Origin of the sequence: Agromyces sp. CCNWLW203 (genome assembly GCF_036576125.1) — a bacterium.
Lineage (GTDB): Bacteria > Actinomycetota > Actinomycetes > Actinomycetales > Microbacteriaceae > Agromyces.
In genome coordinates this window covers 1-53,693 of the sequence record NZ_JAZHYX010000002.1, presented here as the reverse complement: position 1 = coordinate 53,693, position 53,693 = coordinate 1, and the positions used below count along the sequence as shown (strand labels likewise).

General features: G+C 70.3%; 61 protein-coding genes and 1 tRNA gene (1 of these 62 running past the window's edge). 21 read left to right on the top strand and 41 right to left on the bottom strand.

The genetic code is table 11. The features are described from left to right. The 4 genes from VPH61_RS05915 to VPH61_RS05900 form a co-directional block, all read left to right on the top strand. On the top strand, nt 1-412 hold the 3' portion of the coding sequence (locus tag VPH61_RS05915; RefSeq protein WP_332062600.1) for a hypothetical protein. Its footprint begins 128 nt before the window's first position; the window shows 412 of its 540 coding nt (coding positions 129-540); the start codon falls outside the window, past its left edge; the stop codon is at nt 410-412. Continuing rightward, a complete protein-coding gene (locus tag VPH61_RS05910; RefSeq protein WP_332062599.1) occupies nt 409-1,038 on the top strand; it encodes a DUF1684 domain-containing protein in 630 nt (209 codons plus the stop codon). The genes VPH61_RS05915 and VPH61_RS05910 overlap by 4 nt, the downstream gene beginning before the upstream one ends. A 298-nt stretch (nt 1,039-1,336) precedes the next feature. Further along, the gene (locus VPH61_RS05905; RefSeq protein WP_332062598.1) at nt 1,337-2,911 is read left to right on the top strand and encodes a DEAD/DEAH box helicase; all 1,575 of its coding nucleotides are present in this window, start codon (nt 1,337-1,339) and stop codon (nt 2,909-2,911) included. A gap of 398 nt (nt 2,912-3,309) precedes the next feature. Continuing rightward, on the top strand, nt 3,310-3,867 hold the full coding sequence (locus VPH61_RS05900) for a hypothetical protein (RefSeq protein WP_332062597.1): 558 nt from the start codon (nt 3,310-3,312) through the stop codon (nt 3,865-3,867). On the opposite strand, the gene VPH61_RS05895 is transcribed toward VPH61_RS05900, so the two are convergent. The 3 genes from VPH61_RS05895 to VPH61_RS05885 all read right to left on the bottom strand — a co-directional run bounded on the left by VPH61_RS05895 (nt 3,864) and on the right by VPH61_RS05885 (nt 5,981). Next, complete coding sequence (locus tag VPH61_RS05895) at nt 3,864-4,529, bottom strand: FMN-dependent NADH-azoreductase (RefSeq protein WP_332062596.1); 666 nt, start codon at nt 4,527-4,529, stop codon at nt 3,864-3,866. The two genes, VPH61_RS05900 and VPH61_RS05895, sit on opposite strands and share 4 nt — an antisense overlap. Before the next feature lie 88 nt (nt 4,530-4,617). Further along, nucleotides 4,618-5,352, bottom strand: a complete 735-nt coding sequence (locus tag VPH61_RS05890) for an SDR family NAD(P)-dependent oxidoreductase (RefSeq protein ID WP_332062595.1) — start codon at nt 5,350-5,352, stop codon at nt 4,618-4,620. Between the two features lie 2 nt (nt 5,353-5,354). Continuing rightward, nucleotides 5,355-5,981 (bottom strand): NADPH-dependent F420 reductase, encoded by a 627-nt coding sequence (locus VPH61_RS05885; RefSeq protein WP_332062594.1) that lies wholly within the window; start codon nt 5,979-5,981, stop codon nt 5,355-5,357. A 222-nt stretch (nt 5,982-6,203) separates the two neighbouring features. Here VPH61_RS05885 and VPH61_RS05880 point away from each other — a divergent pair, with 222 nt between their 5' ends. After that, nucleotides 6,204-6,866, top strand: a complete 663-nt coding sequence (locus tag VPH61_RS05880) for a TetR/AcrR family transcriptional regulator (RefSeq protein ID WP_332062593.1) — start codon at nt 6,204-6,206, stop codon at nt 6,864-6,866. A gap of 8 nt (nt 6,867-6,874) precedes the next feature. Here VPH61_RS05880 and VPH61_RS05875 read toward each other — a convergent pair whose 3' ends face one another. The 4 genes from VPH61_RS05875 to VPH61_RS05860 form a co-directional block, all read right to left on the bottom strand. Continuing rightward, nucleotides 6,875-7,378 carry a hypothetical protein gene (locus VPH61_RS05875; protein WP_332062592.1) on the bottom strand — a complete coding sequence of 168 codons (504 nt, stop codon included), beginning with the start codon at nt 7,376-7,378 and terminating at the stop codon, nt 6,875-6,877. Then, on the bottom strand, nt 7,375-8,004 hold the full coding sequence (locus tag VPH61_RS05870; protein WP_332062591.1) for an RNA polymerase sigma factor: 630 nt from the start codon (nt 8,002-8,004) through the stop codon (nt 7,375-7,377). The genes VPH61_RS05875 and VPH61_RS05870 overlap by 4 nt, the downstream gene beginning before the upstream one ends. 198 nt (nt 8,005-8,202) lie before the next feature. Continuing rightward, nucleotides 8,203-8,610: a VOC family protein gene (locus VPH61_RS05865; RefSeq protein ID WP_332062590.1), complete on the bottom strand. Its 408-nt coding sequence runs from the start codon at nt 8,608-8,610 to the stop codon at nt 8,203-8,205. Nucleotides 8,611-8,620: 10 nt separating this feature from the next. Beyond that, nucleotides 8,621-9,061 carry a helix-turn-helix transcriptional regulator gene (locus VPH61_RS05860; RefSeq protein WP_332062589.1) on the bottom strand — a complete coding sequence of 147 codons (441 nt, stop codon included), beginning with the start codon at nt 9,059-9,061 and terminating at the stop codon, nt 8,621-8,623. 71 nt (nt 9,062-9,132) lie between these two features. Between VPH61_RS05860 and VPH61_RS05855 the strand changes: the two genes are divergently transcribed. Next, complete coding sequence (locus tag VPH61_RS05855) at nt 9,133-9,636, top strand: GNAT family N-acetyltransferase (RefSeq protein WP_332062588.1); 504 nt, start codon at nt 9,133-9,135, stop codon at nt 9,634-9,636. A 9-nt stretch (nt 9,637-9,645) separates the two neighbouring features. Here VPH61_RS05855 and VPH61_RS05850 read toward each other — a convergent pair whose 3' ends face one another. Further along, nucleotides 9,646-10,227 carry an NUDIX hydrolase family protein gene (locus tag VPH61_RS05850; RefSeq protein WP_332062587.1) on the bottom strand — a complete coding sequence of 194 codons (582 nt, stop codon included), beginning with the start codon at nt 10,225-10,227 and terminating at the stop codon, nt 9,646-9,648. A gap of 36 nt (nt 10,228-10,263) precedes the next feature. Between VPH61_RS05850 and VPH61_RS05845 the strand changes: the two genes are divergently transcribed. After that, a complete protein-coding gene (locus tag VPH61_RS05845; RefSeq protein WP_332062586.1) occupies nt 10,264-10,929 on the top strand; it encodes an alpha/beta hydrolase in 666 nt (221 codons plus the stop codon). A gap of 42 nt (nt 10,930-10,971) precedes the next feature. Here VPH61_RS05845 and VPH61_RS05840 read toward each other — a convergent pair whose 3' ends face one another. Further along, on the bottom strand, nt 10,972-11,352 hold the full coding sequence (locus VPH61_RS05840; RefSeq protein WP_332062997.1) for a DUF5997 family protein: 381 nt from the start codon (nt 11,350-11,352) through the stop codon (nt 10,972-10,974). A gap of 133 nt (nt 11,353-11,485) precedes the next feature. On the opposite strand from VPH61_RS05840, the gene VPH61_RS05835 reads away from it, so the two are divergent. Together VPH61_RS05835 and VPH61_RS05830 are read left to right on the top strand one after the other, a co-directional pair. Then, entirely contained in the window at nt 11,486-12,193 is a 708-nt protein-coding gene (locus tag VPH61_RS05835; protein WP_332062585.1) for a LysR family substrate-binding domain-containing protein, read from the top strand. Beyond that, complete coding sequence (locus VPH61_RS05830) at nt 12,190-12,948, top strand: glutamine amidotransferase (RefSeq protein ID WP_332062584.1); 759 nt, start codon at nt 12,190-12,192, stop codon at nt 12,946-12,948. Before VPH61_RS05835 ends, VPH61_RS05830 begins: the two co-directional genes overlap by 4 nt. A 73-nt stretch (nt 12,949-13,021) precedes the next feature. Here the strand turns inward: VPH61_RS05830 and VPH61_RS05825 are convergent, their stop codons facing one another. The 4 genes from VPH61_RS05825 to VPH61_RS05810 form a co-directional block, all read right to left on the bottom strand. Beyond that, nucleotides 13,022-13,297, bottom strand: a complete 276-nt coding sequence (locus VPH61_RS05825; protein WP_056011036.1) for a GlsB/YeaQ/YmgE family stress response membrane protein — start codon at nt 13,295-13,297, stop codon at nt 13,022-13,024. A gap of 115 nt (nt 13,298-13,412) precedes the next feature. Further along, entirely contained in the window at nt 13,413-14,228 is an 816-nt protein-coding gene (locus tag VPH61_RS05820; RefSeq protein ID WP_332062583.1) for a YidC/Oxa1 family membrane protein insertase, read from the bottom strand. A 122-nt stretch (nt 14,229-14,350) separates the two neighbouring features. Further along, nucleotides 14,351-14,644, bottom strand: coding sequence for a DUF6412 domain-containing protein (locus VPH61_RS05815; RefSeq protein ID WP_332062582.1), 294 nt, complete (start codon nt 14,642-14,644; stop codon nt 14,351-14,353). A gap of 60 nt (nt 14,645-14,704) precedes the next feature. Continuing rightward, nucleotides 14,705-15,244: a GNAT family N-acetyltransferase gene (locus tag VPH61_RS05810; protein ID WP_332062581.1), complete on the bottom strand. Its 540-nt coding sequence runs from the start codon at nt 15,242-15,244 to the stop codon at nt 14,705-14,707. A gap of 88 nt (nt 15,245-15,332) precedes the next feature. On the opposite strand from VPH61_RS05810, the gene VPH61_RS05805 reads away from it, so the two are divergent. The 5 genes from VPH61_RS05805 to VPH61_RS05785 all read left to right on the top strand — a co-directional run bounded on the left by VPH61_RS05805 (nt 15,333) and on the right by VPH61_RS05785 (nt 18,097). Beyond that, complete coding sequence (locus VPH61_RS05805; RefSeq protein WP_442879062.1) at nt 15,333-16,406, top strand: DNA polymerase IV; 1,074 nt, start codon at nt 15,333-15,335, stop codon at nt 16,404-16,406. A 59-nt stretch (nt 16,407-16,465) separates the two neighbouring features. After that, nucleotides 16,466-16,843 (top strand): three-helix bundle dimerization domain-containing protein, encoded by a 378-nt coding sequence (locus VPH61_RS05800; protein ID WP_332062580.1) that lies wholly within the window; start codon nt 16,466-16,468, stop codon nt 16,841-16,843. A gap of 31 nt (nt 16,844-16,874) precedes the next feature. Beyond that, a complete protein-coding gene (locus VPH61_RS05795; protein WP_332062579.1) occupies nt 16,875-17,195 on the top strand; it encodes a DMT family transporter in 321 nt (106 codons plus the stop codon). A gap of 1 nt (nt 17,196) precedes the next feature. After that, on the top strand, nt 17,197-17,562 hold the full coding sequence (locus VPH61_RS05790; RefSeq protein ID WP_332062578.1) for a DMT family transporter: 366 nt from the start codon (nt 17,197-17,199) through the stop codon (nt 17,560-17,562). Between the two features lie 64 nt (nt 17,563-17,626). Beyond that, nucleotides 17,627-18,097, top strand: coding sequence for a DUF4440 domain-containing protein (locus VPH61_RS05785; protein ID WP_332062577.1), 471 nt, complete (start codon nt 17,627-17,629; stop codon nt 18,095-18,097). A 36-nt stretch (nt 18,098-18,133) separates the two neighbouring features. Here the strand turns inward: VPH61_RS05785 and VPH61_RS05780 are convergent. Next, a tRNA-Ser gene (locus VPH61_RS05780) sits at nt 18,134-18,223 on the bottom strand. Nucleotides 18,224-18,332: 109 nt separating this feature from the next. On the opposite strand from VPH61_RS05780, the gene VPH61_RS05775 reads away from it, so the two are divergent. Both VPH61_RS05775 and radA read left to right on the top strand, forming a co-directional pair. Continuing rightward, nucleotides 18,333-19,142 carry an SGNH/GDSL hydrolase family protein gene (locus tag VPH61_RS05775; protein ID WP_332062576.1) on the top strand — a complete coding sequence of 270 codons (810 nt, stop codon included), beginning with the start codon at nt 18,333-18,335 and terminating at the stop codon, nt 19,140-19,142. Between the two features lie 9 nt (nt 19,143-19,151). Then, nucleotides 19,152-20,516 carry a DNA repair protein RadA gene (radA, locus tag VPH61_RS05770; protein WP_332062575.1) on the top strand — a complete coding sequence of 455 codons (1,365 nt, stop codon included), beginning with the start codon at nt 19,152-19,154 and terminating at the stop codon, nt 20,514-20,516. Between the two features lie 46 nt (nt 20,517-20,562). Here the strand turns inward: radA and VPH61_RS05765 are convergent, their stop codons facing one another. The 3 genes from VPH61_RS05765 to VPH61_RS05755 all read right to left on the bottom strand — a co-directional run bounded on the left by VPH61_RS05765 (nt 20,563) and on the right by VPH61_RS05755 (nt 21,967). Next, entirely contained in the window at nt 20,563-21,003 is a 441-nt protein-coding gene (locus tag VPH61_RS05765; protein WP_332062574.1) for a heavy metal-responsive transcriptional regulator, read from the bottom strand. After that, a complete protein-coding gene (locus VPH61_RS05760; RefSeq protein ID WP_332062573.1) occupies nt 20,955-21,410 on the bottom strand; it encodes a hypothetical protein in 456 nt (151 codons plus the stop codon). Before VPH61_RS05760 ends, VPH61_RS05765 begins: the two co-directional genes overlap by 49 nt. Before the next feature lie 146 nt (nt 21,411-21,556). Beyond that, complete coding sequence (locus VPH61_RS05755; protein ID WP_204458582.1) at nt 21,557-21,967, bottom strand: dehydrogenase; 411 nt, start codon at nt 21,965-21,967, stop codon at nt 21,557-21,559. A 301-nt stretch (nt 21,968-22,268) separates the two neighbouring features. Here VPH61_RS05755 and VPH61_RS05750 point away from each other — a divergent pair, with 301 nt between their 5' ends. Continuing rightward, nucleotides 22,269-22,580 carry a hypothetical protein gene (locus VPH61_RS05750; protein WP_332062572.1) on the top strand — a complete coding sequence of 104 codons (312 nt, stop codon included), beginning with the start codon at nt 22,269-22,271 and terminating at the stop codon, nt 22,578-22,580. Here VPH61_RS05750 and VPH61_RS05745 read toward each other — a convergent pair. The 3 genes from VPH61_RS05745 to VPH61_RS05735 all read right to left on the bottom strand — a co-directional run bounded on the left by VPH61_RS05745 (nt 22,574) and on the right by VPH61_RS05735 (nt 26,449). Next, nucleotides 22,574-23,200 carry a hypothetical protein gene (locus VPH61_RS05745; RefSeq protein WP_332062571.1) on the bottom strand — a complete coding sequence of 209 codons (627 nt, stop codon included), beginning with the start codon at nt 23,198-23,200 and terminating at the stop codon, nt 22,574-22,576. The two genes, VPH61_RS05750 and VPH61_RS05745, sit on opposite strands and share 7 nt — an antisense overlap. Before the next feature lie 143 nt (nt 23,201-23,343). After that, the gene (locus tag VPH61_RS05740; RefSeq protein ID WP_332062570.1) at nt 23,344-23,847 is read right to left on the bottom strand and encodes an amino-acid N-acetyltransferase; all 504 of its coding nucleotides are present in this window, start codon (nt 23,845-23,847) and stop codon (nt 23,344-23,346) included. Nucleotides 23,848-23,920: 73 nt separating this feature from the next. After that, nucleotides 23,921-26,449: an ATP-dependent Clp protease ATP-binding subunit gene (locus VPH61_RS05735; RefSeq protein WP_332062569.1), complete on the bottom strand. Its 2,529-nt coding sequence runs from the start codon at nt 26,447-26,449 to the stop codon at nt 23,921-23,923. A 174-nt stretch (nt 26,450-26,623) separates the two neighbouring features. Here VPH61_RS05735 and VPH61_RS05730 point away from each other — a divergent pair, with 174 nt between their 5' ends. Next, nucleotides 26,624-27,247 carry a hypothetical protein gene (locus VPH61_RS05730; RefSeq protein WP_332062568.1) on the top strand — a complete coding sequence of 208 codons (624 nt, stop codon included), beginning with the start codon at nt 26,624-26,626 and terminating at the stop codon, nt 27,245-27,247. Next, the gene (locus VPH61_RS05725) at nt 27,247-27,492 is read left to right on the top strand and encodes a helix-turn-helix domain-containing protein (protein ID WP_332062567.1); all 246 of its coding nucleotides are present in this window, start codon (nt 27,247-27,249) and stop codon (nt 27,490-27,492) included. Before VPH61_RS05730 ends, VPH61_RS05725 begins: the two co-directional genes overlap by 1 nt. 49 nt (nt 27,493-27,541) lie before the next feature. Here VPH61_RS05725 and VPH61_RS05720 read toward each other — a convergent pair whose 3' ends face one another. Both VPH61_RS05720 and VPH61_RS05715 read right to left on the bottom strand, forming a co-directional pair. After that, the gene (locus VPH61_RS05720; protein ID WP_332062566.1) at nt 27,542-30,916 is read right to left on the bottom strand and encodes a prealbumin-like fold domain-containing protein; all 3,375 of its coding nucleotides are present in this window, start codon (nt 30,914-30,916) and stop codon (nt 27,542-27,544) included. A 176-nt stretch (nt 30,917-31,092) separates the two neighbouring features. Continuing rightward, the gene (locus VPH61_RS05715; RefSeq protein ID WP_332062565.1) at nt 31,093-31,590 is read right to left on the bottom strand and encodes a hypothetical protein; all 498 of its coding nucleotides are present in this window, start codon (nt 31,588-31,590) and stop codon (nt 31,093-31,095) included. A 60-nt stretch (nt 31,591-31,650) separates the two neighbouring features. Between VPH61_RS05715 and VPH61_RS05710 the strand changes: the two genes are divergently transcribed. After that, on the top strand, nt 31,651-32,700 hold the full coding sequence (locus tag VPH61_RS05710) for a pirin family protein (protein ID WP_332062564.1): 1,050 nt from the start codon (nt 31,651-31,653) through the stop codon (nt 32,698-32,700). Nucleotides 32,701-32,764: 64 nt separating this feature from the next. Here VPH61_RS05710 and cls read toward each other — a convergent pair whose 3' ends face one another. Both cls and VPH61_RS05700 read right to left on the bottom strand, forming a co-directional pair. Beyond that, complete coding sequence (gene cls / locus VPH61_RS05705; RefSeq protein WP_332062563.1) at nt 32,765-34,231, bottom strand: cardiolipin synthase; 1,467 nt, start codon at nt 34,229-34,231, stop codon at nt 32,765-32,767. Nucleotides 34,232-34,236: 5 nt separating this feature from the next. Continuing rightward, complete coding sequence (locus VPH61_RS05700) at nt 34,237-34,413, bottom strand: hypothetical protein (RefSeq protein WP_056011093.1); 177 nt, start codon at nt 34,411-34,413, stop codon at nt 34,237-34,239. A 108-nt stretch (nt 34,414-34,521) separates the two neighbouring features. On the opposite strand from VPH61_RS05700, the gene VPH61_RS05695 reads away from it, so the two are divergent. Beyond that, nucleotides 34,522-37,314, top strand: a complete 2,793-nt coding sequence (locus VPH61_RS05695) for a family 20 glycosylhydrolase (RefSeq protein ID WP_332062562.1) — start codon at nt 34,522-34,524, stop codon at nt 37,312-37,314. A 162-nt stretch (nt 37,315-37,476) separates the two neighbouring features. On the opposite strand, the gene VPH61_RS05690 is transcribed toward VPH61_RS05695, so the two are convergent. The 17 genes from VPH61_RS05690 to tilS all read right to left on the bottom strand — a co-directional run bounded on the left by VPH61_RS05690 (nt 37,477) and on the right by tilS (nt 53,612). Then, nucleotides 37,477-38,316 (bottom strand): endonuclease domain-containing protein, encoded by an 840-nt coding sequence (locus tag VPH61_RS05690; protein ID WP_332062561.1) that lies wholly within the window; start codon nt 38,314-38,316, stop codon nt 37,477-37,479. A gap of 213 nt (nt 38,317-38,529) precedes the next feature. Continuing rightward, nucleotides 38,530-38,679 (bottom strand): hypothetical protein, encoded by a 150-nt coding sequence (locus VPH61_RS05685; RefSeq protein WP_332062560.1) that lies wholly within the window; start codon nt 38,677-38,679, stop codon nt 38,530-38,532. A gap of 43 nt (nt 38,680-38,722) precedes the next feature. After that, on the bottom strand, nt 38,723-40,255 hold the full coding sequence (gene lysS, locus VPH61_RS05680; RefSeq protein ID WP_332062559.1) for a lysine--tRNA ligase: 1,533 nt from the start codon (nt 40,253-40,255) through the stop codon (nt 38,723-38,725). Nucleotides 40,256-40,333: 78 nt separating this feature from the next. Next, entirely contained in the window at nt 40,334-41,200 is an 867-nt protein-coding gene (gene panC, locus VPH61_RS05675) for a pantoate--beta-alanine ligase (RefSeq protein WP_332062558.1), read from the bottom strand. After that, complete coding sequence (locus tag VPH61_RS05670; RefSeq protein ID WP_332062557.1) at nt 41,197-41,955, bottom strand: Rossmann-like and DUF2520 domain-containing protein; 759 nt, start codon at nt 41,953-41,955, stop codon at nt 41,197-41,199. Before VPH61_RS05670 ends, panC begins: the two co-directional genes overlap by 4 nt. Then, on the bottom strand, nt 41,945-43,792 hold the full coding sequence (locus VPH61_RS05665; protein ID WP_332062556.1) for a PH domain-containing protein: 1,848 nt from the start codon (nt 43,790-43,792) through the stop codon (nt 41,945-41,947). Before VPH61_RS05665 ends, VPH61_RS05670 begins: the two co-directional genes overlap by 11 nt. Beyond that, nucleotides 43,789-44,391: a PH domain-containing protein gene (locus VPH61_RS05660; protein WP_332062555.1), complete on the bottom strand. Its 603-nt coding sequence runs from the start codon at nt 44,389-44,391 to the stop codon at nt 43,789-43,791. Before VPH61_RS05660 ends, VPH61_RS05665 begins: the two co-directional genes overlap by 4 nt. Then, nucleotides 44,384-44,857: a DUF3180 domain-containing protein gene (locus VPH61_RS05655; RefSeq protein WP_332062554.1), complete on the bottom strand. Its 474-nt coding sequence runs from the start codon at nt 44,855-44,857 to the stop codon at nt 44,384-44,386. The genes VPH61_RS05660 and VPH61_RS05655 overlap by 8 nt, the downstream gene beginning before the upstream one ends. Then, nucleotides 44,854-45,339 carry a 2-amino-4-hydroxy-6-hydroxymethyldihydropteridine diphosphokinase gene (gene folK, locus VPH61_RS05650; RefSeq protein WP_332062553.1) on the bottom strand — a complete coding sequence of 162 codons (486 nt, stop codon included), beginning with the start codon at nt 45,337-45,339 and terminating at the stop codon, nt 44,854-44,856. The genes VPH61_RS05655 and folK overlap by 4 nt, the downstream gene beginning before the upstream one ends. After that, nucleotides 45,336-45,722, bottom strand: coding sequence for a dihydroneopterin aldolase (gene folB, locus VPH61_RS05645; protein ID WP_332062552.1), 387 nt, complete (start codon nt 45,720-45,722; stop codon nt 45,336-45,338). The genes folK and folB overlap by 4 nt, the downstream gene beginning before the upstream one ends. After that, entirely contained in the window at nt 45,715-46,527 is an 813-nt protein-coding gene (gene folP / locus VPH61_RS05640) for a dihydropteroate synthase (RefSeq protein WP_332062551.1), read from the bottom strand. The genes folB and folP overlap by 8 nt, the downstream gene beginning before the upstream one ends. After that, nucleotides 46,520-47,116 (bottom strand): GTP cyclohydrolase I, encoded by a 597-nt coding sequence (gene folE, locus VPH61_RS05635; protein ID WP_332062550.1) that lies wholly within the window; start codon nt 47,114-47,116, stop codon nt 46,520-46,522. Before folE ends, folP begins: the two co-directional genes overlap by 8 nt. 41 nt (nt 47,117-47,157) lie before the next feature. Then, nucleotides 47,158-49,176, bottom strand: a complete 2,019-nt coding sequence (ftsH, locus tag VPH61_RS05630; RefSeq protein ID WP_332062549.1) for an ATP-dependent zinc metalloprotease FtsH — start codon at nt 49,174-49,176, stop codon at nt 47,158-47,160. Nucleotides 49,177-49,282: 106 nt separating this feature from the next. Beyond that, nucleotides 49,283-49,999 carry a DUF2652 domain-containing protein gene (locus VPH61_RS05625; protein ID WP_332062548.1) on the bottom strand — a complete coding sequence of 239 codons (717 nt, stop codon included), beginning with the start codon at nt 49,997-49,999 and terminating at the stop codon, nt 49,283-49,285. Between the two features lie 59 nt (nt 50,000-50,058). Further along, complete coding sequence (locus VPH61_RS05620; protein ID WP_332062547.1) at nt 50,059-51,744, bottom strand: MFS transporter; 1,686 nt, start codon at nt 51,742-51,744, stop codon at nt 50,059-50,061. A 68-nt stretch (nt 51,745-51,812) separates the two neighbouring features. Next, nucleotides 51,813-52,364: a hypoxanthine phosphoribosyltransferase gene (gene hpt, locus VPH61_RS05615; protein ID WP_056011130.1), complete on the bottom strand. Its 552-nt coding sequence runs from the start codon at nt 52,362-52,364 to the stop codon at nt 51,813-51,815. 105 nt (nt 52,365-52,469) lie between these two features. Next, a complete protein-coding gene (tilS, locus tag VPH61_RS05610) occupies nt 52,470-53,612 on the bottom strand; it encodes a tRNA lysidine(34) synthetase TilS (RefSeq protein WP_332062546.1) in 1,143 nt (380 codons plus the stop codon). Nucleotides 53,613-53,693: the final 81 nt, after the last annotated feature.

The following is a 53,693-nucleotide window of genomic DNA, read 5'->3' as shown; positions in this document are numbered from 1 at the left end:
CCTGCCGACGACGTGGCCCGATGGGCCGCACCGGCTGCGCGTGCTCGCCTTCCGCCGGTTCCCGGCCGGCGAGGAGCGCGTCGAGCTGACGAGCCCCGGCGGCCTGCCCGCCGGTGTGCGCATGCTCCGTGACGCCGGCGGGGCCGACACGGGGCCGTTCGCCGCATTCGACGAGTGGGATCATCGCATGGCCGTCTCGGCGCTGCCCGACGGGCGCACGCTCTACCGCGACCAGTTGCGGGCGACGGCCGGCGCTCTCGACGCGCTCGCCTGGTATCCGACGTGGGCGTTCTGGCAGTGGCGCGGCATGCGGCTGCGACAGCTCGCGCCGACGTGGCGCTACGACCCACCGGGCACGGCGGATGCCGAGGCCGAAGCCGATGCCGAGGCGGCTGCCGAGGCGGCGTCATGACCGACTCGATCGCCGCGCTGCAGCTCGCCGACTGGCGCCGACGCGTCTTCGGCCTCTACTCGGGCGTGCGACAGCTCAGCGTGCACTCGCCGGCGGCCGGACACGAACTGTGGAAATCGGCGCGCGACGAGCTCTTCGCGGGGCATCCGCAGTCGCCGCTGCTGCCCGACGACCGCGCCCGCTTCACCGGGCTCACGGTCTCGCGGTACGACCCCGACTGGCGGTTCGAGCTCGAGGTGCGGCGACCGGCGGAGCCCATGCGGCTCGTCGTCGACAGCGCGAGCGACGGTGCGATCCCGTTCTCGCTCGTCGGCGAGGTGCGCGTGCCCTACCTGGGCTCGCTCGACGTGTGGCGGCTCACGAGCTACGGCGGCGGACTCTTCGTGCCGGTCAAGGACACGCTGGCCGGCGCCCCCGGCGGCACCTACGGCGGCGGTCGCTACCTGCTCGACACCGTGAAGGGCGCCGATCTCGGGCCGGGCGCCGACCCCGACTCGCTCGTCATCGACTTCAACTTCGCCTACAACCCGTCGTGCGCCTACGACCCCTCGTGGTCGTGCCCGCTGGCCCAGCCGGGCAACACTGTGCGTCACGAGGTGCCGGTCGGCGAGCGGATGCCGCGGTGACGCGAGCACCCGCGACATCGCCGTCTCCCGGCCCGCCACACGCCGTTTTCCAGCCGCTCAGGGCATGCACAGCGCGGCATCCGCTAGACTGTCTCACGGTGTGCGCGATGATCGCGCCGCCTGCGTCGTAGAAACGCTTTCCGGACACTGTCCGCTGTCTCCACAGCACAGGGGTCCGTGACTCTCATACGGCGAACGGATGCGCCGACCGGCGCCTTCGCCAACACCCACCGCCGGGTCTCATCTTCCGTTCGCGGAAACCTCGATCCTGCGGTGTGCTCTGCCCTGAAAGGCACCAGTGACCGACATCACCTTCAGCACGCTCGGCGTGCCCGCCCCCCTCGTCGCGGCCCTCGCCGCCGACGGGAAGACCACCGCGTTCCCGATCCAGGTCGACACGCTGCCCGACACGCTCGCCGGACGCGACGTGCTCGGCCGCGGCAAGACCGGGTCGGGCAAGACCATCGCCTTCGCGCTGCCCATGGTGGCGCGCCTCGGCACTTCGCTCGCCGGCGGCCGTCGCCGCCCGGGCCGCCCCCTCGCGCTCGTGCTCGCTCCGACCCGTGAGCTCGCCACGCAGATCGACGCGGTGCTCGCGCCGCTCGCCGCCGCGTACGACCTGAAGACCACGACGATCTTCGGCGGCATCAACCAGAAGCGCCAGGTCGACGCCCTGCGCGCCGGCGTCGACATCGTCGTCGCCTGCCCGGGCCGCCTCGAAGACCTCATGAAGCAGGGCTTCGTGACGCTCGACGCGATCGAGATCACCGTGCTCGACGAGGCCGACCACATGGCCGACCTCGGCTTCCTCCCCGTCGTCACGCGCATCATGGACAAGACCCCCTCGGGCGGTCAGCGCCTGCTCTTCTCGGCGACGCTCGACAACGGCGTGGACAAGCTCGTCAAGCGCTTCCTCCACAACGAGGTGATGCACTCGGTCGACGAGGCCACCTCGCACGTCGCCGCGATGACCCACCACGTGTTCGAGGTCGCCGACGTCGACGCGAAGAACGACCTCGTGAAGGCGCTCGCGTCGGGCACCGGCCGCCGCATCCTCTTCATGCGCACGAAGCACCACGCCAAGAAGCTCGCGAAGAAGCTGACCGAGCAGGGCATCCCCGCGGTCGACCTGCACGGCAACCTGTCGCAGCCGCAGCGCGACCGCAACCTCGCCGCGTTCTCCGACGGCTCGGCCAACGTCATGGTCGCCACGGATGTCGCGGCGCGCGGCGTGCACGTCGACGCCATCGAGCTCGTGATCCACGTCGACCCGCCCATGGAGCACAAGGCGTACCTGCACCGCTCGGGCCGCACGGCACGCGCCGGCAGCGAGGGCGACGTCGTCACCATCAGCCTGCCCGCGCAGAAGCAGGACCTGAAGACGCTGCTCCGCAAGGCCGCGATCACCGTCACGCCGCAGCAGGTCACCGCGACCTCGCCGGCCGTGACCGCCCTCGTCGGCGACGTCGCACCGTACGTGAAGCCGGCCCCGCGCTCCGAGGCCCAGCACCAGGGCGGCGGCGGTCGCTCGCAGGGCGCCAACGCCCAGCGCAAGCGCGCCGCTCGCGACGAGCGCGGCGGCGAGCGCAGCGGTGAGGCCCGCACGGGCGGCCAGGGTCGCGGCCGCGGCCGCGGCGGCAACGCCGGTCAGTCGGATGTCGCCGGCGCACCCCGTCGCGACCGTTCGGGTCGCCCGGCCGAAGCTCGCGCGAACGCCCCCAAGCAGGGCGGCGGCCAGGGCCGCGGCGCACAGACGACGGGCGCCCAGCGCTCGAGCTCCAACCGCTCCTCGGGCGGCAAGGCACCCCTGCGCGTCGGCAGCCTCGTCTCGCCCTCGGGCAACTCGCGCGGCAACCGCCGCGCACAGGGCTAGCCCCACGCTCGACAGCAGATGCTGAACGGCCCCGACGAGTTCGCTCGCCGGGGCCGTTCGCGTTCGCGCCGCCATCCCGGCGGTGCCGGCCAGAGTCCCCCGACGGGCCGGCACCGGCGACATGGCGGCGCGAACCTCAGGTGCCCGACAACATGACCCTCCCGATGTCGCCGCCCACCACGAGCGCGATGACGACGGCCGCCGCCATGGCTGCAGCGATCATCGCGGTCGTCAGCACCGTCATGCGTCGCATCGCAGCCTCCATCGCTCACATGGGTATGTCCGGCGGGTACAGGGCGGTTCCATCGGATCCGGTCTGGTTCCGAGGGAACTCGGCGACCCGTGTCGGACATACCCGTGCAGGCCGTCGCCCGGGCGGCGTGAAGAGGAGGGACCCGATGCCTCGCATCACCGTCATCAGCGCCGCGTTCGTGGCCGCGCTCGTACTCGCCGGCCTCGGTGCGGTCTCGCCCGCCACCGCGGCCGAGACGCCCCACAGCCGCTCGAAGGCATCCGCCGTCGAGCACTGCGCCGTGGAAGTGCAGGCCGTCGGCGAGCGGGCCGCGCCACCCGTCCCGGTCTGCTTCACCGAGCCCGAGGGCGTCGAGCGGTATCTCGACGCGATCGGCACCGCCGATGCGTCCGGGCGTGCGGTCGCCGCCGCCTCGACCTCGCTCGGCACCGTCTACTCCAACAGCAACGGCGGCGGTTCCAGCCTCACGTTCTGGGGGTCGAGCGGATGCTACGGCGTCGTGTTCGGCTTCTCGAGCATGCCCTCGGGCTGGAGCAGCAACGTCAGTTCCGCCGGCGGCTCCAATGGGTGCTGGGTGACCCTCTACGGCGCGACCGGGTACGGCGGCTCACGGCTGAACTGCACGCCGTGGTGCGGCGGGATCGGCGGCCTCAACGATCAGGTGAAGTCGATCGTGTTCCGCCCGACCGGCACGTTCGGCTAGGCCGAGGCAGCGGCACTGCGTCCGACCCGTCGGGCGAGCTTGCGTCCTTCGACCTCGGCAGCTCGAAGCGCCTCGATGCGCATGGTCTCCGCCATGCCCGTGAACGGGTCGAGGGCGGGGTTGACACCGACCAGGGTGAACCGGCGGTCGACGGTGACGAGGTCGAGTCCGAAGACGTCGACGAGGATGCGCCCCAACCACGAGGTGGAGTGGTCCCATCCCTCCTTCGGCGACCCTGGCCCGTAGTTTCCACCCGAAACGGTGACCAGCAGTGCGGGGCGATCGCGCAGCTCGGGGCCGCCCTCGTCGATGCGGGGGTCGGTGTACAGGACGTCGAACCACGTCTTGATGTGCTGCGAGACGCCGTAGTTGTAGAGCGGCACCGCGAAGAGGAAGGTGTCGGCCGCGATCAGTTCGTCGGCCAGTGCGGTTGCGAGCTCGACGGCGCGGTGCTGTGCGGAAGTGCGGGCGCCCAGCGGCAACTGCTGTCCCACGACGGCGTCCGCCCACACCGTGGACGGGAGCGGGCTCCTGCCGATGTCGCGGCGGATCACCGGCTCGTCAGGGTGTGCGGTGGTCCATTCGGCTTCCACGATGTCGGCGAGCTCTCGGCTCGCGGATCGGTCGGGGAAGATGCTCGCGTCGAGGCGAAAGAGGGTCACGGGGTTTCCTGTCCAGTTCGGTCGTTCTCGGGGATCCATTCGAGGGCGGGCACACCGCCGGTGGGCGCTTCGCCCACCGGCGGCGCGCTCAGATCACGGTGGTGCCGCCGTCGGCGACCAGCTCCATGCCGTTGACGTAGCTGGAGTCGTCGGAGGCGAGGAACAACGCGACCGCCGCGATCTCCTCGGGGCTGCCCATCTCCCGCCGCGGGATCACGGACTCGAACATCGCCTTCATCTCCGCGCTCAGCACGTCGCCCATCATCGGCGTCGCGACCGAACCGGGCGTGAGTACGTTCACCCGGATCCGCCGATCGCGGAGTTCCGCCACCCAGACCCGTGCGTAGGCTGGCAGCACGGCCTTGCTGGCGGCGTACACACTCCAATCGGGATAGCCCCGGAGCGAAGCGTTCGACCCGGTCATGAAGATCGAACCTCCATCGTTGAACAGTGGAAGCGCCTTCTGCACGGTGAACAGCGTGCCGCGCGCGTTCAATGAGAAGGCGGCATCGAACTGCTGCTCGGTGATCTCGCCGAGCCTGCCCTGTGCGCCGCCGCCGGCGCTCGTCCACAGCACGTCGATCGCGCCCTTCTCCTGCGCGACCGTCTCGAACAGGCGGTCGAGGTCATCGAGGTCGGTCGAGTCGGCCTGCACGCCGGTCACGTTCCGGCCGATCAGCTCGACGGCTGCCTCCACCGCGCCCTGTCGCCGGCCCGTGATGAAGACGTGGGCACCTTCATCGACGAACAACTTGGCACCGGCCAGCGCCATGCCGCTCGTCGCGCCGGTGATCACCGCGACCTTGCCATCGAGCTTTCCCATGATCACTCGGTCCCTGCGCCGTTGACGCCGAACGAGATGCCGAAGCCCAGGCCGTTTCGGGCCAGGCCCACCTCGAGCAGTCCCGCGCCCTCCAGCCAGTGCGCCATGCTCAGGTCGCCGGCGTCGCGGGGGCGAAGGCCGAGGGTCGTGATGAACGCCGAGACGCTCGCCTTCGCCCGCGTGTCGTCACCGGCCATGAACACGTCCACCGGGTCGCCCGCTGCCAGAACGTGGCTGAACAGGGTGTTGAACGCCTTCACGACCCGGGTGGTCGAAGGGGCCGCCTCGGCGATCATCTGCGCGACGGAGGTGTCGTGAGGCACGGCCAGCCCGGAGGCGTCTGCGTTGAATGGATTCGTGATGTCGACGACGATCTTGTCGGCCAGCGCCTCCCCGTACTGGCTGACGACCGGCACGGCACCTGCGAACAGGACGGCGATGATGACGATGTCCCCGGTCGGCGTGGCGCGCCACGCCCCGGTCGTGGCACCGTTGCCGAGCGCCCGGGCAAGGGCGGCGGCCTTGTCCGGATTCCGGGCCATGACCTCGACGGTGTTGCCTCCCTCGAGTGCCAGGGTGCCGATGGCTCTGGCCATGTTCCCCGACCCGATGATGCTGATGCTGCTCATGCGTGCTCCTTCGTGGTGTCGTGTCGATCGACGCGGGTTCTCACCCGGGCTCGATCAGAGGCACCAAGGTGAGGCACCCCTCCGGTCACTGAATGGAACCGGAGGGGTACCTCACCTATTCCTGGAATCGGCAGGAACCTCTGCAGCAGGCGCTGCCCGTGACGCGTCCTTCGCTGCAGGCCGACCCCGGTCTCCCTCGGGCTTCCGAGATAGATTGGCTCTGTGAGCATCAGCGACGTCGAGCGGGCGCGGAAGCCCCTGCGCCGGGATGCCCAGGAGCGCCATGATCGGCTCATCGTCGCGGCGCAGCGCGAGTTCGCCGCCCGCGGCGTGGATGCCTCCCTGGAACGGATCGCGCGCGACGCCGATGTCGCCATCGGGACCCTGTACCGCCACTTTCCGACCCGACTCGATCTGCTCCTGGCCGCCCTCGAACCTCGACTGCGGGAGTTCGAAGACGGGTCGAGGAAGGCCCTCGAGATCGACGACCCGTGGGACGGGTTCGTCTCCTACCTCGAGAACCTGTTCCGCGTGCAGGCCGGAGATCGAGGCTTCAACGACTTCCTCTCACGCCGCTTCCCCGGCAGCGCCGAGACCGAGCGCATCCACGACCGGATGTGCCGACAGATCGAGGACGTGCTCACCCGGGCCCAGGAAGCCGGCGAGGCGCGCTCCGACATCACGATGGCCGACATCGTCAACCTCATCTGGTCGAACGGCCGGATGATCGACGCCACCAGCGCCACCGCGCCGAACGCGTGGCGGCGCCATCTCTTCCTCATGCTCGACGCCTACCGGGCGCAACGGGCGCATCCGATTCCCGAGCCGCCGATGACGGACGAACAGCTCTACGACGCCATGGTCCATCTCAGCACCGCGGAGTAAGCGGCTGCCTAGTCGCCGAGCGGCGCGAGCCCGAGCGCGGCGCAGATCGACACGTTCGACGACGGCACCACCGCCGCGCTCCCGTCTGCCATGACGCAGGCCTGCAGCTCGCCCGGCACCCGGCCGGGCGGGTTGCTGGCCGACGTCGGGTCGAACGCCTCGTCGAACACGCCCTGCTCCCACATGAGCGTGCAGAGCCCGACCGCGTCGGCGACACGGCCGGCGCCGCCCGGCGCCGCGATCGTGGCCGACGAACCGGGATAGCTGCCGTCGGCGCCCCGCTCGTCCTGCGTCATGCAGAGCACCACCTCGGTGTTCGACACGGCCGTCGGCTTCAGCAGCACCGCACCGGCAGTCGCCGCGACACCGATCGCGAGCACGCCGACGCCGCTCCAGCCGAGCACCCGCCGTCGGCGGCGCTTCGCATGCACCACCGGTTCGGCGCGCACGTGCTCCACGAGCATCGCGCGGATCGCTGCGGCCCGCTCGGGACGCATCTCGGGCCCGGTCATCGCGTCACCTCCAGATCGTGATCGTCGGCGGGTGGAATCGTCGGAGGCGCAGTCGCGTGGCCGGGATCGCGGAGCGGTCCGAGTTCAGCCTGCAGCTTCGCCCTGGCCCTCGAGAGCCGGGACTTCACGGTACCGACCGGCAGGTCCAGCACGCTCGCGACCGTCGCCATCGGCAACTGGTCGACGAGGCAGAGATCGACGATGCGCCGGTCGCTCGCACCGAGGCGCTGCAATGCGGCAGTGATCTGCTGCGACATCCGCTCGCTGTCGAGACGATCGCCGACCTCGTGGCTCGGGTCGAGTTCGTGCTCGGCCGCCGGGAGCTTCGCGAGCAGCCGCCGGTAGCGCCGTGCCGAGCGGTCGGCGTTGAGCGACACGTTGGTGGTCACGACGAGGAGCCAGGGCAGGAGCGAGCCGTCGACGAACCGCACGTCGCGGCGACGACGCCACGCCTCGAGGAAGACGACGGCGACGACGTCTTCGGCATCGGTGCGATCGAGCACCCGGGAATACGCCTTGCGGAAGATGCGCGCGCGATAGCGGTCGTAGACGACCCCGAACGACGCCTCGGTGCCCGAGGTGGCCTCGAGCCAGAGCGCGGCGTCAGATCGGGCGTCGTCAAGCATGGTCGAGCCAGCCTAACCGGGCTTCGCGCGGCCCCCGCGCCCGTGGTGTCATGCGAGCGGCGACCGGCCCCCGGCGCGGCATCGTGATCGTCCATCCGGCGCTCCCCCTCTGAGACCGCGCCCGATGGGACCGCCTCGCTCACAGGGGAATGTCCGGACGAGGCCGCCTGGTTCCGCCGCGCTGCTGCCCGATCGCCGTCAGGCGGGGGCCTGCGCGATGCGCACGGTGTTGCCCGAGGGGTCGCGGAACGCGCAATCGCGAGGGCCCCAGCCCTGGTCGATGGGCTCCTGCAGCACCTCGGCACCCGAGGCGCGCACGGTCTCGAACGTCGCGTCGACGTCGTCGGAGCTGAAGACGAACAGCGGCAGCACGCCCTTCGTGAGCAGCTCCTGCAGCGTGTCGCCGTCGGCCTGCGAACGGCCGGCGTGGGGCACCGAGAGCACGATGCCGAGTCCCGGCTGGGCATCGCTGCCGAGCGTGACCCAGCGGTACTCGCCCGAGGTCACGTCGTTGCGCACCTCGAGGCCGAGCGCGTCACGGTAGAAGCCGAGCGCCTCGTCGACGTCGTTGACGGTGATGTTGGTGTACTGGAGTGCGATGGTCATGGCTTCGAACCTATGCGGCCGTGCCGGCGGTCGCTTCTCCGTTCCTGCTCGATGCTGGGCGTGCGGGGCGGGTGAGGGTTCTCGCCACGAACGGCGGCATCGCCTTGACCGCCTCGTGCTCGTGACGTCGGTACTCGGTCGGCGTCTCGCCGACGATCTCGGTGAACTTCGAGCTGAAGGAGCCGAGCGAGGTACAGCCGACCTGCATGCACGCGTCGGTGACGCTCACGCCAGCTCGGAGCAGTGCCATCGCCCGCTCGATCCTGCGGGTCATCAGATGGCTGTAGGGCGTCTCGCCGTAGGCGGCCTTGAACTGGCGGGAGAAGTGCGCGGGCGACATGAGTGCCTTCGCGGCCATGGTCGGCACGTCGAGCGGCTTCGCGTACTCGCGGTCGATCAGGTCTCGAGCACGGCGCAGGTGTGCGAGGTTCTCGAGCTCCTGCGGAGTCATGCTGCCACGGTATCACCGGGGCACCGGCCGCTCGATTTCGCGCGACGCGCGAGCTGGCTTAGTCTCGGGGCATGAGCACCGAAGTCGTTGCCGAAGTCGTCGTCCGCCCCATCCGGGACTCCGATGTGGAAGCCCTGGGCCGCGTTCACGCGACCTGCTGGCACGAGACCTACGACCACCTGATCAGTGCCGCCGCGTTCGAGCACCTCTCCCCCCGCCGCATGGCCGAACTGTGGAACCACTACGCCGAGCGAGGCGAGGAGTACTCGCAGTTCGCCGCCCTCGTCGACGGCGAGATCGTCGGCTTCGTCGGCTCGGGCCCGGCTCGCGACGAGAACCCGCCGCGCGAGCGCGAGCTCTACTTCATCTACCTGCTCGACGCCTATCACGGCACGGGCATCGGCCAGAAGCTCTTCGACGCCGCGTGCGGCGACGGGCCCGGCTACCTCTGGGTCGCCGAGGACAACCCGCGCGCCCACCGCTTCTACGCCCGCAACGGCTTCACGCCCGACGGTGCGGCGCAAGACGTGCCGTTCCTCGGAGAAGAGATCCACGAGGTGCGACTGGTCCGCTGAGGCGCGGATTCAGGGCAGCGCGCCCACGGAGGCGAGGGCCTGCTTGACGAGCGTGCCCCGCCCGCCCTCCATCTCGGCGGCGATGCTCGGGCTGACGGCCTCTGCGGGAGTCATCCACGTGACCTCGAGCGCGTCCTGTCGCGGCTCGCACGTGCCGGTGACCGGCACGACGAAGGCGAGCGACACCGCATGCTGCCGCTCGTCGCTGAACGGCGTGACGCCGGGCATCGGAAAGTACTCGGCGACGCTGAAGGGCACCGAGCTCGCCGGCAGCAACGGGAACGCCATCGGCCCGAGATCCTTCTCGAGGTGGCGGAACAGCGCATCGCGGATGGTCTCGGCGTACATGACGCGGCCCGACACCAGGGTGCGGGTAATCTCGCCCACGGCGTTCGCGCGCAACAGCACGCCGACCTCGGTCACCTGGCCGAGCCCGTCGACGCGCACGGGCACCGCCTCGACGTAGAGCAGCGGCAGTCTGCCCCGTACCTCGGCGAGTTCGAGGTCGGAGAGCCACCCCGGATTCGCCGGCGGCCTGACGACGGGTTCGTCGTCGGGGTTCCAGTCCGGGTCGGGGGTGCGTACGCTCATGCCTCGATTCTGCCCCACACCGCTAGCGTTGACCCCATGGCGAGCGTGCAGATCGATGACGAGGCGGTGCTGTGGTCGGCGTCCGCGGCCGACCGGGCGGGTCGTCCGCTCCTCCTGCTGCTGCACGGCTACAACTCGAACGAGGGCGACCTGTTCGGCCTCGCACCCTACCTGCCGCTCTCACCCGCGGTCGCGTCGCTGCGCGCCCCGACCTTCACCGGGTACGGGCATGCCTGGTTTCCGCTGACGAACGAGGGCGTCGGGTTCTCGATCGAGGGGGCGGATGCCGCGGTCACCGCGATCCTCGAATGGCTCGACCGCGTTGCTCCCGACACCTCGTCGGTGGGTCTCCTCGGCTTCTCGCAGGGCGGGGCGATGGCGATCGAGCTGCTGCGCCGTGCGCCCGAGCGCTTCGCGTTCGTCGTGAGCCTCGCGGGGTTCGCGCTTCCGGGTGATCGCGCGGGCGACAAGCGGATGTCGGAGCTCCTGCCGCCCGTCTTCTGGGGGCGCGGCACGGTCGACGAGGTGATCCCCGCGGCATCCGTCGCCCGCACGCAGGCCTGGCTGCCCGCGCATTCGTCACTCGACGAGCGCATCTACGAGGGGCTCGGCCACTCGGTGTCCGAGCTCGAGCTCGCCGACGCCGCGGCGTTTCTCGCCGAGCGCTACTCGGCACCGCCGGTCACTCCGCCGGTCGAGTAGCGAAGCGTATCGAGACCCCGACCGCCGGTCGAGGAGCAGGGGCTAGACGCCCGAGCCGCCACTGCGGCGCGCGGCGCGCTCCTTGTCGCGCTCGGAGACGCGGATCTTCTCGGCGCGCACGGCCGCCTGCGTGGCGCGCTCGGTGACGAGCCAGGCCGGCGGCGCCTCGAGCAGCGCCTTGATCTCGGCGGTCGTCAGCGGTTCATCGACACCGCTGCGGGCGAGGCCCGAGTTCGAGATGCCGAGCTTCGCGGCGATCACGGTGCGCGGGTGCGGGCCCTCGCGGCGCAGCGTCTCGAGCCACTCGGGCGGCTCGGCCATGAGCTTCGCGAGCTCGTCGCGCGTGATGAGGCCCTCGCGGAACTCCTCGGGCGCGGCCTCGAGGAGGATGCCGAGCTTCTTGGCTGCGGTCTCCGCCTTCATGGTCTGGGAGTTCTTCGACTGGCTCACTCCCTCACCGTATCCCGTCCGGGCGCTTCCTCCCACCGGGAGCCCGGTCGACCATCGTCTACGCTGGGAGCAGGCTGAACACGGCTGCAGGGGAACGGGGGCCGAGGTGACACTGCGACTCCGCTACGTCGCCGGCGTGAGCCCGTCGAAGTGGTTGCGGGTGTGGAACGATCTGCGCCCCGACCTGCCCCTCGAGGCGATCGTCGCCGAGGAGTCGGAGCAGCTCGATGCCCTCCTCGCGGGCGAGGCCGACATCGCGTTCGTGCGCCACCCCGTCGACACCGAGGGCATGCACGCCGTCGCGCTCTGGGAGGAGCTCGCGGTCGTCGTGCTGCCGAAGGAGCATCCGCTCGCCGAGGCAGAATCGCTCACGCTCGCCGACCTCGAGGGCGAGGCCCTCGCCCCGGTGCAGGCCGACCCCGCGATGACGATCGAGCTCGTCGCCGCCGGCACGGGGCATGCGATCGTGCCGCACTCGGTCGCGCGCCTGCACCGACGCAAAGACGTGGTCGCGGTTCCGCTGACCGACGCGCCGCCGACGCAGATCTCGCTGGTCTGGCCGCGCGAGCGCGACGACGCCGACATCCAGCAGTTCGTCGCCGTCGTGCGCGGCCGCGGTGCGAAGAGCTCGCGCGGGTCGGCCGACGACCCGCCCCCGATGAAGCCCGCGAAGGCGGCGAAGCTCGCCGCAGCCGAGCGGCGCGCCGCGGCCGCGAAGTCGGGCGACGGCAAGGGCAAGGGCAAGAAGAGCGGTCGCCCGGCCCCGCGCACCGGAGCGGGTGCGAAGCAGCGCAGCCGCAGGAGAGGTCGATGAGCGGCAAGCCCTTCCTCTTCCTCTCCGCACGCCCCGAGGTCGAGGCCGTCGGCCCCGAGTACGAGTCGGTGCGCCGTGCGATGGGCGTCGACGCCGGGCTGCTCGAGCACATGCGCCTCGATGTCGACCCGCTCGGCGAGATCGACATCGCGCTCGACGCCTACGCCGGCATCGTCGTCGGCGGCAGCCCGTTCAACGTGACCACGCCCGAGGCTGGCAAGCACGAGGTGCAACGCCGCGTCGAGGCCGACCTCACGCGCCTCGCCGAGCGGGCGCTCGCTGTCGACTTCCCGCTCATGCTCACCTGCTACGGCATCGGCGTGCTCACGCGGCTGCTCGGCGGCGAGGTCGGCACGATGCACGGCGAAGACGCCCAGGCCGTCGAGATCCGGCTCACGGCCGACGGCGCCGCCGATCCCCTCGTCGGCGGGCTCCCCCACCGATTCGACGCGCTCGTCGGACACAAGGAGGCCACCGACCGCCTGCCCGACGACGCCGTGCTGCTCGCCTCATCGGCGGGCTGCCCCGTGCAGATCTACCGGGTCGGCACCGGCGTCTACGCGACCCAGTTCCATCCCGAGGTCTCGACCGCCGATTTCATCGCCCGCGCGCAGGTGTACCGCCACCACGGCTACTTCCCGGCGAGCGAACTTCGCGAGGTCGGCGAGCGGCTGGCCGCGGCATCCGTCACCGAACCGCAGCGGATGCTTCGTCGCTTCGCCGAACTCGCAGACGCACGCGCCGCGAGCCGCTGACGCGCGAGTGAGCCGCGTGCCGGCCGCTGCGACTCGGTCGCAGCGGCCGGCACGCGGCCTTGACCGTTCGGAACTACGCGGCCGTGCTCTTGCTGCGGCCCCGGGTGATGAGTCCCCAGATCAGCAGCACGATGATCGATCCGGCGATGGCGAGGAGCCACGTGCCGAGGTCCCAGAACTGGTCCATGCCGATGCCGAAGATGGCACTGCCGATCCAGCCGCCGAGGAGGGCCCCGACGACACCGAGCAACAGCGTGACGAACCATCCGCCGCCCTGGTTGCCGGGCAGGATCAGCTTGGCGATCGCCCCGGCGATGAGGCCGAGGATCAGAAACGCGAGGAAACTCATGTTGTGCTCCTTCGTTCGATACCCCAACGAAACCACCACGGATCGGCCGGTGCAAGTCCCTTGCCCCGCGTGGCGCCGATGCGATATTGCGCCGATCGCGCCGATTCCGTGCTGATCAGGCCGTTGCCACCTCGAAGAGCGGGTAGCGGCGGCGCAGCAGCATCCGCTGCACGAGCGTCCAGGCGACCGTGACGAACAGATACAGCGCCGCGGCGAGCGGCACGAAGATCGCGATCACGGCGGTGATGAACTGCAGCGCGCCGAGTGCCCGGGTCATGCCCGGCGCGGCGAGCAGGGCAGCGGATGCCGCAGCGGGATCGTTCGAGGCCGCGGCATCCGCTCGCTTCGTGGCGGCGGCAGCAGCGGCGGGCGGTTTCGGCTGGAAGACGCGCCGCGTGAGCTCGCCGACGACCGCGATGCCGACGATCACGATGCCGAAGACCGCGAGAGCACCCGGGGTCAGCGTGCCCGAGACGATCTGGCCCGCGAGGCTCGACCCGAGCGGCACGCCGAAGAACGTCTGCTCGAGCAGGGCGTTCGGGTGCCCCGCGATCGTCGGCAGGATGAAGAGCGCGTAGATCACGCCGACGACGGGCGCCTGCACGAGCATCGGCAGGCAGCCGGCGAAGGGCGTCGTGCCCTCGTCGCCGTAGAGCTTCATCGTCTCGCGCTGCAGTCGCTCGGGGTTGTTCTTGTGCTGCTTCTGCAGGGCGGCGAGCTTCGGGGCGAGGCGCGAGCGCATCTGCTCGGCCCTGGCCTGCGAGAAGCCGACGGGAATGAGCACCGCGCGCACGAGCAGCGTGACGAGCACGACGGCGGCCGCGGCGCTCGCGATGCCGATGACGGGGTCGAGCAGGGCGGCGAGGGCCATGAGCACGGCGTGCGCGCCGTCGAGGAGGGCGGCGATGGGTGGGAAGGCGTAGAGGTCCATGAGGTGTTCCTTGCGGTCGAGGGATGACTGGATCCGTCTGGCCGCGAGGGAACGCCGAAGGGCACGCCCGAGCGGGCGGTGCACGGGGCCGGGCGGGCGCCGTGCTGTTCGGTCGAGTGCTGCTACGCGGCCGCGAGGCCGCGTGCCGGCGCACGGGGGCGCGCACGCCCGGGGGCGTCGGGGTCGCTCTGCGCGAGGAGTCGCCACGGGTCGGCCGTCTGGCGGAACCGGGTGGCAGCGCCGCTCGCGTCGGCGGCGACCATCGCGGGCAGCGACTGGCAGGCGACGACCACCACGGCGACGGCGGCGGCGCCGACGACTCCGACGAGCACGACCGACATCTGCGCGTTCGAGGCGAGGGCGATCTCGAGCGAGGCCTGCGCGACGCGGAACAGAGCGACGAGGAGCTCGATCATGTCGGCTCCCCTCTGCGGCCCGGCGGGTCGCGATGGGTCAACGCTAACACCGTCGCCCGGCTACTCGTCGAGGAGCCGTTCGAAGAGCACGTGGTCCTGCCACTCCCCCGCGATGCGCAGGTAGCGCCGGGCGAGGCCGAACCGCTCGAAGCCGTTGTGCACGAGCACCGCCTGCGAGGCCGCGTTGTGCACGAGCGTCCCGGCCTGCACGCGGTGCAGGCCGATGCCCCGGGCCGCGTGCACGGCGAGGCCCACCGCCATCGTCGCGAGGCCCCGCCCGTTGTACTCCGCGTCGATCCAGTAGCCGAGGTGGGCATTCTGGAACGCGCCGCGCACGATGTCGGAGAGGTTCAGGCGTCCGACGATGTCGTCGCCGTCGACGATGACGAACGGCACCGCGAGGCCGGCCTCGAAGCGCTGGAGCGTCGCCTCGACGTCGCGTCGATGCGTCTCGACGTCGAAGAACGCCTCGCTGCGTTCGGGCTCCCACGGCGCGAGGTGTTCGCGGTTACGGGAGTACGCCGCGGCGAGCGCGGGGCCGTCGCCGGGCGCGAGCTCGCGGAAGACGAGGCCGTCGCCGAGGTCGACCGGTTGCTGCACGTGCCTGCCTCCCTGTCGCGACTCCGGGCTCGGATGCCGCGGGCCGGTCAACCACGCTAACACCGCACTTGCGGTGCAGACTGGGGTGGTGACTCGCACGTCGTGGGTGCTACATGTCGACCTCGACCAGTTCGTCGCGGCCGTCGAGGTGCTGCGCCGCCCCGAGCTCGCGGGCAAGCCGGTCATCGTCGGCGGCCGCGGCGACCCGAGCGAACGCGCCGTCGTCTCGACCGCGTCGTACGAGGCGCGCGAGTTCGGCGTCGGTTCCGGGATGCCGCTGCGCATCGCCGCCCGCAAGGCGCCCGAGGCTGTGATCCTCCCGGTCGACGCGGAGGCGTATGCCGAGGCATCCGCTGCCGTGATGGCGACCCTGCGCCTGCAGCCCGGCGCGACCGTGCAGGTGCTCGGCTGGGACGAGGCGTTCGTCGGCGTCGAGACGGCCGACCCCGAGGCGTACGCCCGGTCGATCCAGCAGGCCGTGCTCGAGCGCACCCGGCTGCACTGCAGCGTGGGCATCGGCGACTCGCTCGTGCGCGCGAAGGTCGCGACGGGATTCGGCAAGCCGCGCGGGGTGTTCCGGCTCACGGCCGAGAACTGGCTCGAGGTGATGGGCGATCGCCCGACGATCGATCTCTGGGGCGTCGGCTCGAAGATCTCAAGGCGACTCGCGGGTCTCGGCATCACGACGGTCGCCGAGCTGGCCGCGGCCGACCTCGATGCCCTGGCCGGCGAATTCGGACCTCGCATGGGCCCCTGGTACGCGGAACTCGGTCGCGGCGACGGCTCGGCCGTCGTCGACGACACGCCCTGGGTCGCTCGCGGCCACAGCCGGGAGACGACGTACCAGCACGACCTCACGGAGCCCTCGCAGATCGAGGCCGCCGTGCGCGAGCTTGCCGCGCACGTGCTCGACGACGTCGCCGCCGAGGGCCGGCCGGTGATCGGGCTGACCCTCAAGGTGCGCTACTCGCCGTTCACCACGAAGGTCTTCACGAAGAAGATCCCGTCGACGAGCGATCGGGCCGCGGTGGTCGAGCGCGCGCTCGAACTCGTCGGCCGCATCGAGCCCGATCGGCCCATTCGCCTGCTCGGGCTGCGCGCCGAGATGACGATGCCCGATGACGCGCGCGAGGGGCACACGCCGACGCGCGGCGGCTGGTGAACCGACCGAAAGCATGCGGGGGTATTGATGCCCCGCGTCGCGGCGGCGAGACTTGCGGCATGGATCACACGGAAGAAGTACGCGCCGTCGACGAGGTGGTCGATCGACTCGTCGGCCGGTTCCCCGATCTCACCCGAGACCGCATCGCCGCCGTCGTCGAGGCGGCCCACCTCGAACTCGAGGGCAACCCCGTGCGCGACTTCGTTCCCGTGCTCGTCGAGCGCACCGCGAAGCAGCGTCTGAAGCAGGAGGCGACGGCGTCGCCCGTGATGGTCGAGTCGGTGCCGGGCGATTCAGTGCCGGGAGTTTCGGCGGTGGCCGATGCCGGCCGCCATGACGACGACCTCGTCGAGCTCGATCCGATGGAGATCGAACGTCGCGCTCGCGAGCGCGAATCCGGGTTCCTCTTCGGCGACCTCGGCGGCGGCCCGAATTGAGGCGCTCGCCGTCGATTTCGAGCGGAGCACGATGGACTGGGTGATCCTGATCGCCTCGGGCGTGCTCGAAGCGGTGTGGGCGACGGCGCTCGGCGCCTCGAAGAACTTCCGCCGGCCATGGCCGACGGCGCTCTTCGTCGTCGCGCTCGTGCTCAGCATGGCCGGGCTCGCGTTCGCCATGACCACCATCCCGGTCGGCACCGCCTACGCCGTCTGGGTCGGCATCGGGGCCGTGCTCACAGTGGCGTACGCGATGATCTTCGGCGGCGAGCGCGCGAGCCTCGTGAAGGTGCTGCTCCTCGTCGGCATCATCGGATGCGTCGTCGGCCTGAAGATCGTCGGGGAGGCCTGACATGTACTGGCCGATCCTCATCGTCAGCGCCGTGCTCGAAGCCGTGTGGGCGACCGCCCTCGGCTACTCCGAGGGGTTCTCGAACCTCGTTCCGACGATCGTGTTCTTCGTCGCGCTGATCGGCAGCATGGCGGGCCTCGCCTTCGCGATGCGCGGCATCCCGATCGGCACCGCCTACGCCGTCTGGACGGGGCTCGGGGCAGCGCTCACCGTGACCTACGCCATCACATTCGGCGGTGAATCGGCGAGCGTACTGAAGGTGCTCTTCCTCGCCGGCATCATCGCGTGCGTCATCGGGCTGAAGCTCGTGCACTCCCGTGAGGAGCGGGAGGCCGAATCTGCCGGTGTGCCGTCGATGGGCGAGTAATATACTACTCATCGCGCGACGGGCGACTGCCCGGCGAGGATGCGACGTCGATATCGGAGGCCGAATGTCCATTGATCAGCTGGCGCGCGATGAGACGGAGCTCGACGGGATCGCGTTGGCCTTCTTCTCCGCGTTCTCGTCATCCGACCTGAAGCCGGTCGATCTCGCAGGGCTTCGACAGCTGTTCCTGCCCGGCGCCGTCATCGTCGCGGTTGCTGCGAACGGGGCGACCAACCGGTACGACGTCGAGAGCTTCATCGAGCCACGAGAGGTGCTCCTGACGGGCGGGCGCCTGCTGGGATTCTCCGAGCGGGAGGTCACCGCCGACACACAGGTCTTCGGCGACATCGCGCAGCGTTGGAGCCTGTACAGCAAGACCGGCACACTCGACGGCCGGCCTGCTGATGGCTGGGGCCGGAAGGCGACACATTTCGTGCGCACGCCGGCCGGCTGGCGGATCACTGCCATCCTCTGGCAGGACGGCGCAGAGGACACCCCGATTCCCACGGCCGAACCGTCGGTCGAGACCGCCTGAAAAGTAGAAAGCCCCTGACGAGTCAGGGGCTTTCCTTGGCGGTACCGGTGGGATTTGAACCCACGGTGGGCTTTCACCCACACAACTTTTCGAGAGTTGCACCTTCGGCCGCTCGGACACGGTACCGAGGACAATCGTAGACGACGACGCCGCAAGAACAAAAACGAACGGATGCCTCAGCCGACGCTCAGCCGGCATGCAGCTCACGTGAAGCGTGCAGGAATACGTTCTGCTCGTGACCGTCTCCTCATTCTCCCGTAGCGACGCGCCGCGCCAGAGCCTCACGGCCGGCGCCCGGCTCGCCGCGTCGACCGTGCTCGGCACGTACGGCGTGCGTCCGTTCCGCGAGCGGGTGCGCGAGAATCGGTCGACTCTGAACGAGACCCTGCCCGTGCACTCCAAGTGGTGGCGCGACCATGCGAAGGCCGAAGGCGAGCTGCTCTACGTCGCGATCGGCGACAGCGCCGCCCAGGGCATCGGCGCCTCGCGTCCCGATCGGAGCTACGTCGGCCAGATCGCCGATCAGCTGCGCGCGACGACTGGCCGCAGCATCCGGGTCGTGAACCTCAGCGTCTCGGGCGCGACGACCTCGCTCGCGGTGCGCGACCAACTGCCGCGGTTCCGCGACCTCCGCAGCCTCCGGCCCGACGTGGTCACGGTCTCGATCGGCGCGAACGACATCGCCGAGTGGGACCCGGTGCGATTCGAGCGGAACATCCGCTCGATCTTCGCCGAGCTGCCGCTGCACGCCGTCGTCGCCGACCTGCCGTGCTTCTACTTCCCGCAGAACGAGCGCAAGGTCGCCGAGGCGAACCGGATGCTGCGCGCCGCCGCCCGTGAGCACGGACTCGTCGTGGCGCCGCTCCACGAGGCGACCCGACGACAGGGCCTCCGCGGCATCCTGACGCAGTTCGCGCGCGACATGTTCCACCCGAACGATCACGGCTACGCGGTCTGGGCCGAGGCCTTCCGTCCCGGGCTCGCCCGCGTCGTCACGCGCGCCGGCGAGCGCGCCGGAGCGCTCACTGTCGGGGGCCGCGGCTAGTCTCGGGGCATGGCCCGCTCCACCTCGACCTTCCGTTGCTCAGAGTGCGGCTGGAGCACCCTCAAATGGGCGGGCCGATGCGGCGAGTGCCAGCAGTGGGGCACCGTCGTCGACGTGGCCGAGGCCACCGGCATCGTGCGCGCCGTGCAGGCCGTGCAGCTCGGCGAGGCCCGCACCGCGCGGTCGATCCTCGACGTGCAGACCGAAGACGCGGCGCACCGCCCGAGCGGCATCGGCGAGTTCGACCGCGTGCTCGGCGGCGGCATCGTCGCGGGCGCCGCGATCCTGCTCTCCGGCGAGCCGGGCGTCGGCAAATCCACGCTCCTGCTCGAGGTCGCTGCCCGCGTCGCTGCGAGCGGCCGGCGCGTGCTCTACGTCACGGCCGAGGAGTCGGTGGCGCAGGTGCGGCTTCGGGCAGGCCGCACGGGCGCGCTGCAGAGCGAGCTCTTCCTCGCCGCTGAGACCGATCTCGCCACGATCCTCGGGCAGGTCGACGCCATCCGGCCCGCCCTGCTCATCGTCGACTCGGTTCAGACCGTGTCCTCCTCGCTCTCCGACGGCCTGCCCGGGCAGCCGAGCCAGGTGCGCGAGGTCGCCTCGACGCTCATCCGAGTCGCGAAAGAGCGGCAGTTGCCCGTGCTGCTCGTCGGCCACGTCACGAAAGACGGTTCGATCGCCGGGCCCCGCCTGCTCGAGCACCTCGTCGATGTCGTCTGCCAATTCGAGGGCGACCGGCAGACGGCGCTTCGCTTCGTTCGCGCGCTCAAGAACCGCTTCGGCCCCACCGACGAGGTCGGCTGCTTCGAGATGACGGGCGAGGGCATCGCCGAGGTGCCCGACCCCTCCGGCCTCTTCCTCTCGAGCGGCCGCAGCGCTGTGAGCGGCACGTGCGTCACCGTCGCACTCGAGGGCCGCCGGGCACTCCCCGTCGAGGTGCAGGCCCTCGTGGTCTCCACGAAGGCGCCGCAACCCCGGCGGGTGGTCAACGGCGTCGACCCGTCGCGCGTCGCGATGATCATCGCCGTGCTCGAGCGCCGCGCCGGGCTCAAGACCCTCGGCGACCACGACGTCTACGTCTCGACTGTGGGCGGTGTTCGGCTCGCCGAGCCCGGTGCCGACCTCGCCATCGCCGTTGCCATCGCCTCGGCCATGCGCGACCGCGCGGTGCCGCACGAACTCGCGGCGTTCGGGGAGATCAGCCTCGCCGGCGAAGTGCGCCCCGTGACGGCCGCGAAGCAGCGCAGTGCCGAGGCCAAACGGCTCGGCTACACGACCATCCTCGACGTCGAGGCCGGCAGCGTGCACGCCGCCGTGCAGCGCGCCATGATGGCCTCGACCGGCCCGCGGGAGCGGGAGCTCGACGCCGCCTTCTGACGGCGTTCTGCAGGCGCCAGGCCGGCAGGTCCGGCACCGCGCAGCCTCAGGCGATGGCGTCGATCACCGGGCACGTCGGATGCAGCGGGCCCGATTCGACCAGCAGGGCGAGCGCGGCACGCACGCCGCGCAAGTCGGCGATGCGCTGATCGAGCTCGGCGAGCTTGTCGGCGACCTGATCTGCGACATCGTCGAGCACGATGCGCTCGGGCTCGTCGGAGAGCGCCAGCACCTCGCGCACTTCGCGCAGGGTGAAGCCGAGCTCCTGGGCGCGCCTGATGAATCGCACCCGCCGCACCGCGTCGGGCGAGTACTGGCGGTAGCCCCCGCTCGAACGGCCCTCGGGCGCGAGCAGCCCCTGCCGTTCGTAGAACCGCAGCGTGCTCACCGCGACCCCGGAGGCGCCGGCGAGCGGGCCCGTTGTCAGCAGGCCGGCCGTCAGCGCCGACGAAGGCGGAGCAGTCCGCTGAGCTGCAGGATCAGCCATGTCACCTCCCCGATCAGGAACACGACGACCGTCGCGCTCTGCCCATTCAACAGTGCCCAGATCATCCAGAGTGAGAACACCGCGCGCCCGACGGTGTCGATCGCGATGAACCGGGCTTCCGGCCGCAGGATGCGGGCGATCGCCCACATGGTAACGGCGGTGCCGAACATGCTCGTGAACATGAGCGCGGTGGGGTCGAGCTCTGGCAGCTGCGCACCCGGCAGGTCGAGCGCATCGTGCAGGGATCGGGTCAGCGCGAGCAGCAGCGGCGCAGTGAACGGCGTGGCGAACCCGACGGTCACGATCAGGTCGTAGACGGCACCCGCCCGACCCCATCGAACGCGAGCGAAGGAATCGTCGGACAGGCGGCGAGCGGAGGCTGAGGTTGAAGCTGAGGTTGCGGTCATCCCGTCAGTGTCGACCCTGCACCACGGTGCAGGGTCAAGTCGGCGGGCGACCGGGTGTTCGCGTGCCGATACCGTTGAGCGTTGCACGCGACGCGAAGGCGCGCCATGACGTGCCGCAGACCCGGGCGCGGCGCGCGCCTCTCGAGCTACGCCTCGAGCGCCTTGAGCAGCTCGGCCGGCGGCGCCTGCATCGGATGCGGCCCTGCGATGTCGAGGAACACCGTCGTGATCGTCGACTCGTGCCGCTTCAGGAAGGTGCGCAGCCAAGCCGGGCTCTGCAGTCCCACCGCGGGCGGCAGGTTCTCGGGCTTGTTCGCCGCGTCGCTGAACAGCAGCAGCGCGACGTCGCCCGTCTTCGGGTCGCGGTAGGTCCACACCTCGCCGCCGTCGAGCGGCTTGTCGCGCGGCCCCGGCTTCACGAGCGGCACCACGGTGTTGCCGTGGCGCAGTGCGAGCGCGACCGCCGCGATGTCCTGCCGTTCGAGCGCCTCTGCGAGCGCCTGCGAGCGGAACTCCACGGGCTCGGCCGCCTGCTTCCGTCGTGCCTTTCCTGCCATTCCTCAAGGGTACCGAGCGGATGCCTCGGCGCCCGCCTCCGTCCGCCGTCGGCGCACTCCGAGGCATCCGCTCGCCTGTTTCGCGGCACCGCCGAACTCGGATGTGGAGTTCCGAGGAAAGCGCCCTAAGATGTCTGTGCCGGACCGTGAGGGTCCGAGGTGTCGACGAAGACGACGGCGTTCTCGTAGACCCCACGGCGCCGGCGCATTCATCAGAATCCTGCCCTGCGATCATGTCGCCGGGCGCTCGTACCATCGAAGCAACCGCGCGGGCCGGCGCGCTCCTCTCCGAAGGAGCCCAGTGCCCAGCAGCCTCCCGAAGCCGATCCGGTTCGACGGCGACACCTGGTTGTGCATGCGCAACGACCCGGCCCTGCCGAAGGCGATCATCCGCCGTTACCGCGACGTGAAGCGCGGCGACGTGTACCTCGTCGTCAAGTGGGCACTCGACCCGGCCGATCAGCAGCTCATGTCGTCGGCGCCGTCACTCGAAGCGGCCAACGCGCTCGTGCGCTTCGACCCGCCGGCGGGTACGACCCAGGCCTTCGCCGGCTACCCGCACGGGCAGCAGGGCGGGAGCCGGGCGGGAGGCCGTCAGAGCCCTGCTCAGTAGAGCAGGAACTGCTTCTGCTCGGCCGAGGCGAAGCCGTCGACCGTCACCGCGAGGTGGTACGACGCGCCGCCCGCAGGCACCGTCTCGCGCGCGCCGCTGCAGGTCTCGGGTGACGAGTACGTGCGATCCCAGATGATCGGCACGCTCGAACTGACCGGCGTGCCCGGGGTCAACGACACCTCAGCGTCGATGGCGTCGACCTGGCAGTCGGTCGAGGTCCAGTACTGCTCGGTTCCGCTCGTGACCGTGAAGACCTGCGCCTTCGTGCCTGCGTTCAGCACGCACACGTTCTTGCCGGTGTTGGTGATCGTGACCGACAGCTGCGGCTGCTCCCCTGGCTCGTACGACGACTTGTCGGTGACGGCTTCGACCAGGATCTTCTCGGGCGCACACGGGTCGCCGTCGGCCGCGGTGGGCTCCGTCGGGATGGAGGTCGTCTCGGGCACCGCCGACGGCTCTGGCTTCGGCGACGCCCCGGGCTCCTCGCCCTGGCTCGCCCCCGGCCGCACGATGACGAGCACGATCGCGATGATCACGGCGAGCAGGCCGATCAGCACGACGATGCGGCGACGACGGTACACCTGCGGAGACTGCCGCCCGGTCGGTGTGTTCGTCGACATGCACACAGGGTACGGCCCGGATGCGTGCGCCGGCGGCATCCGCTCGGCGTGCCGGATCTCGTCTCAGCGAAGCCGCAGCACGGCAGGAGCGACCACCTGTGGACGCGTGCGGACGCGCGGAGCCACCCGGGCGACGCCGGCCGTCAGAGGTGCTTCAGCATGCGCGTGTTGCCGAGCGTGTTCTGCTTGACGCGAGCGAGGTCGAGGAACTCGGCGACGCCCTCGTCGTTCGAGCGCACGAGCTCGGCGTAGACCGAGGGGTCGACGGTCTCGGCGCCCATGTCGACGAAGCCGTGACGACCGAAGAACGAGGTCTCGAAGGTCAGGCAGAAGAGCCGCGAGAGGCCGAGCTCGCGGGCCTCCGCCTCGAGCGTGGCGAGCAGCGCGTGGCCGACGCCGTGGCCGAGCCACGCGTCGTCGACGGCGAGGGTGCGCACCTCGCCGAGATCCTCCCACATGACATGCAGGGCGCCGGCGCCGACGAGACGGCCGTCATCGGTCTCCGCGACGCGGAACTCCTGCACGGCACCGTAGAGGTCGACGCGCTCCTTGCCGAGCAGGATGCGTCGCTGCACGAGTGGCTCCACCAGCTCGATGATCTTCGGCACATCGCTCGTGCGTGCGCGGCGCACGTGGAACTCGGTCATCCTGCCATCGTATTGCCGCCGCGGGAACGACGAAGGGCGGATGCCGCAGCATCCGCCCTTCGAAGTGTGCCGGTTACTCGCCCGACGCGGCCGCCAGGTCGGGGCTCACGGGACCGGTGCCGATCGCGGCGGCGGTGTTCACGCCGACCGCGACGGGAAGCTCGCGCTGCGTCGTGGTGAAGAGGAACTCGCCGTCCTTGAAGTCGACGTGCACGTGGTCGCCCGAGTTGAGCTCGCCGTGCAGGATCTTCTCGGAGAGGCGGTCTTCGACCTCGTGCTGCACCGCGCGGCGCAGCGGACGGGCTCCGAGGGAGGGATCGAACCCGACCTCGATGAGCCGCTCCTTGGCCGGCTGGGTGAGCTCGATCGTCATGTCGCGGTCGAGCATGCGCTCGCTGAGCCGCTTGATGAACAGGTCGACGATCTGCAGCAGCTCGGGCTTGGAGAGCTGCGGGAAGACGATGATCTCGTCGACGCGGTTCAGGAACTCGGGCTTGAAGTGCTTCTTCAGCTCCTCCTTCACCTTGCCACTCATGAGGTCGTAGCCCGTGCGGGAGTCGCCCTCGAGCTGGAAGCCGACGGGGCCGCCTGAAATGTCTTTCGTGCCGAGGTTGGTCGTCATGATGATGACCGTGTTCTTGAAGTCGACCACGCGGCCCTGGCCATCGGTCAACCGGCCCTCCTCCAGGATCTGGAGGAGCGAGTTGAAGATGTCGGGGTGCGCCTTCTCGATCTCGTCGAAGAGCACGACGCTGAACGGCTTGCGACGCACCTTCTCGGTGAGCTGGCCGCCCTCTTCGAAGCCGACGAATCCGGGAGGGGCACCGAACAGGCGCGAGACCGTGTGCTTCTCGCCGTACTCCGACATGTCGAGCGAGATCATCGCCGCCTCGTCGTCGAAGAGGAACTCGGCGAGCGCCTTGGCGAGCTCGGTCTTGCCGACGCCCGTGGGGCCGGCGAAGATGAACGAGCCCGAGGGGCGCTTCGGGTCTTTCAGGCCGGCACGGGTGCGGCGGATGGTCTTGGCGAGGGCCGAGATGGCCTCCTCCTGACCGATGACGCGCTCGTGCAGCGCCTTCTCCATGAAGACGAGTCGCGAGGACTCCTCTTCGGTGAGCTTGAAGACGGGGATGCCGGTGGCCTGCGCGAGCACCTCGGCGATCAGGCCCTCGTCGACGACGGCGGTGGTCTTGACGTCGCCCGACTTCCACTGCTTCTCGAGGCGCAGACGCTCGCCGAGGAGGTTCTTCTCCTCGTCGCGGAGCGACGCGGCCTTCTCGAAGTCCTGCTCCTCGATCGCGGTCTCTTTCGCGGCCCGGACGACGGCGATCTTCTCGTCGAACTCGCGCAGCTCGGGCGGGCTCGAGAGGATCGAGAGGCGGAGGCGCGCTCCGGCCTCGTCGATCAGGTCGATCGCCTTGTCGGGGAGGAACCGGTCGGAGATGTAGCGATCGGCGAGGTTCGCCGCGGCGACGATCGCACCGTCGGTGATCGAGACCTTGTGGTGCGCCTCGTAGCGGTCGCGCAGCCCCTTGAGGATGTTGATCGCGTGGGGCAGCGAGGGCTCGGCGACCTGGATCGGCTGGAAGCGGCGCTCGAGCGCGGCATCCTTCTCGAAGTGCTTGCGGTACTCGTCGAGCGTGGTCGCACCGATCGTCTGCAGCTCGCCGCGAGCGAGGAGCGGCTTCAGGATCGAAGCGGCGTCTATTGCGCCCTCGGCGGCACCGGCACCCACCAGGGTGTGGATCTCGTCGATGAAGACGATGATGTCGCCGCGCGTGCGGATCTCTTTCGTGACCTTCTTCAGGCGCTCTTCGAAGTCACCGCGGTAGCGGGAGCCGGCGATGAGCGAACCGAGGTCGAGCGAGTAGAGCTGCTTGTCTTTGAGCGTCTCGGGAACCTCGCCCTTGACGATCGCCTGCGCGAGGCCCTCGACGACGGCGGTCTTGCCGACGCCGGGCTCGCCGATCAGCACGGGGTTGTTCTTGGAGCGACGCGAGAGGATCTGCATGACCCGCTCGATCTCCTTCTCGCGCCCGATCACGGGGTCGAGCTTCGACTCGCGAGCGGCCTGCGTGAGGTTGCGGCCGAACTGGTCGAGGATCTGCGAGCCGCCCTGCGGGGTCGTCTGCTCGTTCGCGCCGACCTGCACCTGCTCCTTGCCCTGGTAGCCCGAGAGCAACTGGATGACCTGCTGGCGCACGCGGTTGAGGTCGGCGCCCAGCTTCACGAGCACCTGGGCGGCGACGCCCTCGCCCTCGCGGATGAGGCCGAGCAGGATGTGCTCGGTGCCGATGTAGTTGTGGCCGAGCTGCAGCGCCTCGCGGAGCGAGAGCTCGAGCACCTTCTTGGCGCGCGGCGTGAACGGGATGTGCCCCGTCGGCTGCTGCTGCCCTTGGCCGATGATGTCCTGGACCTGCTCGCGCACGGCGTCGAGCGAGATGCCGAGGGACTCCAGGGCCTTGGCGGCCACGCCCTCACCCTCGTGGATGAGGCCGAGCAGGATGTGCTCGGTGCCGATGTAGTTGTGGTTGAGCATCTTGGCCTCTTCTTGGGCCAGGACGACGACACGACGGGCTCGGTCGGTGAATCTCTCGAACATGCTCTACTCCTCACGACCCCGCTGGGTAGGGGCGCCGTTAAGAAGAGCGTAAACAAGGCGGATGCCGCGTGGGGCCCTGTTCGCCGTGGGCGCACCGCGCCGGTCGGTTGACACCGCCGCGCGATCGCCCTACCGTATCGTTTATCGTTGTTATCGATAAACGTTAGGGAGATCATGAGCGCGACCACCATCCCCACCCCCGCCGTCAAGCGCAGCGACGCCGTGGCCCTGTGGATCTTCATGGCCGCCGGCGTCGGCATCGCCGCCTGGGCGGTCTGGTCGGCCGTCGCGCGCATCATCGAGGTGCTGCCGAATCAGGATGTCGCGGTGCCGGCCGAGTTCGCGGGCACGACCGCCGACGCGCCGATCGGCGTGAACGGCGCGCCCATCGCGATCGAACTCGACAGCGGGATCATCACCGCACCGTCGCTGCCCGCCGCATCACTCGCCGCGCTCGTCATCCAGCAGCTCATCCTGGCCGTCGTCGTCGTCAGCGTCGTGGCCTGCCTCGTCTGGCTCGCCTGGAACGTGAGCCGGAGCATCGTCTTCGGTCGCACCAACACGGTGCTCGTCACGACGGCCGGTTTCACCGGGATCGTGGGGTATTTCGCGGTGCCGTTCTTCGGCAACATGGTCGCGAACGGCGCCTTCGCCGTGCTCAGCGACCGCACCTTCGACAACGTGGTGATGTCGGTCGAGCTGTTTCCGCTCATCCTGCTGACGTTCATCGCCGCGACGGCCGCGACCGTCTTCGCGGTCGGCGAGCGACTGCAGCGCGACACCGAGGGGCTCGTCTGATGGCGCCGGCCGAGCCCGACGAGGCATCCGATGTGCACTGCAGGCTCGACGAACTGCTCGCCGCCAGGGACATGACGCTCGCGCGCCTCGCCGAACTCGTCGGCGTCTCCGTGGTCAACCTCAGCGTGCTGAAGAACGACCGAGCCCGCGCCATCCGCTTCTCGACGCTGCAGGCCGTCTGCGAAGTGCTCGACTGCGAGATCGGCGACCTGCTCGTGCTCCGTCGCAACCGCCCGCCAACGTGAAGTGGGCCGCCGGGGTCTCCCCCGACGGCCCACCGCGCAGTGCTCGGCGCTACTTCGCTGTCATCTGACGGCGACGGCGGAGGAACAGCAGCAGGCCACCAGCGGCGATCACCGCGAGGCCGACCCAGCCGGCCGCGAGACTCACACCCGTGGCCGGCAGCGACGGCTGCTCGGGAGTGATCGGTGCGCAATCCTCGCTCGACGCCGAACCGTTCCAGAACTCGATGGAGGCCGAGTTCAGCGTGCCGCTGCCCTCATCGCTCGAGGCCACCGCGCAGTCGGCCTCGTCGGAGCTCACGTTCGACGCGACCTTCGCGGTCACCGCGACGGCGTAGACGTGCTCACCGCCGGCCGGCAGCAGCGCGGTCGTGACCGCGATGTCGTCGATGCCGTTCCAGCCGGGGTTGATGGCGATGCCCTCGGGGCCGGTGATCTCGGCCGAGGTCGGCGTGATTCCGTTGCCGAACTTCAGCTTCTCGGTGAGGTCGTACGACTCGTCGGTGGCCGATTCGCTCGTCACCGTGACCGTGTACGAGACGTCCCACGTTCCGTCGCCATTGTCGACGGCCGGGCCGTCGACCGTCTTGACGATGGTGAGCGGGCCACGCGCGAGGTTCTCGATGTCGCAGGCGATGAGGTCGCCGGGCTGCACCGTGAAGTCGCTCGCATCGATCGGCGAAGGGCCGGCCTCGCCGACCGGGTCGACCGTGCAGGCCAGTTCACCAGCGACCCACGCCTCGCCGGGGTCGACCTCGGCGAGCGAGAAGCGGCCGCCGGGCAGGACGCCCTCGAACACCGCGGTGCCCTCGCCGCCCTCGGTCGTGACGCTCTCGACGACGGGTTCGCCCGCTGGCGCGCCCTCGGCATCGAGCGGGGTCAGTTCGAAGTCGAAGGTGCCGTCGCCCCCGACAGCCGACTTCGTGACCTCGATCTCGCCGGGCACGGCCTCATTCGTCAGCGCGCAGTCGATCTCGGTGTCGATCTCGGCCACGAACTCGAAGCCGGGTGCGTCGCCGTTGAGGTCGGTGAGCGCGCCGTCGGCGCCCGTGCAGGTGATGTCGCCCATGTTCCAGCCGTCGACCGGGGTCTCGAAGACCGTGTAGTTCTCGCCGGGCACGAGGTCGGTCCAGGTGACGCTGTCGGATGCCTCGCCGGCGCCGGTCACCGTCTGGGTGCCCTCCTGGGCACCGGGAACCGGGGAGATCGTGAGGTCGAACGCCCACTCGAAGCCGTCGGCGACGCCGCCGACGCTCTTCTCGATCGTGACCGAGCCGGGCAGCGCGCGGTTCGTGAACACGCAGGTGACGACCGCGCCCGGCTCGAGCACGACGTCGGTCGACGCACCCTCCGGGGTGCCGCAGCTGATCGAGTCGAGCTCCCAGTGCTCGGGCAGCACCTCGGCGACGGTGTAGTCGCCGGGCACGATGAGTCCCGAACTCCACGGGTTCGCCTCGTCGTCGGACGCGTCGTTGAGCGTGAACTGCTCGTCGGTGTCCATGCCGACGACCGAGAAGTCGAAGTCCTGGTCCCACTCGGCAGGGATGGTGTCCTTGTCGACGCGGATCTCGCCGCGCTGCGTGTTCGTGTAGGTGCACTCGACGAGCTCGCCCGGGTCGACGTCGAGCACGGCCGAGAAGTCGGCCGGGTCGACGCCGGAGCCGCCATCGGGGTCGACGCACACGAGGTTCGTCGTGTCGTAGCCCTCGAGCGCCGTCTCGGTGAGATCGTAGTTGCCGGGCTCGACCGAGTAGGTCTCGCTGTCGCCCGATCCGTCGGTCGCGTCGATCGTGAACGTCGACGGGTCCTCGAGCCAGCTGCCGGTGTACTCGAAGACGGCGCCCTGCGGGCCGTCGACGATCTTGTGAACGATGATCTCGCCGTTCTGCGTGTTCGTGAGCACGCAGTGCACGCCCTCGCCCGCGACCGTGGTCACGGTCTCGCCGTCGGCCGTGGCCGTGCCGGCGGGGGTGCACGTCACGTCGGTGAGGTTCCACCCGGCGGGCACGGTCTCGCTGACCGGCACCTCGGTGCCCGGCACGTAGTAGATCGGCGCACTGATCTGGCCGTCGGCGAGCTGCACTTCGGTGTCGCCGACGGTGAAGTCGAAGACCTGAGCGGCGCCGTCGGGCAGGGTCTGCTTCTCGACCGTGACCCACGAGGTCGTGTTGACGATCTGGCACGCGGTCACGTTGCCCTCTTCGACCGGGAACTCGTCGTCGGGCGAGGTGAGCTCGATGATGCGGTCGTCGATCTGGCAACTGATCGAGAGCTGCGCCCACGGCAGCCCGTCGCCGATGACCTCGCTGAGCGTGTAGTCGTCGCCCGCGAACACGTCGGGCCACACATCGGTCTCTCCGATGCGGAGGCTCTCGTTGATCGCCGTCTGGTCGGGATAGATGTCGCCGCCGCCCGCTCGCTCCACCGTGTAGGCGAAGTCGTCGGTCGAGGTGATGCCCTGCGGGTCGGAGAGCTTCGTGACGCTCAGGGCACCGCAGTTCGTGATGACGAGCGGGTTCTGAGGCTGGAAGAAGTCGATGATCTCGGCGGTCGGCGAGTTGCCGGTGCGCGTGAACCCGATGCCGGTCGCGAAGCCCTCGCACGACTCGTCGTCGAAGAGGCCCACGCTCGAAAGGTCGACCGCGATCTCGCCGAACGTGCCCGGCTCGCCGGGCAGCGGCCCGGGGCCCTCCATGCGCGCTCCGACAGCGGCCTCGTACTCGAGGTCCTGCGCGGTCGGCACCCAGAGGCCCGGCCCGTCGGGGTCGGTGCAGTCGCCGTCGGCCGCGAGCCACCGCAGTGCTCCGGCGGTGGTGGTGTCGTTCGCCGAGTCGTAGTCGAACTCCACCGCGAAGTCGTCGCAGCGGCCTGCCTCGGGGCCCTCGAACGTCTGGAAGCTGCTCATGTCGCCCGAGCCGTCGAGCCGCGTCCAGTACATGTAGAGCACGACGTGCTCGACGCCCTGGTCATCGGTGACGACCTCGTACGCCGCGCCGCCGGTGCAGGCGTCGTCCTTGGCGTTGACGTTTGCCGGCGCCGGCGCCCAGGGGTTGTCGTTCTGCTTCTGCGACCCGGGTGCGCCCGTCAGGTCGCTGCCGGTACATGCGAGGTCGGAGGCGCCGTTGTCCCAGCCGCGCGTCGCATACACGATGCCGGTCGACTCGAATCCCTGGTCTGTCGTGTACGGGGCCGCGCCGAGGAAGTCCGAGGTCCCCTCCGCCGGGAGCGGCGCCAGGATGCTGTCCCAATCGGTCTCGTCGGGAGCGGCCCCTTCCAGCGTCATGTTGCCGTCGATCTCGAAGCCGGTCTGGAGGCCACCCGGTTGGAGGGTCGCCGCCGAGGCCGGCGCAGCGAGCAATGCGGGTGTCAAGAGTGCGCCGAACAATGCGGCGATGGCGGCGGCAGCCGTCAGTTTGCTTCTGGGCACGAAGAATCGTCCTCACGTGTCGGGTCGCCGTCCCGGGTGGACGGTGCACGTGGACGCAACGATAGTGAAGAAGGATCCCTCACTTAAGGTTCGAGGGTCGAACGTCTTACCCCAGTTCAGGGGCCATTTCCGATTCGAGGTACAGCAGCGGGTTCGATCGGGGTACAACTGCCCGTCTACTTGACGGGAACCTCGATCTCCTCGCCGGCGACCTCGACGAGGAGCGGCTCGGTCGTCGTGACGGTCGTCGGAGTCCAGAACAGCGTCGTGTGCGGCACGAGGTCCATCGTGCAGACCTCGTTCTCGGGCCGCTCGACGAGGTCGATCGCGACGCGGTTGCCCTCGCCGGCCGGCTCGAGCACGCGGATCTGGTCGCCGATGGGGGGACACGTCGAACTGCCCGAGATCGTGAGGGCGAGCTGGCCGCCGTCGGCCCACCACACGACGACGGGACCGTCTTCGTACGAGGGCGTCTCCGCTTCGTCGTGGGCTTCGTCGTCACCGGCGTCGTCGTGGCCCGAGTCGACGTCGACCACGTCGGCGTCGGCGTCGGTCGGCACGCCGGGGAAGTTTTCGGCAGCGCCCGACGGCGGGTTGCATGCCGACAGCAGGAACACCGATGAGACCGCCAGGGCGAGCAGACCGGCACGACGAAGACGCAGCGAAGGAGCCATGTCGTCATGCTAGTGGCCGACCCCGCCCCGTGTGCGGGCGCCGCGCATAGAATTCGCAGCATGAGCAACCTCGAACGAGACCCGGCTGAACTGCTCTGCCCGCCCGAGGCCGCAGCCGACCCGGCGATCGTGGTGCTGCAGCCCCGTGACGTGCCGCTCGGCGGCCCGCGCGCGATGAACGTGCGCCGCACGCTCCCCCAGCGAGGCCGCACCACGATCGGCGCCTGGTGCTTCGCCGACCACTACGGCCCCGACGACGTCACGGTCTCCGGGGGCATGGTCGTGCCGCCGCACCCGCACACGGGCCTGCAGACCGTCAGCTGGCTCTTCGAGGGCGAGATCGAGCACCGCGACAGCACCGGCAGCCACGAGATGGTGCGCCCCGGTGCAGTGAACCTGATGACCGCCGGGCGGGGCATCTCGCACTCCGAGGTGTCGACCCCCGCGACCACCCGGCTGCACGGCGTGCAGCTCTGGGTCGCCCTGCCCGAAGCCGCTCGCCACGTCGCCCCGTTCTTCGAGCACGCCGAGATCGACGAGATCGCCGTCGACGACGCCGTCGTGCGCGTCTTCGCCGGGTCGTTGCCCGGCGTCTCGGCCGAGTCATCCGTCTCGCTCTTCTCTCCCCTCGTCGGCGCCCAGATCGAGTTGCCGGCGGGCGGCGAGGCCTGGATCGAGCTCGACCCCTCGTTCGAGCACGGACTGCTCGTCGACCTCGGCCCGGTCGGCGTGACCGTCGCGGCGCTCGACGGCGAAGCCGACGACCACGACCGCCTCGTACCGCTCGCCGAGACCGGCCGCTCCGCCGCGCTCGAGCGGAGCGAGCTCGGCTACCTGCCGGTCGGTCACGAGGGCGTGAGACTCCGAGCAGCGGATGCCCCGGTGCGCGTGATCCTCCTCGGCGGCGTGCCGTTCGACGAGGCGCTCGTCATGTGGTGGAACTTCATCGGCCGGGGCCACGACGAGATCGTGGAGTTCCGCCGCCAGTGGCAGGCCGACGTCGTCGGCCGCGACAATCCCGACGGCCGGTTCGGCCACGTGGCGGGGTACGACGGCGGGCCGCTGCCCGCACCCGAGCTGCCGACGGTGCACCTGAAGCCGCGCAACTAGCGCGCCTCGTACGAGCAGCCCGCGACGCGACGGCCGGCGCGCGGCCGCGGCATCCGCTCGCCGACTACTGGAGCGCCGAGGAGAGCCGCGCGAGGTTGTCGAGCACCGTCGACCGCAGCGGCTGCTTCATCCAGTCGTCGAGGGTCAGCTCACGACTGTCGCGGCGGTAGCCGTCTTCGACGGCGCGCATCTCGCGCACGAACGAGGCCCCGCGCACGAGGAGCGAGATCTCCATGTTGAGCTCGAACGAGCGGATGTCCATGTTGCTCGAGCCGATCACCGCGACGTCGTCGTCGATCGTGAAGTGCTTGGAGTGCAGGATGTACGGCGCCTTGTACATGTAGATCTTGACGCCGCCGCGCAGCAGCGCCTCGTAGTACGAGCGCTGCGCGTGGTACACGAGGGCCTGGTCGCCGATCTCCGACACGAAGAGCTCGACGTGGATGCCGCGCTGGGTGGCGCCGCTGATCGCGCGCAGCATCGCCTCGTCGGGCACGAAGTACGGGCTCGTGATGATGATGCGCTCTTCGGCGGCGTACAGCAGCGCGAGGAAGAGCTTCAGGTTGTTCTCGTTCGGGTACCCCGGCCCGCTCGGCACCACCTGGCAGTCGAGGTCCTGAGCCTCGCCCGGCTGGTCGAGCAGCAGCGCGAGGTCGCGCTCGGGCTCCTCGCCGGTCTCGAGGTACCAGTCGGTGGCGAAGATGGCGTCGAGTCCCGCGACGATCGGGCCTTCGACGCGCGTCACGAGTTCCTTCCATTTCAGGCCTCGACGGATGTTGCTGCGCTTGTTGTAGCTGCGATCGATGATGTTCTGCGATCCCATGAAGCCGACGTCGCCGTCGACGACGAGGATCTTGCGGTGGTTGCGCAGGTCGGGCCGCTGGTACTTGCCCTTCAGCGGCTGCACCGGAAGCATGAGCTGCCACCGCACGCCCATCTCCGTCAGTCGCTTGAGGGTCGTGCGATAGCCCTTCACGCGCAACGACGCGACATGGTCGAGCATGAGGCGCACGTCGACGCCGCGCGCGACCGCCTCGCCGAGGGCGTCGAAGAACGGTGCCGTGGTGGCGTCGAGGGCGAGGATGTAGAACTCGACGTGCACGTAGCGCTTGGCACCGCGAACCGCGTCGGTCATCGCATCGAGCGACCCCTGGTAGTCGCCGATGAGGCTCGCGCTGTTCGAGCCGATGAGCGGCATCGAGCCGAGGTTGCGGTTCAGCCGCACGACGCCCTCGAACCATCCGGGCCAGTGGCCGGGGTCGCTGACCCGTTCGACGCCGTGGGTGGACTCGCGGATGTAGCGGTCGACCTCTGCCTGCTTCTGACGGCGGTGCTTCGGCAGCTTCGGGTTTCCGATGAGCAGGAAGAAGAACACCCCGATGAACGGGAGGAAGAAGATCGCGAGGAGCCACGCCATGCCCGCGGTCGGGCGGCGGTTGCGCGGCACGACGATGATCGCGGTCACGCGGATGATCAGGTCGAAGACGACGACGATGCCGGCGAAGAGGAGCGCCGTCTGCTCCGACGTCATGCCGGTCAGGCTGCCGGTCGGTGCTCGGCGAGCTTGGCCCGCTCCTCAGCCTCGATGCGGGAGTAGGCCTTGCGCTCGTTGCGGTCGGCGTGGATCACCGCGCGCATCACGAACCAGAAGATGAGGCCGATGAGCACGGTCGGCGCCAGCGACCAGATCGCATTCGCCCAGAATTCGTCCATAGGACCACCAGACTACCTGCTCGTTTCGCGAATACCTCTTTTGTTAGTTTCGCTAACATACTAAGCTCGCCCCAAGTTCCAGCGCCGCTGGGCGATCAAGGAGGATCAATGACGATTTCACTGCATCGAACCGTGGCGCGGCTGGGGGGTGTGCTCGCGGGCGTCCTGGTCGCCGGCAGCCTGCTCACAGCGCCCGCGGCGAGCGCCGAACCCGCCTCGACGAACGTGGCCCTGTCCGCCAACGGCGCCGTCGCGACGGCCTCGGGCGCCGAACTTGCGAAATGGGCGGCACCCATGGCGAACGACGGCGTTCGCTCCCTGCTGCCGAACGGCGAGCAGTCGCGCTGGTCGTCGAACTACAGCGACAGCGCCTGGCTGCAGGTGCAGCTCGCCGCGCCCACCGTGCTCGACCACGTCACCCTGCGCTGGGAAGCCGCCTGCGCCGCCCAGTACAGGATCCAGGTCTCCGACGACGGAGCGTCCTGGCACGACGCGAGCGGCGTGCTCAACGGCACGTGCGACGGCATCGATCGCGTACAGCTGACCACGGCCGGCGAGGTGTCGTACGTGCGCATGCAGGGCATCAAGCGCACCCCGATCGGCGCCGGCTTCTACGGCATGTCGCTGTGGGAGTTCGAGGCGTGGACCGGCGCCGAGCCCAAGGCGGTCGCTCCGCTCGGCCTCGTGCCCGTGCCCGCGACGGTGACGCCGCAGGACGGCGACGGCTTCTCCCTCACCGCGGCCTCCCGCATCATCACCGCCCCCGCGTTCGGCGATGCGGCTGCTCGTCTGGCCGAGGTGCTCCGGGCCTCGACCGGGTACGATCTTCCGGTCGTCGAGACCGGCGAGCCCGCGGCATCCGACATCGTGCTGGTCTCCGACGCCGCCGTCGGCGACGGCAACGCCGAAGCCTATGAACTCAGCGCGACGGCGAACGGTGCCCGCATCGCCGCCGCCGATGCGCACGGCGCGTTCAACGGCACGCAGACCCTGCGGCAGCTGTTCCCTGCCGCCGCCGAGTCGCCGACCGTCGTGCAGGCCGACTGGTCGACGCCCGCCCTCGAGATCGACGACGCACCCCGCTTCGGCTACCGCGGCGTCATGCTCGACGTCGCCCGCTCGTTCCAGACGGTCGATGAGGTCAAGGAGATCATCGACGCGATCGCGTCGTTCAAGATGAACGTGCTGCACCTGCACCTCGCCGACGACCAGGGCTGGCGCATCGAGATCACCAACGAGGGCCGTGCAGAAGGCGACACGATCGACTACTCGCTGCTGACCACGGTCTCGGGTGCCAGGGCGATGACGCAGGGCGGTTACGCCGGCGAGGCCGGGCGCACCGGCTTCTACACGCAGGCCGACTACCAGGAGCTCGTCGCCTACGCCGACGACCGCTTCGTGCAGATCGTGCCCGAGATCGACCTGCCGGGTCACACCAACGCGGCACTCGGCGCGATCCCGCAGCTGAACACCCCCGGCTCGTCGCACCCCGCGACGGCGACCCAGCCGACCGCACCGCACAACGGCACGGGCGCCGTCGGATACTCCTACCTCGACCCCGACAGCGAGGTGACCTTCACCTTCATCGAGCACGTGCTCGGTCAGCTCTCGGGCCTCACCACGGGTGACCTGATCCACATCGGCGGCGACGAGTCGCACGACATGGTGGCGCGCTACGGCCAGGCGAAGTTCAACGCCTTCGTCGCACGCGTGCTCGGCATCGTGCACGACCTCGGCAAGAGCGCCAACGGCTGGAACGAGATCGCGCGCACCACCTCGGCGCTGCAGGCGGGCGACAAGGTGCAGTACTGGGCCGGCTCGACCGCCGAGCTTCCCGCCGCCGCAGCGGCCGGCGCGCAGATCGTCGCCTCTCGCGGCTCGAGTTCGTACCTCGACATGAAGTACAACGCGAAGACGCCGATCGGGCTCACCTGGGCCTGCTCGGGCATCTGCGACCTCACGCAGTACTACTCGTGGAACCCCGGCACCTTCGTGAGCGGTCTCACCGAGGCGCAGGTCGCCGGACCCGAGGCGCCGATGTGGAGCGAGACGATCCGCGGCGGCGACCAGGCCGAGTTCATGATGTTCCCGCGGGCGATCGCCCACGCCGAGATGGGCTGGTCGCCGCAGGCCAAGCGCGACGTCGCCGACTTCACGCAGCGCGTGGGCGTGGTCGGTGCGCGGCTGACCGCGGCGGGTGTCAACTACTACGACACCTCCCAGGCGACCTGGTTCGCCCAGGGTGCGGGCCTTGCAGCCGAAGCGGATGCCGCGGTGCCGACCACCCTCGCGATCGCACGGTTCTTCGCACCCGGCACCAAGGTGGCGGCCGACGGCGCGACGATCTCGACCGACCTCGTGAACGATGCCGACGGCGTCAGCAGGAGCGAGTTCGACGGAACGTTCGGCGCGACAATCGAGTGGGGCGACGGCACGAGTTCTGCGGCGACGTTCACCGCCGAGAAGGCGCGCGGCGTGCTGAACTCCTCCGGCGCGTACGTGATCTCGGGCTCGCATGCCTACGACGCGGGCGGCTCGCAGAGCGGCCGGGTCGTGGGCTCCGACGGCCGGGTCGTCGCCGAGTTCACCGTGCAGGTCACGGCTTCGGAGACCGTCGCGTTCGAGGCGACCGCCGAGACCCGCTGCATCGGGTCGAAGGCGTACGTGGCCGTGCGTGCGACGAACGGCGAAGCGGCTCCGATCGCGCTGACGATACAGTCAGCCTTCGGCGAGAAGTCGTTCTCGGCCGTCGCGGCAGGCAAGAACGCCACGCACTCGTTCGCGGTGCGCTCGGCGAGCGTGCCCGCGGGTGAGGTCACCGTCACGGCGACGCGCACTGTCGACGGCGCAACGGTCTCGGCGACGAAGACCGTGGGCTACAGCGCGCGCAGCTGCGGCTAGCAGGATGAGACGCGGCCCGGATGGCGGTTCCCCGCCGTCCGGGCCGCTTCGTCGTCTTGCCGGTGCAGGCTCGGTCGTCGAAACAGGTGCCGCAGACCTGCCGTTCACCGAAACAGGAGTCTGCGACCTGCGTCAATCGCAATCCCCTGTCATGGCGACACATCACGGCCGGCCCGCCGCGAGCAAGGCCCGGATCACCGCGACGCAGGTCGCGAGGTCTAGCATCACCTGCTCGTGGCCGAACCGATGCCAGCGGTAGCCCCGGAGCACCAGGGCGGTGTTCCGCTTGCGGTCGAGTGCGACGGCTTCATGGCCGTCGTGCCATCTCGAACCGTCCGCCTCGATCACGAGCCACCCGTCGATCAAGAGGTCGACGCGACCGACCCCCGGGATCTCGACCTGCGACTCCACCGACCATCCCTCGTCGAGGATCGCGAGCCGCAGCAGCGTCTCGAGTCCTGATTGCGCCGAGCCGTCGAGACGGCGACGAAGGCGTCGGATGCGTCGCGGCATCCGTCGCATGATTCGATCGCGCCCCTCGGCGGTGAGGAGCCGTCGGTTCGTCGCGCTGTCGATCGATGCGATCGCGTGCCGCGGGTCGGCGATGCGAGGCAGGTGCTGGATGAGCGCGGCTTCGACGGTGACACGCCATCGCACGTCGCCGTGCGGGAGGTCATCGCGCCACAGGCGGTACTCGCCGGGCCGCAACGCCGGCAGTCGGCTCGCCGTCGTCGGCGTCGAGATGCACAGGCCGGTGCGGTGCGACAGCCAGACCCCGTAGCTCTCGAGCGCGCTCTCGCCACCGAGGATGCCGCGCAGTTCGATCGCGCGGCGCGCAGCCGCCGGCGCGTGGGAGGACGCGAGCCAGGATCGACCGATCCGGGTCACCTCGCCGCTGACGACGGCTGCTCGGAGGGCTCGCGCGGTGTGCCCGAGGCTCTGGAGCTGACTGCGGGTCGCGAGTCCGTGGAACCGACGCACATCGGCATGGAGATCTCTCATCCGACCGAGGATGCCGCGAGATCGGCTGTGCGTGGCCGTGGGACGACCTTCCGTGGGTCACCATCACGGAACACATGGTGGGGAGGAGGAGAGCGCCGTCGCGGGAACAGGAGATATCGAGCGAAACCGGCGCGGGACACCTGTTCTCGACGTCGGCAGGTCGGCGGTTCCTGCAATCGTCGTTCGCGGGGCTTCAGCCAGCGGTGCTGGGGGTCAGCCGGCGGTGATGATGCCCCAGATGCCGGAGCCGAGCAGGTAGAGGCCGATCGCGCCCACGACGATCCAGATGCCGAGGCGCGCATTCGACGGCCGCTTCGGATCCTTCTCGGGCTCGAGTTCGCCCTTCGGCAGGTAGTCGTTCATGCGCGGCATCCGCTCTCTCGTCGATTCACGTGACCGGGCCCGCTCACTTGACCAGGGGGAAGAGGATCGTCTCGCGGATGCCGAGGCCGGTGAGGGCCATCAGCAGGCGATCGATGCCCATGCCCATGCCGCCCGACGGCGGCATGCCGAACTCGAGCGCGCGCAGGAACTCCTCGTCGAGGCGCATCGCCTCGGGGTCTCCCCCGGCGGCCAGCTTCGCCTGCTCCACGAAGCGCTCGCGCTGCACGACGGGGTCGACGAGCTCTGAATAGCCGGTCGCGAGCTCGAAGCCGCGGATGTAGAGGTCCCACTTCTCGACGACGCCCGGGATCGAGCGGTGCTCGCGCACGAGGGGCGAGGTGTCGAGCGGGAAGTCCATGACGAAGGTCGGGCGCACAAGGCCCGTCTTCACGTGGTGCTCCCAGAGCTCTTCGACGTACTTGCCGGGCAGCGGGTGGTCGACCTCGATGCCGGCCTCGTCGGCGAGCTGCTTCAGTCGCTCGACCGGGGTCGAGGAGGTGATCGTCTCGCCGATCGCCTCGGACAGCGAGTCGTACATCGAGATGCGCGCCCAGTCGCCGCCGAGGTCGAAGTCGGTGCCGTCGGCCCAGGTCACGACGTGCGAGCCCGAGGTGGCGACCGCGGCATCCTGGATCAGCTGCTGCGTGAGGTCGGCGATCGTGTTGTAGTCGCCGTACGCCTCGTAGGCCTCGAGCATCGCGAACTCGGGGCTGTGCGTCGAGTCGGCGCCCTCGTTGCGGAAGTTGCGGTTGATCTCGTAGACGCGCTCGATGCCGCCGACGACGGCGCGCTTGAGGTACAGCTCTGGCGCGATGCGCAGGTAGAGATCGGTGTCGAACGCGTTCGAGTTCGTGACGAACGGGCGAGCGGATGCCCCGCCGTGCATGACCTGCAGCATCGGCGTCTCGACCTCGATGAAGCCGAGCGAGTCGAAGGTGCGGCGCAGGCTCGCGTTGACCTTCGCACGGTCGATGACGTTCTTGCGCGCCTGCTCGCGGGAGATCAGGTCGAGGTAGCGGCTGCGCACGCGCATCTCTTCGGAGAGCTCGTTGTGCAGGTTCGGCAGCGGCAGGATCGCCTTCGAGGCGATGCGCCACTCCTTCACCATGATCGAGAGCTCGCCGCGGCGGCTCGTGATGACCTCGCCGGCCACGAAGACGTGGTCGCCCAGGTCGACGAGGTCCTTCCACTCGGCGAGCGACTCCTCGCCGACCTCGGCGAGGGAGACCATCGCCTGGATGCGGCTGCCGTCGCCCGCCTGCAGCGTCGCGAAGCACAGCTTGCCCGTGTTGCGCGAGTGCACGACGCGGCCGGCGACGCCGACCTGCTCGCCGCTCGCCTCGTCGACGCCGAGCCCCACGAAGCGGTCGCGCACCTCGGGAATCGTCGCCGTGATCGGCAGTCGCACGGGATAGGCACCGAAGGCGCGGTCGTCGGATGCCGCGATCAGCCGTTCGCGCTTGGCGAGACGCACGGCCTTCTGCTCGGAGATCTCAGCGGCGCTGATCTCCTCGGCAGTGGGCTCGGGCGTGGCATCCGTCTGGTTCTCGGCCATCGTTCTCTCTCGTCATGCGGCAGTACCGTCTGTACTGACTGAGTGCGTGCACCAGCCTACTTGGGCGCTCGTGGCGCGTCAGCCGAGCGTGATGGCGGCGTTGTCGATGAGGCGTGTCGCGCCGACGCGCGCGGCGACGAGCACGACGGCCGGGCCACGCGCTTCGTCGGCCACGGGCAGGAACGTCTCGGGGTCGACGACCACGAGGTAGTCGAGGGTGACGTCGTCGTGGTCGCCGAAGGCGGCGGCGCCCTCGGCGAGCACCTCGGCGAGGCCGTCGGGCGCCGCGGCATCCGCTGCCCGAAGGGCTTCGCTCAGGGTGAGCGCGGCGGCGCGGTGACCCGGCTCGAGGAAGCGATTGCGGCTCGAGAGCGCGAGGCCGTCGGTCTCGCGCACGGTCGGCACGACCTCGATCGCGGTGGGCACGTCGAGGTCGCCCACCATGCGGCGCACGAGGAAGACCTGCTGCGCGTCCTTCTGGCCGAAGACCGCGACGTCGGGGCCCACGATGTTCAGCAGCTTGCCGACGACGGTCAGCATGCCGTCGAAGTGACCGGGCCGCGAAGCGCCCTCGTAGAGCGACCCGACCCGGCCGGCCGTGATCGTCGTGCCGACGGCGCCGTGCGGGTACATCTCGATGACGCTCGGCGCGAAGACGAACTCGACCCCGAGGCCGTCGAGTGCCTCGACGTCGGCCTCGAGCGTGCGCGGGTAGCGGTCGAGGTCTTCGCCGGGGCCGAACTGCAGCGGGTTCACGAAGATCGACACGACGACGACGTCGGCGAGCTCGCGAGCGTGCTCGACGAGCGCCAGATGGCCGGCGTGCAGTGCGCCCATGGTGGGCACGAGGGCGACGGATGCCCCGGCCGCACGCCGCTCGGCGAGCCGTTCGCGCAGCTCGTCGATGGTCGGTACGACACGTGCGCCAGACGCGGATGCGGTCACGCGCCACCCCCAAGCGGCCAGTCGGAATCGGCCTCGTCGATCGTACCGGCACCCTCGGAGTAGGCACCGCTGTCGTGCCGCGCGAGCGCATTCTCGACCGCGCTGCGCACGAGCGGGGCGAGCACCGCTCCGGGCCTCGCGACGCCGATGCCGTCGAGGAGGCCGCTGGCCTGGTCGACGATCGCGGTCGAGAACGAGACGGCGGTGTCGATCGCCTCGCCGTAGGCGGCGCGATCGCGCTCGGCCACGATGACGGGCTCACCGCCCATCTCGACGACGAGCGCCTGACCGATCGGCAGCACGGGCGCGGGCGCGGTGACGGCGAACCACGTGCCCGGCAGGCGGGCGAGGTCGATGCTCGTGCCGGTGAAGCTCATCGCCGGATGCACGGCGAGCGGAATGGCGCCCGCGAGGCGCGCCGGGTCGAGCACGGCGGTGCCGAACCGGGCTACGGTGTGCAGCACGAGCTGACCCGGCTGCCAGGCGCCTGCCTCGGCGAGCCCGGCGACGAGCGGGCCGAGTTCCGCCTCGGGCACGGCGAGCAGCACGAGCTCGCTGCGCTCGATGATCTCGGGGATCGGCAGCACCGGCACCGACGGCAGCATGGTCGCCGCCCGTTCACGGCTCTCCTCGGAGACGGCGGCGATGCCCGTGAGGGCGTGTCCGGCGCCCGCGAGCGCCGAGGCGAGCACGGCGCCGACGCGTCCGGCACCGATGGTGCCGACGCCGAGGCGTCCGGGTCGGTCAGTCGACATGGTGCGGCTCCGTCTGGTGGGCAGCGTCGGGCACGGATGCCGCGGGCTGCGGTGCGACCGGCGCGGCGGATGCCTCGGCCGGTGCGACCGGCGCGGCGGATGCCGCGGCGACGCCCACGCTCGCCCCCCAGTGATGGGACGTGTCGCTCGCCGCGCGTTCGATCGCCTCGTGTGCGAGTCGTTCGAAGAGTGCCGTCGCGACGGGCAGGTCGGCGACGGGTACCACGGCGCTGACGGGGCCGGTCACAGTGTGCAGCCGGAGGGTCGCGAGGTCGAGTGCCCGCTCGATCGGGCCGACCGACAGGGCGACCGACTGCATGCGCGCGAGCGGCACGAGGCTGAGGCTGCGGATGAGCGCGCCACGGCGGATGACGGCGACGCCCGCCGTCTCGGCGAGGCCGATGCGCCGCCAGGAGAACGGCCGCAGCCACGCCGCGCGCTTCGGAGTGACCGAGAAGCCGCCGTCATCGCCCCGGCCCACGAGGCCGGCGTCGACGAGTGGCTCGACCTCGGCCGCGGCGTCGGGCAGCAGCAGGGCGAGCACGCGGTGCACGTCGTCCACGGTGCCGACCGGCAGCACGATCGTGCGCTGTGCGGCCTCGCCCGAGGCCGAGATCGACTGCCCTGCGACGTTGATGCGTACCGACCACCAGCCGAACGGCCGCCAGAACACCCACTGGGTGGCCTCGACGGCGTGCACGCGCCCCGGCGGGATCGTCTGGTTGCCGGTCGAGAGCAGTCCGTGGCCGATGCGCACGCCGTCGGGCGTGCCGGCGATCGAGTAGCGCAGCGACTTCGTGATGCGCGACCACATGTAGCTGATGAGACCGATCGCCGCGGGCACGAAGCTGAAGAGCACCCAGGTCTGGCCGCTGGTGACGCCGACCACGATGATCGCGACGAGGATGATCGCCCACATCGTCGACCCGCCGAGCAGCGTCGATCCGATCACCCGGCCGAGCGGCAGGTGCACGACCGACTCGGGCGAGGCGAGGTCGGGGTCGAGCTCGGGGGCCAGGAACTCGTCGACCCTCTGCGTGACGAGCGCGCCGGCGCGGGCCGTGACCGGGGTGCGGCGACCTGCGGCATCGGTGTCGGCAGCGGTCGCGCCGGGCTCGTGCACGGCGCCAGGCTCCTGCACGGCGCCGGGGCTCGCCACGGCTCCGTGCACGGGCACCGCCGACGCATCCGCTCGGCTCTCGACCGCGCCGTCAGGAGCGGCGGCACCCTGCGCCCGCTCGGCCCGCGCGCCCGAGGCGAGACGCAGCACATCGGCGCGCAGGGCATCGGCGAGGGACGACCCCAGGTAGGCGAGCTGCACGTTCGCCGACTGGCCGGCGACCGAGATCTCGAGCTTGGCGGTGCCGAACAGCCGCGCGAAGAGCGGGCGATTGACGTTGATGCCCTGGATGCGATCAAGGCGAGCGCTCCGATGCGAACGGAACAGGATGCCGCTGCGCACCTCGACCGCCTCGTGCGTCACCCGGAACGAGTGCATGCGCCACGAGAGCCAGAACCCGATGACGACTGCGACGATGATCGCTGCGAGACCGAGCAGCGCCCAGCCCACGAGGCCGTTCGACACGATGCCGCCGACCGGGTCGTTCGCCCAGTCCTGCTGCCACTCGCCGTACTCGGCATCGAGACTCTCGCCCGACTCGGGCGCGAAGATCGCGAGGAAGATCTCGATGACCCGCTCGCGGAGGTTCGCGATGATGAAGCCGAGCGCGGCGATGAACACGAGTCCGCCGCGCAGCAGCGGGCTCGCCGGGTGCAGGCGATGCCACTCGCCGTCGGCGAGGTGCACCGCTGTCTGCGGGCGGGCTGTACCGCTCACAGCCCCGCCCGGCGCGACTCGGCGAGGGCGACGAGCTCGTCGCGCAGGCGATCGGCCTCTTCCATCGGCAGCCCGGGCACCGTGACGGCGCTCGACGCCGCAGCGGTCACGAACTTGAGGTCGGCCAGCCCGAGGGCGCGTGCGACGGGGCCGCGCGTGATGTCGACGAGCTGCATGCGCCCATAGGGCACGGCGACCTGGCGCTGGAACATGATGCCGCGGCGGAAGAGCAGGTCGTCGGCGCGCAGTCGGTACTGGATCGACCGCACGCGGCGCGGCTCGAACGCGATGCCCACGAGCGACACCACGGCGATCGCACCGGCGACCCACAGGGCCCACTGCCAGTCGAGCAGGAAGTGGGCGCCGAGCGCGAGGCCCACGAAGATCACCATGCCGATGATCGAGCCCACGACCTCGACGAGCACGTACTTGGGCGAGACCCGCAACCAGCCGGTGTCGGATGCCGCGGGCTGCTGCGGCTCGAGGGGCTGCTGCGACTCGTCGGCCTGCTGCGCCTGCTGGAGCCCTTGCACCTCCTGATGCTGCCGGGGCTCGTCGTGCTCGGTCTCGTCGGGTTGGACGCCGGGCGCCTCAGGCATGCGCGTGCTCTTCCTTCTCGGTGTCGGTGTCGTCGGGCGGGAGGGTGCAGAAGAACTCGGCGATGAGCCCGCCCGCCATGAGGAGCGCGGCGCCGACCGCGGTGGCGACGGCGAGCCAGATGGTCGCGGGCGTCGGAAGCACGCTGCGCGTGACCAGGAACAGGGTGATGCCGAGGCCGAACCCGAGCATGAGCGCTCCGCTCAGGCTGCACGCCTTCGCGAGCACGGCGGTGCGCATGGCCCGGAACGGGTCGAGGTGCTTGGTCGTCTTGGCCTTCACGGCCCTGCGCACCGGCCACGCGAACGCCACGACGAGCGCCGCGACGCCCGCGAGGGTGATCGGGAGCGAGATGGGGGGCACGATCGCCTTCGCCCCGTTCGAGACGATCGCGAGGTCGATGAGGTACCCGGCGACCGCGCCCGCGAGCACGAAGGCGATGACGGTCGAGGGGTGCGTGCGCTTCATCGGCGCACCACCTCGTCGGCGGCCTCGGCGCGGAGCGCGGCGATCGGCCCGTGGCCGGCGAGCTCGGCGTCGGGTTCGACGTCGAGCCACGGCGCCAGCACGAACGCCCGCTGCCAGGCGCGCGGATGGGGAAGCGTCAGCCGTTCGTCGTCGAGCACGACACCATCGACGTCGATGAGGTCGAGGTCGAGCGTGCGGTCGCCCCAGTGCTCGGTCCGCAACCGGCCGTGCGCGAGCTCGATGCCCTGCAGCAGCTCGAGCAGCGAGTGCGGCTCGAGCACCGTTTCGACCACGACGACGCCGTTCAGGTAGCGCGGCGCGTCGTCGTCGACACCGGAGTCCTTGACGGCCGGCGTCTCATAGACGGGCGACACCGCCACGAGGTCGACACCGGATGCCTCGGCGAGCTCGCCGACCGCAGCGATGATCGTCGCTTCGCGGTCGCCGAGGTTCGCCCCGAACGCGATGACGGCGCGGCTCATGCCCGGACCCGCACGATGGTGACGGCGACGTCGTCGAAGGGCACGGTGATGGGCGCCTGCGGCTTGTGCACGGTGACCTCGACCTCGTCGACGGCGGCGAAGCCGAGCGCGACTTCGGCGACCCGTTCGGCGACCGTCTCGATGAGGTCGACCGGGTCTCGCTCGACCGCCGCGACGACGGCCTCGGCGAGCTCGCCGTAGTGCACGGTGCGGTCGAGTTCGTCTGAGGCTGCTGCGGCCGCGAGGTCGACGGCGACCGAGACGTCGATCACGAACTCCTGCCCTTCGGCCCGCTCGAAGTCGAACACGCCATGGTGCGCGCGCACCCGGAGCCCCGTGAGGGTGATCCGGTCGCCTCGCCCGTGATTGCGCTGTTCAGTCACGTCGTCCACTCTGCCATGCGCCGAGCACGTCGAGGGCTCGGCGCGTGCCCTGCACATCGTGCACCCGCACCGCCCAGGCGCCGGCCTGTGCCGAGAGCACGCTCACGACGGCCGTCGGCAGGTCGCGGTCGGCGACGGCGGCCGCTTCGGGCAGCATCGCGCCGAGGAACCGCTTGCGCGAGGCCCCGACGAGGATCGGCAGTCCGAGCGTCGCGAGCACGTCGAGGCGGCCGAGGAGCTGCCAGTTCTGGTCGCCGCGCTTGGCGAAGCCGAGCCCGGGGTCGAGGATGAGTCGCTCGGCGGCGACCCCGGCCGCCACGAGCGCGTCGACCCGCTGCGCGAGCTCGTCGCGAACCTCGACGGCGACGTCGGTGTACTCGGCGAGCGAGTCCATGCGGTCGGAGTGGCCGCGCCAGTGCATTGCGACGTAGCGCGCGCCGGTCTCGGCGGCGATCGGGCCCATCGCCGCGTCGGCAAGGCCGGCCGAGACGTCGTTGATGATCTCGGCGCCCGCCTCGACGGCGGCCAGCGCGGTCGCCGCGCGCATCGTGTCGACGCTCACGCGGATGCCGCGGCCGGCGAGCTCGCGGATGACGGGCACGACCCGGCGCAGCTCCTCTTCGGGCTCGACCCGGGCGGCGCCCGGCCGTGTGGACTCTCCCCCGACGTCGAGGATGTCGGCGCCGTCGGCCACGAGCTCGAGTCCGTGCGCGATCGCCGCGTCGGCGTCGAACCAGCGGCCGCCGTCACTGAACGAGTCGGGCGTGACGTTCACGACGCCCATGACGAGCGTGCGATCAGGCATTCGACTGGGCCCCGATGAGCGCGATGATCTCGCTCCGGGCCGCGGGCTCCGAGAGCGCGCCGCGGCTCGCGATCGTCACCGTCGAGCTGCGCTCCTGACGGGAGCCCCGCGTCGTCACGCAGCGGTGCTGGGCGTCGAGTACGACGAGCACGCCCTTGGGGTCGAGCCCCGCGACGAGGGCGTCGGCGATCTCCTCGGCGAGCCGCTCCTGCAGCTGGGGCCGACGCGCGAGCGTGTCGACCACGGCGGGGATGCGGCCGAGCCCGACCACGCGGTCGCCCGGCAGGTAGGCCACGTGCGCGGTGCCGACGAACGGCAGCAGGTGGTGTTCGCACACCGATCGGAACGCGAGGTCGCGGAGCACGACCGCATCGGACGTCGCGGGCACGCCGGCATCCGTCGCCCCGATCGGAACCGTGTCGGCGAGGTGACTCTGCGGGTCGACGTCGAGACCGCCGAAGAAGTCGGCGTAGGCCTCGGCGACGCGTTGCGGCGTGCGCTCGAGCCCCGGTCGCGAGGGGTCTTCACCGATCGCGAGCAGGATCTCGTGCACCGCGCGCTCGATGCGCTCGGCATCCACTCCGGCCATGGCTCCCCTTCTTCGGGTCGACTGACTCGCCGTGCCCGCGACTAGGCGGTCGCGGGCCGCGGGTTCGACTGCGATGCGCGCGCCGGGGCCTCGTCTTCGGCGGGCAGCTGTTCGGAGTCGACCCCGCCGTCGACGGCGCCCTGATCGATCGGCATCTTCTCGGTCGGGAACGAGATCGGCGGCTGGTCGGAGACCGGTCGCTTGTCGCTCGAGAGCCACAGCGGGCGCTCGGGCAGCTTCTTCACGTCCTTGAAGATCTCTGCGATCTGCGTGTGGTCGAGCGTCTCCTGCTCGAGGAGCTCGGCCGCGAGCTTGTCGAGGATGTCGCGGTTGTCGTTCAGCACCTGCCACGCCTCGTCGTGCGCCTGCTCGATGAGCGAGCGCACCTCGGTGTCGACCCGTTCGGCGAGCCGCTCGGAGTAGTCGCGCTGGTGGCCCATGTCGCGGCCGAGGAAGACCTCACCGCCCGACTGGCCGAGCTTGATCGCACCGACGCTCGCGCTCATGCCGAACTCGGTGACCATCTTGCGGGCCGTCGAGGTGGCCTTCTCGATGTCGTTCGAGGCGCCGGTAGAGGGGTCGTGGAACACGATCTCCTCAGCGACACGCCCGCCCATCGCGTAGGTGAGCTGGTCGAGCAGCTCGTTGCGGCTGACCGAATACCGGTCTTCGAGCGGCATCACCATCGTGTAGCCGAGGGCACGGCCGCGCGGCAGGATCGTGATCTTCGTCACGGGGTCGGTGTAGTTCATCGCCGCCGCCGCGAGTGCGTGTCCGCCCTCGTGGTAGGCCGTGATGAGCTTCTCCTTGTCTTTCATGACACGGGAGCGGCGCTGCGGTCCGGCGATCACTCGGTCGACGGCCTCGTCGAGGGCGCGGTTGTCGATGAGCTGCGCGTTCGAGCGGGCCGTCAGCAGCGCGGCCTCATTGAGCACGTTCGCGAGGTCGGCACCGGTGAAGCCCGGGGTCTTCCGCGCGAGCACCTCGAGGTCGACGCCGTTGGCGAGCGGCTTGCCCTTCGAGTGCACCTCGAGGATCTTCTGCCGGCCCTTGTGATCGGGTGCGTCGACGCCGATCTGGCGGTCGAACCGGCCGGGGCGCAGCAGCGCGGGGTCGAGGATGTCGGGGCGGTTCGTCGCCGCGATGAGGATGACGTTGGTCTTCGGGTCGAAGCCGTCCATCTCGACGAGCAGCTGGTTGAGGGTCTGCTCGCGCTCGTCGTGCCCGCCGCCGAGGCCGGCGCCGCGGTGACGGCCGACCGCGTCGATCTCGTCGACGAAGATGATGGCGGGTGCGTTCTGCTTCGCCTGGTCGAAGAGGTCGCGCACACGGGAGGCGCCGACGCCGACGAACATCTCGACGAAGTCGGAGCCCGAGATCGAGTAGAACGGCACGCCGGCCTCACCCGCGACCGCGCGGGCGAGCAGTGTCTTGCCGGTGCCGGGAGGGCCGTAGAGCAGCACGCCCTTCGGGATGCGCGCGCCGACGGCCTGGAACTTCGCCGGCTCCTTCAGGAACTCCTTGATCTCGTGGAGCTCCTCGATCGCCTCCTCGGCGCCCGCGACGTCGTCGAAGGTGACCTTGGGGCTCTCCTTCGAGACGAGCTTCGCCTTGGACTTGCCGAACTGCATGACCTTGTTGCCGCCGCCCTGCATGCCCGACAGCATGATCCAGAAGAAGAGGCCGATGAGCACGAGCGGCAGCAGGATGCCGAGCATCGAGAGGAACCAGTTCGGCTGCGGAACTTCGTCGTTGAAGCCGTCTGCCGGGTCGGCCGCGTCGACGGCGGCCACGATGTCGGCGCCGCGCGGGGTGACGTAGTAGAACTGCACCTGCTTGCCGAGCTCGTCGTCCTCCTTCGCCAGCGTCAGGTCGACACGGTTCTCACCGTCGACGATCTTGACCGCGGCGACCTTGCCGTCGTCGAGCAGGTCGAGGCCCTCTTGCGTCGAAACCTCTTTGAAACCCGATGCGGTGATGAGGCTCGACCCGATCCACACGGCGACGATCGCGAGCAGAATGTAGATGATCGGCCCGCGCAGGATCTTCTTGATGTTCATGGTGCTCACAGGCTACATTGCAGTCGCCGAATGCCGGCCGAGTGTTCGCTGAGGGCGCGCGGAGCGTGCCCGAAGCGGACCATGAACACAGCCGCTGTGGGCGGCCTTACTGAGCGGATGCCGCGCGGCGGGTGTCGCGCATTCCGAGCATGTACGGGAGCCCCGGGCCGACCGCGGCGAACGTCTGCCCGATGCGCTTCGGCCACGAGGGTGCTCGCGTCGGCTCCGGCGCCCCCTCGAGATCGCCGACGTCGACGAAGTAGGCCCGCACGGTGCCGAAGCCCTCGAGTTCGGGCGACACCTCGCGCATGGGTGCCGTCACCGAGTGCTCGCCGGTGCGGTAGAGCTCTTCGGAGATAAGCACGTACTCGGGGATCTCGACGGGGTTCTTCAGCATGCGGTGCACCTGGATGACGTCGATGCCGACGAGCTTGATGCGGTCGCGAATCGTCTGGATCGCCACGTCGCCGACGTGCGCCACGAACTTCAGCTTGAGGTCGGCGGCCCCCTTGCACCCCTTGCACGGGCAGAGGTTCGCCGTGACGTATCGCCGCTCGAGGTGGAAGGCGCGGTGCATCGCGGCCGCGGTGTCGAGGATCTCGGGGATCGAGGCATCCGTGGCGCCCTCGTCGACCTTCCGCGAGAGGAAGGCGGCGTCGCCCTCGATCTCGATGAGGTCGAAGCCCGGGGCCGCATCGATCATGCGCTCGAGCATGCGGCCGGTGTTGACCTCGGCGTGCGCGAGGCTCATGCGGTGGGAGCTCATGTAGTCGGTGTAGCCGCCGATGTCGGCGATCAGCAGCGCGGCACGGCCGGAGTCCATGCCTCACGATCCCACTGAGGCGAGGAGTTCTCAACACCCCTGTTCGGGATGCCGGGTCGTCAGGAGGGCGGGTCCTCCAGCTGTTCGTTCGGCGAGAATCGGTCGAGCTGACCGTCGACGACGACCTCCGCCTCCTGCGCGCTCGCCGTGTATCCGAGCACGACGGGGAGGAATCGCTCGGAGCCGAGCGCCCGCAGTGCGAGGTCACTGCTCGCGACGACCGAGGCCGTACGGCGCGTCCGCCGCAGCAGCGCGATCTCGCCGAACCCCTCCCCCGGGCCGAGCGTCGCGACCACCCGGCCGTCACCGACCACGTCGGCCTCGCCCGTCTCGATCACGTAGTACCGGTCGCCGACGTCGCCCTGCGTGAACACCGCGGCACCGGCAGGCACGCCGACGGGCTCGAGCCCGCGCGCGAGCTGCTCGATCGACGGCAACGGCAGGGCGCGGAACATGGGCACCCGCCGCAGCAGCCCGATGTCGTCGTCGAGCACGTCGACGGTGCGATCCATGCCCCGGAGGCGCGGCAACGACGCGAGCGCGAGCACCGGGCACACGAGGCCGACGGCGATGAGCGCGATCTCCACGCCGAACCACTCGACGAGCGTCGAGGCGACGACGGCGCCGATGCCGATGAAGACGGCGACGAGGCTCTCGAGCACGCCGAAGACGCGGGCGAGCACCTCGTCGGGCGCCATGCGGGCGATGAGCGTGAACCCGGCGACATCGATGAGCGCGTTGCCGACGCCGACGAAGGCGAGCAGCCCGAGTGCCGGCACCTCGTACGGTGCGAGCCCGACGAGCGTGAACGGCAGGCCCCAGAGCCCGACCCCGACGGCGAACCAGACGCCCAGGCGTCCGGTGCCGACGAGCAGTGATGCGGCGAGCGACCCGAGCACCGCGCCGACGCCGACCGCGGTCATGAGCGCGCCGACCCCCGGTTCCCCGGTGTCGAGCAGTTCGATCGCGACGACGACCGAGAGCACCGTGAGGGCTCCCCTGGTCAGCGCCTGCGCCGCGGCGAGCGCGAGGATGAGCATCAGGTCGCGGTTCGCCGTGACGGCCCGCACGCCTTCGGCCGCCTCCTTCGCGAGGTTCGGGCGCCTCGGCGCCGACGGGCGCGGTGGTGCGTCGTACTTCAGTCTGGCGAGCAGGGCCGCCGCCCAGAACGAGGCGGCCGCCGCGACGGCGAACACGACGTCGACCCCCGTGAACTGGAGCAGTACGGCCGCGAGCAGCGGGCCGACGAGCGTGGCCGCCGAGTCGAGCAGCCCCCGCACGACGTTGGCGCTCGCGAGCTCGTGACCGGTGCGGCAGAGCGAGGGCAGCAGCGCGGAGTGGGCCGGCCGGTAGAGTGTCGCCGCGATCGTCGACACGATCGCGAGGGCGTAGATGACGGCCGGCGGCCCGGCCACCGCCGCCACGACCGCGGCGGCCGCCGTCGCGAGCCCGCGCACGATCGACACGAGGATCAGCACCCGCTCGCGGCGCCCCCGATCGGCGATGGGCGACAGCAGCGGGGCGAGGATCGCCGACGGTACCATGCGGAGCAGCCCGACGAGGCCGAGGGCTGCGGCACCGCCGTCACGGTACGCGACGATGCCGAGGGCGACGGTGAACGCCCACTCGGCCGTCCACGCGCCGAGGAAGCTGAGCTGGGCGCGACGCAGATTGGGATTGCGCCAGTTGCTCGTGAACGCAGCGGCAGCGTCACGCACCCTGCCGCGGCGCCGACCATCGCCCATGCGATGACTCTAGGCCTGCGGCCCCGTCACCGCGCGGGGGAATTTCAGGGCGGCGACGTCAGCAGACGTCAGGAGTAGACGTGCGGCGCGAGGATCGCGACATCCCGGAGGTTGCGGTAGTTCTCGGCGAAGTCGAGGCCGTAGCCGACGACGAACTGGTTCGGGATGTCGAAGCCGAGGTACTTGACGTCGACCGCGACCTTGGCCGCGTCGGGCTTGCGGAGCAGAGCGCAGATCTCGACCGACTTCGCGCCGCGCGACTCGAGGTTGCCGAGCAGCCAGCTGAGCGTCAGGCCCGAGTCGATGATGTCTTCCACGATCAGCACGTGACGGCCGGTGAGGTCGGTGTCGAGGTCCTTCACGATGCGCACGACGCCCGACGACTGCGTGCCGGCGCCGTAGGAGGAGACGGCCATCCAGTCCATGTTGATGTGCGGCCGCAGTTCGCGGGCGAGGTCGGCCATGACCATGACCGCGCCCTTCAGCACGCCGACGAGCAGCAGGTCTTCGCCCTCGTAGTCGGCCTCGATGCGGCGGGCGAGCTCGGCGAGCTTCGCGTGGATCTCGGCTTCGGTGACGAGCACCTCGGTCAGGTCGGCTTCGATCTCGTTCGCGTACATGGCTGCTCTCCTGGGTGTGGCGATCGGGGCACGTCGCCATGGGTGCGCGGCGAACGGATGCAACGAGCCTAATCGTCCCTCGCGGGTCGAGGAGGCGACGCTCGCTCAGTGGTCGTGGGGAAGGATCTCGGTCGACCCGGTCGTGCTCAGCACGACATGCCGGCCGGCGCGGGTCGCGAGCACACCCCCGGGCAGGTCGATCGGCCCCTGCCCGTGCCAGTCGGTCGCGAGGCGCGCGACCTCGAGCGTCTGCGCCCGAGAGAGCGAGACGCCGAACTCGCTGCCGACCACGTGCCGGATGATGCGCTGGCGCAGCGCCGCCGGGTTCGCCGCGAGGGCGCCGATCGAGATCGCGATGCCCGCCTCTGCGGGTTCGCAGATCTCCTCGATGAACTCCTCGATCTGCTCCGAGAAGGCCGCCTCGTCTTCACGGAGCTGTTCGGCGGTGCGAGCGAGCGCCTCGGCGATGCCCGGCCCGAGCTCGGCCTCGAGCACCGGCAGCACGCGTTCGCGCACCCGCACCCGGGAGTACGCGGGGTCGAGGTTGTGCGGGTCGTCCCACGGGGTGAGCCCGGCATCGACGCACGCTTGCCGTGTCTCGGCCCGGCGGATGCCGAGGAGCGGGCGGGCGTAGCGACCGGTGCGGGCCGGCATGCCCGAGAGGCTCGCAGCGCCAGAGCCTCGCGCGAGTCCGAGCAGCACGGTCTCGGCCTGGTCGTCGAGCGTGTGACCGAGCAGCACGAGGGCGGCACCGGTCTCGGCGGCCGTCTCGTCGAGCGCTGCATACCGAGCCTCGCGAGCGGATGCCTCGGGCCCGCCTGTGCTCCCAGAGCCGGTCGAAGGCACTTCGACGCGGCGCACCAGCACGGGGTCGAGCCCGAGCTCTCGCGCCGTCGCCGCCGCAGTCGCCGCGACCTCGGCCGAGCCGGGCTGCAACCCGTGGTCGACGACGACGGCGCCCGCGCGCCATCCCGAACGCGGAGCCTCGAACGCCGTGGCCGCGGCGAGCGCGAGCGAATCGGCACCGCCCGAGAGGGCCACGAGCACGAGCCCTCGCTGAGTCGCAGGAATATCGGGTGACTCGCCGGAGTCGGCATCGGCGTGTCGCGCGTCTGTTCCTTCGACTCGGCGAGGCGCCTCGGCTCCGGGCGCGAGCACGGCTCGCACCGCTCGGCGCACGTCGGCGATCGGCGGGGTCAGTCGCGGGCGGCGGGGAGCCGCGGCATCCGTCTGCTGGTCAGGAGGCATCAAGTAACCTTATTTGCCGACCCTTTCCGCGTAACCTGGTGAGCCGTCGACGCGCGCGGCGTGCGGCGTGGGAGCGACTCG

Coding starts and splice junctions, on each gene's coding strand:
- VPH61_RS05745 (WP_332062571.1), bottom strand. CDS start 23,200: ATGTCGACGAACACACCGACCGGGCGGCAGTCTCCGCAGGTGTACCGT.
- VPH61_RS05795 (WP_332062579.1), top strand. CDS start 16,875: ATGGACTGGGTGATCCTGATCGCCTCGGGCGTGCTCGAAGCGGTGTGG.
- hpt (WP_056011130.1), bottom strand. CDS start 52,364: ATGTACGCGAACGAGATCGAAGCCGACCTGACCGAGGTGCTCGTCACC.
- radA (WP_332062575.1), top strand. CDS start 19,152: ATGGCCCGCTCCACCTCGACCTTCCGTTGCTCAGAGTGCGGCTGGAGC.
- VPH61_RS05825 (WP_056011036.1), bottom strand. CDS start 13,297: ATGAGTTTCCTCGCGTTTCTGATCCTCGGCCTCATCGCCGGGGCGATC.
- VPH61_RS05790 (WP_332062578.1), top strand. CDS start 17,197: ATGTACTGGCCGATCCTCATCGTCAGCGCCGTGCTCGAAGCCGTGTGG.
- VPH61_RS05855 (WP_332062588.1), top strand. CDS start 9,133: ATGAGCACCGAAGTCGTTGCCGAAGTCGTCGTCCGCCCCATCCGGGAC.
- VPH61_RS05695 (WP_332062562.1), top strand. CDS start 34,522: ATGACGATTTCACTGCATCGAACCGTGGCGCGGCTGGGGGGTGTGCTC.
- VPH61_RS05865 (WP_332062590.1), bottom strand. CDS start 8,610: ATGACCATCGCACTCCAGTACACCAACATCACCGTCAACGACGTCGAC.
- VPH61_RS05885 (WP_332062594.1), bottom strand. CDS start 5,981: ATGAGCAGCATCAGCATCATCGGGTCGGGGAACATGGCCAGAGCCATC.
- folP (WP_332062551.1), bottom strand. CDS start 46,527: ATGCCTGATCGCACGCTCGTCATGGGCGTCGTGAACGTCACGCCCGAC.
- cls (WP_332062563.1), bottom strand. CDS start 34,231: ATGACGTCGGAGCAGACGGCGCTCCTCTTCGCCGGCATCGTCGTCGTC.
- VPH61_RS05655 (WP_332062554.1), bottom strand. CDS start 44,857: ATGAAGCGCACGCACCCCTCGACCGTCATCGCCTTCGTGCTCGCGGGC.
- VPH61_RS05660 (WP_332062555.1), bottom strand. CDS start 44,391: ATGCCTGAGGCGCCCGGCGTCCAACCCGACGAGACCGAGCACGACGAG.
- VPH61_RS05735 (WP_332062569.1), bottom strand. CDS start 26,449: ATGTTCGAGAGATTCACCGACCGAGCCCGTCGTGTCGTCGTCCTGGCC.
- VPH61_RS05845 (WP_332062586.1), top strand. CDS start 10,264: ATGGCGAGCGTGCAGATCGATGACGAGGCGGTGCTGTGGTCGGCGTCC.
- lysS (WP_332062559.1), bottom strand. CDS start 40,255: ATGGCCGAGAACCAGACGGATGCCACGCCCGAGCCCACTGCCGAGGAG.
- tilS (WP_332062546.1), bottom strand. CDS start 53,612: ATGCCTCCTGACCAGCAGACGGATGCCGCGGCTCCCCGCCGCCCGCGA.
- VPH61_RS05740 (WP_332062570.1), bottom strand. CDS start 23,847: ATGACCGAGTTCCACGTGCGCCGCGCACGCACGAGCGATGTGCCGAAG.
- VPH61_RS05860 (WP_332062589.1), bottom strand. CDS start 9,061: ATGACTCCGCAGGAGCTCGAGAACCTCGCACACCTGCGCCGTGCTCGA.
- VPH61_RS05830 (WP_332062584.1), top strand. CDS start 12,190: ATGAGCGGCAAGCCCTTCCTCTTCCTCTCCGCACGCCCCGAGGTCGAG.
- VPH61_RS05850 (WP_332062587.1), bottom strand. CDS start 10,227: ATGAGCGTACGCACCCCCGACCCGGACTGGAACCCCGACGACGAACCC.
- VPH61_RS05625 (WP_332062548.1), bottom strand. CDS start 49,999: ATGGACTCCGGCCGTGCCGCGCTGCTGATCGCCGACATCGGCGGCTAC.
- VPH61_RS05690 (WP_332062561.1), bottom strand. CDS start 38,316: ATGAGAGATCTCCATGCCGATGTGCGTCGGTTCCACGGACTCGCGACC.
- VPH61_RS05870 (WP_332062591.1), bottom strand. CDS start 8,004: ATGCTTGACGACGCCCGATCTGACGCCGCGCTCTGGCTCGAGGCCACC.
- VPH61_RS05765 (WP_332062574.1), bottom strand. CDS start 21,003: ATGGCTGATCCTGCAGCTCAGCGGACTGCTCCGCCTTCGTCGGCGCTG.
- VPH61_RS05670 (WP_332062557.1), bottom strand. CDS start 41,955: ATGTCGACTGACCGACCCGGACGCCTCGGCGTCGGCACCATCGGTGCC.
- VPH61_RS05710 (WP_332062564.1), top strand. CDS start 31,651: ATGAGCAACCTCGAACGAGACCCGGCTGAACTGCTCTGCCCGCCCGAG.
- VPH61_RS05820 (WP_332062583.1), bottom strand. CDS start 14,228: ATGGACCTCTACGCCTTCCCACCCATCGCCGCCCTCCTCGACGGCGCG.
- VPH61_RS05910 (WP_332062599.1), top strand. CDS start 409: ATGACCGACTCGATCGCCGCGCTGCAGCTCGCCGACTGGCGCCGACGC.
- VPH61_RS05715 (WP_332062565.1), bottom strand. CDS start 31,590: ATGGCTCCTTCGCTGCGTCTTCGTCGTGCCGGTCTGCTCGCCCTGGCG.
- VPH61_RS05875 (WP_332062592.1), bottom strand. CDS start 7,378: ATGACCGGGCCCGAGATGCGTCCCGAGCGGGCCGCAGCGATCCGCGCG.
- VPH61_RS05815 (WP_332062582.1), bottom strand. CDS start 14,644: ATGATCGAGCTCCTCGTCGCTCTGTTCCGCGTCGCGCAGGCCTCGCTC.
- VPH61_RS05725 (WP_332062567.1), top strand. CDS start 27,247: ATGGCGCCGGCCGAGCCCGACGAGGCATCCGATGTGCACTGCAGGCTC.
- VPH61_RS05755 (WP_204458582.1), bottom strand. CDS start 21,967: ATGGCAGGAAAGGCACGACGGAAGCAGGCGGCCGAGCCCGTGGAGTTC.
- VPH61_RS05730 (WP_332062568.1), top strand. CDS start 26,624: ATGAGCGCGACCACCATCCCCACCCCCGCCGTCAAGCGCAGCGACGCC.
- VPH61_RS05685 (WP_332062560.1), bottom strand. CDS start 38,679: ATGAACGACTACCTGCCGAAGGGCGAACTCGAGCCCGAGAAGGATCCG.
- ftsH (WP_332062549.1), bottom strand. CDS start 49,176: ATGAACATCAAGAAGATCCTGCGCGGGCCGATCATCTACATTCTGCTC.
- VPH61_RS05760 (WP_332062573.1), bottom strand. CDS start 21,410: ATGACCGCAACCTCAGCTTCAACCTCAGCCTCCGCTCGCCGCCTGTCC.
- VPH61_RS05840 (WP_332062997.1), bottom strand. CDS start 11,352: ATGAAGGCGGAGACCGCAGCCAAGAAGCTCGGCATCCTCCTCGAGGCC.
- VPH61_RS05785 (WP_332062577.1), top strand. CDS start 17,627: ATGTCCATTGATCAGCTGGCGCGCGATGAGACGGAGCTCGACGGGATC.
- VPH61_RS05890 (WP_332062595.1), bottom strand. CDS start 5,352: ATGGGAAAGCTCGATGGCAAGGTCGCGGTGATCACCGGCGCGACGAGC.
- VPH61_RS05800 (WP_332062580.1), top strand. CDS start 16,466: ATGGATCACACGGAAGAAGTACGCGCCGTCGACGAGGTGGTCGATCGA.
- VPH61_RS05620 (WP_332062547.1), bottom strand. CDS start 51,744: ATGGGCGATGGTCGGCGCCGCGGCAGGGTGCGTGACGCTGCCGCTGCG.
- VPH61_RS05700 (WP_056011093.1), bottom strand. CDS start 34,413: ATGGACGAATTCTGGGCGAATGCGATCTGGTCGCTGGCGCCGACCGTG.
- folE (WP_332062550.1), bottom strand. CDS start 47,116: ATGGCCGGAGTGGATGCCGAGCGCATCGAGCGCGCGGTGCACGAGATC.
- folK (WP_332062553.1), bottom strand. CDS start 45,339: ATGAGCCGCGCCGTCATCGCGTTCGGGGCGAACCTCGGCGACCGCGAA.
- VPH61_RS05900 (WP_332062597.1), top strand. CDS start 3,310: ATGCCTCGCATCACCGTCATCAGCGCCGCGTTCGTGGCCGCGCTCGTA.